44 protein-coding genes and 1 pseudogene (1 of these 45 cut by a window edge) are annotated in these 43,216 nt (G+C 67.5%); 35 read left to right on the top strand and 10 right to left on the bottom strand.

Annotated features, from left to right (window positions below; all coding sequences use genetic code 11):
- Together MMB92_RS19460 and MMB92_RS19455 are read right to left on the bottom strand one after the other, a co-directional pair.
- On the bottom strand, positions 1–695 hold a 695-nt coding region (locus tag MMB92_RS19460; RefSeq protein ID WP_277562864.1), incomplete at its 3' end, for a magnesium chelatase domain-containing protein.
- A 268-nt stretch (positions 696–963) separates the two neighbouring features.
- Positions 964–1,215 (bottom strand): accessory factor UbiK family protein, encoded by a 252-nt coding sequence (locus MMB92_RS19455; RefSeq protein WP_006489451.1) that lies wholly within the window; start codon positions 1,213–1,215, stop codon positions 964–966.
- Between the two features lie 355 nt (positions 1,216–1,570).
- Between MMB92_RS19455 and MMB92_RS19450 the strand changes: the two genes are divergently transcribed.
- The 7 genes from MMB92_RS19450 to ptsP all read left to right on the top strand — a co-directional run bounded on the left by MMB92_RS19450 (position 1,571) and on the right by ptsP (position 8,998).
- Positions 1,571–1,909, top strand: coding sequence for a P-II family nitrogen regulator (locus tag MMB92_RS19450; RefSeq protein WP_006398175.1), 339 nt, complete (start codon positions 1,571–1,573; stop codon positions 1,907–1,909).
- 37 nt (positions 1,910–1,946) lie between these two features.
- Positions 1,947–3,458, top strand: coding sequence for an ammonium transporter (locus MMB92_RS19445; RefSeq protein WP_062911164.1), 1,512 nt, complete (start codon positions 1,947–1,949; stop codon positions 3,456–3,458).
- 243 nt (positions 3,459–3,701) lie between these two features.
- On the top strand, positions 3,702–4,991 hold the full coding sequence (gshA, locus tag MMB92_RS19440; RefSeq protein ID WP_006477713.1) for a glutamate--cysteine ligase: 1,290 nt from the start codon (positions 3,702–3,704) through the stop codon (positions 4,989–4,991).
- 25 nt (positions 4,992–5,016) lie between these two features.
- A complete protein-coding gene (gshB, locus tag MMB92_RS19435; protein ID WP_006499053.1) occupies positions 5,017–5,973 on the top strand; it encodes a glutathione synthase in 957 nt (318 codons plus the stop codon).
- 237 nt (positions 5,974–6,210) lie between these two features.
- Positions 6,211–6,681 (top strand): PTS fructose transporter subunit IIA, encoded by a 471-nt coding sequence (locus MMB92_RS19430; RefSeq protein WP_006487073.1) that lies wholly within the window; start codon positions 6,211–6,213, stop codon positions 6,679–6,681.
- Positions 6,682–6,754: 73 nt separating this feature from the next.
- Positions 6,755–7,024, top strand: coding sequence for an HPr family phosphocarrier protein (locus MMB92_RS19425; RefSeq protein ID WP_006477716.1), 270 nt, complete (start codon positions 6,755–6,757; stop codon positions 7,022–7,024).
- Between the two features lie 201 nt (positions 7,025–7,225).
- On the top strand, positions 7,226–8,998 hold the full coding sequence (ptsP, locus tag MMB92_RS19420) for a phosphoenolpyruvate--protein phosphotransferase (protein WP_006487070.1): 1,773 nt from the start codon (positions 7,226–7,228) through the stop codon (positions 8,996–8,998).
- A 67-nt stretch (positions 8,999–9,065) separates the two neighbouring features.
- Here ptsP and moeB read toward each other — a convergent pair whose 3' ends face one another.
- The 3 genes from moeB to gpmA all read right to left on the bottom strand — a co-directional run bounded on the left by moeB (position 9,066) and on the right by gpmA (position 12,481).
- Positions 9,066–9,818 (bottom strand): molybdopterin-synthase adenylyltransferase MoeB, encoded by a 753-nt coding sequence (gene moeB / locus MMB92_RS19415; protein WP_006487067.1) that lies wholly within the window; start codon positions 9,816–9,818, stop codon positions 9,066–9,068.
- A 104-nt stretch (positions 9,819–9,922) separates the two neighbouring features.
- Positions 9,923–11,476, bottom strand: a complete 1,554-nt coding sequence (locus MMB92_RS19410; protein ID WP_006487071.1) for a S41 family peptidase — start codon at positions 11,474–11,476, stop codon at positions 9,923–9,925.
- Positions 11,477–11,734: 258 nt separating this feature from the next.
- Positions 11,735–12,481 carry a 2,3-diphosphoglycerate-dependent phosphoglycerate mutase gene (gene gpmA / locus MMB92_RS19405; RefSeq protein WP_006481562.1) on the bottom strand — a complete coding sequence of 249 codons (747 nt, stop codon included), beginning with the start codon at positions 12,479–12,481 and terminating at the stop codon, positions 11,735–11,737.
- 136 nt (positions 12,482–12,617) lie between these two features.
- Here gpmA and MMB92_RS19400 point away from each other — a divergent pair, with 136 nt between their 5' ends.
- The 5 genes from MMB92_RS19400 to MMB92_RS19380 all read left to right on the top strand — a co-directional run bounded on the left by MMB92_RS19400 (position 12,618) and on the right by MMB92_RS19380 (position 15,537).
- Positions 12,618–13,040, top strand: coding sequence for a rhodanese-like domain-containing protein (locus MMB92_RS19400; protein ID WP_006481558.1), 423 nt, complete (start codon positions 12,618–12,620; stop codon positions 13,038–13,040).
- The gene (gene grxC / locus MMB92_RS19395) at positions 13,037–13,297 is read left to right on the top strand and encodes a glutaredoxin 3 (protein WP_006477722.1); all 261 of its coding nucleotides are present in this window, start codon (positions 13,037–13,039) and stop codon (positions 13,295–13,297) included. The genes MMB92_RS19400 and grxC overlap by 4 nt, the downstream gene beginning before the upstream one ends.
- 107 nt (positions 13,298–13,404) lie before the next feature.
- A complete protein-coding gene (gene secB, locus MMB92_RS19390) occupies positions 13,405–13,896 on the top strand; it encodes a protein-export chaperone SecB (RefSeq protein WP_006481561.1) in 492 nt (163 codons plus the stop codon).
- A gap of 25 nt (positions 13,897–13,921) precedes the next feature.
- Entirely contained in the window at positions 13,922–14,920 is a 999-nt protein-coding gene (locus tag MMB92_RS19385) for an NAD(P)H-dependent glycerol-3-phosphate dehydrogenase (protein WP_006499050.1), read from the top strand.
- 92 nt (positions 14,921–15,012) lie between these two features.
- The gene (locus MMB92_RS19380; protein WP_006481556.1) at positions 15,013–15,537 is read left to right on the top strand and encodes an O-acetyl-ADP-ribose deacetylase; all 525 of its coding nucleotides are present in this window, start codon (positions 15,013–15,015) and stop codon (positions 15,535–15,537) included.
- A 27-nt stretch (positions 15,538–15,564) separates the two neighbouring features.
- Here the strand turns inward: MMB92_RS19380 and trmL are convergent, their stop codons facing one another.
- Positions 15,565–16,035 (bottom strand): tRNA (uridine(34)/cytosine(34)/5-carboxymethylaminomethyluridine(34)-2'-O)-methyltransferase TrmL, encoded by a 471-nt coding sequence (gene trmL, locus MMB92_RS19375; protein ID WP_034201336.1) that lies wholly within the window; start codon positions 16,033–16,035, stop codon positions 15,565–15,567.
- Between the two features lie 104 nt (positions 16,036–16,139).
- Entirely contained in the window at positions 16,140–16,937 is a 798-nt protein-coding gene (locus MMB92_RS19370; RefSeq protein ID WP_058901827.1) for a phosphoribosyltransferase family protein, read from the bottom strand.
- A gap of 81 nt (positions 16,938–17,018) precedes the next feature.
- On the opposite strand from MMB92_RS19370, the gene MMB92_RS19365 reads away from it, so the two are divergent.
- The 8 genes from MMB92_RS19365 to MMB92_RS19330 all read left to right on the top strand — a co-directional run bounded on the left by MMB92_RS19365 (position 17,019) and on the right by MMB92_RS19330 (position 24,111).
- Positions 17,019–17,984, top strand: a complete 966-nt coding sequence (locus tag MMB92_RS19365; RefSeq protein ID WP_048986797.1) for a methyltransferase domain-containing protein — start codon at positions 17,019–17,021, stop codon at positions 17,982–17,984.
- Between the two features lie 195 nt (positions 17,985–18,179).
- On the top strand, positions 18,180–18,704 hold the full coding sequence (locus MMB92_RS19360) for a DUF2244 domain-containing protein (protein ID WP_006486400.1): 525 nt from the start codon (positions 18,180–18,182) through the stop codon (positions 18,702–18,704).
- A gap of 56 nt (positions 18,705–18,760) precedes the next feature.
- Entirely contained in the window at positions 18,761–20,359 is a 1,599-nt protein-coding gene (gene coxB / locus MMB92_RS19355) for a cytochrome c oxidase subunit II (protein ID WP_060265647.1), read from the top strand.
- A gap of 43 nt (positions 20,360–20,402) precedes the next feature.
- Complete coding sequence (ctaD, locus tag MMB92_RS19350) at positions 20,403–22,010, top strand: cytochrome c oxidase subunit I (RefSeq protein WP_006477731.1); 1,608 nt, start codon at positions 20,403–20,405, stop codon at positions 22,008–22,010.
- Positions 22,011–22,090: 80 nt separating this feature from the next.
- Complete coding sequence (locus MMB92_RS19345) at positions 22,091–22,231, top strand: cytochrome oxidase small assembly protein (RefSeq protein WP_006486385.1); 141 nt, start codon at positions 22,091–22,093, stop codon at positions 22,229–22,231.
- A 35-nt stretch (positions 22,232–22,266) separates the two neighbouring features.
- A complete protein-coding gene (locus MMB92_RS19340) occupies positions 22,267–22,878 on the top strand; it encodes a cytochrome c oxidase assembly protein (protein WP_006486387.1) in 612 nt (203 codons plus the stop codon).
- 16 nt (positions 22,879–22,894) lie between these two features.
- Positions 22,895–23,095: a DUF2970 domain-containing protein gene (locus MMB92_RS19335; RefSeq protein ID WP_006486367.1), complete on the top strand. Its 201-nt coding sequence runs from the start codon at positions 22,895–22,897 to the stop codon at positions 23,093–23,095.
- A 158-nt stretch (positions 23,096–23,253) separates the two neighbouring features.
- A complete protein-coding gene (locus MMB92_RS19330; protein ID WP_006486364.1) occupies positions 23,254–24,111 on the top strand; it encodes a cytochrome c oxidase subunit 3 in 858 nt (285 codons plus the stop codon).
- Between the two features lie 174 nt (positions 24,112–24,285).
- Here the strand turns inward: MMB92_RS19330 and MMB92_RS19325 are convergent, their stop codons facing one another.
- Positions 24,286–24,495: a twin transmembrane helix small protein gene (locus tag MMB92_RS19325; RefSeq protein WP_006477735.1), complete on the bottom strand. Its 210-nt coding sequence runs from the start codon at positions 24,493–24,495 to the stop codon at positions 24,286–24,288.
- An 84-nt stretch (positions 24,496–24,579) separates the two neighbouring features.
- Here MMB92_RS19325 and MMB92_RS19320 point away from each other — a divergent pair, with 84 nt between their 5' ends.
- The 5 genes and pseudogenes from MMB92_RS19320 (at position 24,580) to MMB92_RS19300 (ending at position 28,662) form a co-directional block, all read left to right on the top strand.
- On the top strand, positions 24,580–25,290 hold the full coding sequence (locus MMB92_RS19320; protein ID WP_034201899.1) for an SURF1 family protein: 711 nt from the start codon (positions 24,580–24,582) through the stop codon (positions 25,288–25,290).
- 114 nt (positions 25,291–25,404) lie between these two features.
- A pseudogene (locus MMB92_RS19315) lies at positions 25,405–25,977 on the top strand (cytochrome C oxidase subunit I); the annotation flags it as partial.
- 25 nt (positions 25,978–26,002) lie between these two features.
- Positions 26,003–27,115 (top strand): COX15/CtaA family protein, encoded by a 1,113-nt coding sequence (locus tag MMB92_RS19310; RefSeq protein ID WP_006486378.1) that lies wholly within the window; start codon positions 26,003–26,005, stop codon positions 27,113–27,115.
- A gap of 8 nt (positions 27,116–27,123) precedes the next feature.
- Positions 27,124–28,026: a heme o synthase gene (gene cyoE, locus MMB92_RS19305; protein ID WP_006477738.1), complete on the top strand. Its 903-nt coding sequence runs from the start codon at positions 27,124–27,126 to the stop codon at positions 28,024–28,026.
- A gap of 18 nt (positions 28,027–28,044) precedes the next feature.
- Entirely contained in the window at positions 28,045–28,662 is a 618-nt protein-coding gene (locus MMB92_RS19300; protein WP_034201339.1) for an SCO family protein, read from the top strand.
- Positions 28,663–28,814: 152 nt separating this feature from the next.
- On the opposite strand, the gene MMB92_RS19295 is transcribed toward MMB92_RS19300, so the two are convergent.
- Positions 28,815–29,105 (bottom strand): YciI family protein, encoded by a 291-nt coding sequence (locus MMB92_RS19295; protein ID WP_006486398.1) that lies wholly within the window; start codon positions 29,103–29,105, stop codon positions 28,815–28,817.
- 231 nt (positions 29,106–29,336) lie between these two features.
- Between MMB92_RS19295 and MMB92_RS19290 the strand changes: the two genes are divergently transcribed.
- Together MMB92_RS19290 and MMB92_RS19285 are read left to right on the top strand one after the other, a co-directional pair.
- A complete protein-coding gene (locus MMB92_RS19290) occupies positions 29,337–30,974 on the top strand; it encodes a methyl-accepting chemotaxis protein (RefSeq protein WP_277562863.1) in 1,638 nt (545 codons plus the stop codon).
- A 226-nt stretch (positions 30,975–31,200) separates the two neighbouring features.
- Positions 31,201–32,016, top strand: a complete 816-nt coding sequence (locus MMB92_RS19285; RefSeq protein ID WP_006486394.1) for a MetQ/NlpA family ABC transporter substrate-binding protein — start codon at positions 31,201–31,203, stop codon at positions 32,014–32,016.
- An 86-nt stretch (positions 32,017–32,102) separates the two neighbouring features.
- On the opposite strand, the gene MMB92_RS19280 is transcribed toward MMB92_RS19285, so the two are convergent.
- Positions 32,103–32,420 (bottom strand): VF_A0006 family four-cysteine protein, encoded by a 318-nt coding sequence (locus MMB92_RS19280; RefSeq protein WP_006486375.1) that lies wholly within the window; start codon positions 32,418–32,420, stop codon positions 32,103–32,105.
- A gap of 332 nt (positions 32,421–32,752) precedes the next feature.
- Here MMB92_RS19280 and MMB92_RS19275 point away from each other — a divergent pair, with 332 nt between their 5' ends.
- The 8 genes from MMB92_RS19275 to nagA all read left to right on the top strand — a co-directional run.
- The gene (locus tag MMB92_RS19275) at positions 32,753–33,718 is read left to right on the top strand and encodes an ABC transporter substrate-binding protein (RefSeq protein WP_059721064.1); all 966 of its coding nucleotides are present in this window, start codon (positions 32,753–32,755) and stop codon (positions 33,716–33,718) included.
- Positions 33,719–33,857: 139 nt separating this feature from the next.
- Complete coding sequence (locus MMB92_RS19270) at positions 33,858–34,754, top strand: ABC transporter permease (protein ID WP_006486373.1); 897 nt, start codon at positions 33,858–33,860, stop codon at positions 34,752–34,754.
- A 1-nt stretch (position 34,755) separates the two neighbouring features.
- Complete coding sequence (locus tag MMB92_RS19265; RefSeq protein WP_060265643.1) at positions 34,756–35,550, top strand: ABC transporter ATP-binding protein; 795 nt, start codon at positions 34,756–34,758, stop codon at positions 35,548–35,550.
- A 159-nt stretch (positions 35,551–35,709) separates the two neighbouring features.
- On the top strand, positions 35,710–36,417 hold the full coding sequence (imuA, locus tag MMB92_RS19260; protein ID WP_069353462.1) for a translesion DNA synthesis-associated protein ImuA: 708 nt from the start codon (positions 35,710–35,712) through the stop codon (positions 36,415–36,417).
- Positions 36,350–37,837 carry a DNA polymerase Y family protein gene (locus tag MMB92_RS19255; RefSeq protein WP_212261798.1) on the top strand — a complete coding sequence of 496 codons (1,488 nt, stop codon included), beginning with the start codon at positions 36,350–36,352 and terminating at the stop codon, positions 37,835–37,837. Before imuA ends, MMB92_RS19255 begins: the two co-directional genes overlap by 68 nt.
- Before the next feature lie 6 nt (positions 37,838–37,843).
- Positions 37,844–41,059, top strand: coding sequence for an error-prone DNA polymerase (locus MMB92_RS19250; protein ID WP_277562862.1), 3,216 nt, complete (start codon positions 37,844–37,846; stop codon positions 41,057–41,059).
- A gap of 312 nt (positions 41,060–41,371) precedes the next feature.
- Positions 41,372–42,106: a GntR family transcriptional regulator gene (locus MMB92_RS19245; protein WP_006487014.1), complete on the top strand. Its 735-nt coding sequence runs from the start codon at positions 41,372–41,374 to the stop codon at positions 42,104–42,106.
- 86 nt (positions 42,107–42,192) lie between these two features.
- Positions 42,193–43,216 carry the 5' portion of an N-acetylglucosamine-6-phosphate deacetylase gene (gene nagA / locus MMB92_RS19240; protein WP_012492393.1) on the top strand. It continues 80 nt past the right edge of the window, so only the first 1,024 of its 1,104 coding nucleotides appear in the window; its start codon is at positions 42,193–42,195; the stop codon falls past the right edge of the window.

Genomic DNA, 43,216 nt, shown 5'->3' with positions numbered 1-43,216 from the left:
GCGCCGCGCTGGCCGACGACGTCCGCGAGGTCGGGCGCGGCGGGCGCCGGCAGGCCGTCGAGACAGGGCGCCGCGACCGGCGCGAGCCGCCCGTCCGGCGCATCCGCGAGGTGCGCGCACAGCGCGGGCAGGTCGCGCGCACCGAATACGGTCACGCCCGGCACGAGCGCGGCCTCGGCGGCGCTGTCGAGCGGCAGGTACAGCTCGGGCGGCCGCGAGGTCGCGACGGAATCGCGCGCGGCGCCGGAATCCGGGCCCGGGCCGCCGGCGAGGCCCGCGCCGGATTCCGCCGCACGCCAGTCCCGCGCGGCGCCGCACGCCATCGCGAACGCGCCGCGCATCGGCCGCAGTGCGCCCGTCAGCGACAGCTCCCCCGCGAATTCGCGGCCGGCCAGCGCGTCGGCCGGGATCTGGCCGTTCGCGGCGAGGATGCCGAGCGCGATCGGCAGGTCGAAGCGGCCCGATTCCTTCGGCAGGTCGGCCGGCGCGAGATTGACGGTGATGCGGCGTACCGGGAATTCGAATCCGCAGTTCTGCAGCGCGGCGCGCACGCGCTCGCGGCTTTCGCGGACTTCGAGATCGGGCAGCCCGACGATCGAGAACGACGGCAATCCGTTGGCGAGATGGACTTCGACGGTGACGTCCGGCGCGCGGCCGGAGGCGGGCGCGCGACTGCGCACCACGGCGAGCGACATGGCGAGGCTCCTGTGAACGGGCGGACGACGGCCGTTCGGGGCCGCATGCCGCGGGAATCGGAGGAATCGGGTGCGCGCTTGCCGGCGTGGCGCGGGGGAAAGAACGAGTGTTGCGGAACGACGTACTGCGAAGAGCGATGGACTGCGAAGAGCGGAGGGTGCTGCGAAGAACGACGGACGACGAAGAGCGGGACCGGCTTCGGGGGGGGGGGGGGGGCGGGGGCCCCCGGGGGCGCCCCGCGCCCGGACCGTTTGGCCGGGTGGGGCGTCAGGCCTGCGGGGCGGCGAGCTTCTGCTCGAGTTCCGCGACGCGCTTTTCGAGTTCCTCGAGGCGCACGCGGGTGCGGGCGAGCACCTGTGCCTGGGTGTCGAATTCCTCGCGCGTGACGAGATCGAGCTTCGAGAAGCCTTGCGACAGCATGGCCTTCACGTTGCGCTCGACGTCCTTGGCCGGCGAGTTTTTCAGCAAATCGCTGACGCGCGACTGCAGATCGTTGAAAACGTCGCTGGGTTGCTTCATGTGATTTCCCTTCCTTGCACAAAAAATGTGCATCTTCAGTTGCGTACGTGCCCATGATGCACGCATGACCGGAAATGGTGCGCGCGAGGCGCGAATTCCGGGCATGGCGCCCGCATGGGTGAATGGCCCGGCGATCCGGGACGTGCGTGCACTCTAGCAACGATCCTTTCGCCGCGCCAGCAAACCGGGCCATGTTGGCCATTCGGCCGGGCTTCCGCGCCTTACACCACGGGATGCGACCCCGCTTCGAAGCCCTTCGAGACGGTGTTCGGACGAACATGGCATGCGAGTTGCTGAGAAGAGTCCGTTACAACATTCCAACTCATTCGACGGGACAACCCAGCGAGAGGACTTCATGAAACTCATTACCGCAATCATCAAGCCGTTCAAGCTCGATGAGACGCGCGAGGCGCTGTCGGCGCTTGGCGTCTCGGGCATCACGGTGACGGAGGTGAAAGGGTTCGGGCGCCAGAAGGGGCACACCGAGCTGTATCGCGGCGCCGAATACGTGGTCGATTTCCTGCCGAAGATGAAGATCGAGGCGGCCGTGTCCGACGATCTCGTCGACCAGGCGGTGGAAGCGATCGAGCGGGCCGCGCGCACGGGCAAGATCGGCGACGGCAAGATCTTCGTCACGCCGATCGAACAGGTGATCCGGATTCGCACCGGGGAGACGGGCGCGGACGCGCTGTAACAGAACACACAAGACAAGCGACAAGAGGAAACCCAAGATGCGCAAACTTCTGATGTCCCTGCTGATGGCCGGCTCGCTGATCGCGGCCGGCGTCGGCTCCGCGCTCGCGGACGACGCGGCGTCCGCCGCGGCCGGTTCCGCGCCTGCCGCCACCGCTTCCGACGCATCGGCTGCCGCCGCACCGGCCGCTTCGGCGCCGAGCGCCGACGCATCCGCCACCGCCGCTGCGGCCGCACCGGCTTCGGGCGTGACCGACGCATCGGCTGCCGCCGCCGCGTCCGCGCCGGCCGCCCCGGCCGCGCCCACCGCCCCGTTCTCGGTCGATTCGTCGAAGATCAGCGCGGGCGACACCGCGTGGATGCTGACGTCGACCGCGCTCGTGCTGTTCATGACGATCCCGGGCCTCGCGCTGTTCTACGCGGGCATGGTCCGCAAGAAGAACGTGCTCGCGACCGTGATGCAGAGCTTCGCGATCACCGCGGTGATCACGGTGCTGTGGACGGTGGTCGGCTACAGCCTCGCGTTCACGCCGGGCAACGGCTTCATCGGCGGCCTGTCGCGCGCGTTCCTGCACGGCATGAACTACATCAAGGGTGACAAGGCGACGACGCTGACGGTCAGCCATCTCGCGACGACGATTCCGGAATCGGTCTACTTCGTCTACCAGATGACGTTCGCGATCATCACGCCGGCGCTGATCTGCGGCGCGTTCGCCGACCGGATGAAGTTCTCGGCGATGCTCGTGTTCATGACGCTCTGGTCGCTGATCGTCTACGTGCCGATCGCGCACATGGTGTGGGAGCCGACCGGCTGGCTGTCGGCCGACGGCGTGCTCGACTTCGCGGGCGGCACGGTGGTGCACATCAACGCCGGTATCGCGGGCCTCGTGTCGTGCCTCGTGCTCGGCAAGCGCGTCGGCTACGGCCGTGAATCGATGGCGCCGCACAACCTGGTGCTGACGATGATCGGCGGCTCGATGCTGTGGGTCGGCTGGTTCGGCTTCAACGCGGGCTCCGCGGTCGCGGCCGATGGCCGTGCCGGCTTCGCGATGCTGACCACGCAAGTGGCGACCGCCTGCGCGGCGCTCGGCTGGATGTTTGCCGAGTGGATCGCGAAGGGCAAGCCGTCGGTGCTCGGCATCGTGTCGGGCGCGGTCGCGGGTCTCGTGGCGATCACGCCGGCCGCCGGTTTCGTCGGCGTGGCGGGCGCACTGGTGATCGGTATCGCGGCGGGCGTCGTCTGCTTCTGGTCGGCGACTTGGCTCAAGTCCAAGCTCGGCTACGACGATTCGCTCGACGCGTTCGGCGTGCACGGCATCGGCGGGATTCTCGGCGCGTTGCTGACGGGCGTATTCGCGGTCAAGGACATCGGCGGCTTCGACGGCAGCCTGCTGCTGCAGGCCAAGGGCGTGCTGATCACGCTGGTCTACAGCGGCGTGCTGAGCTTCGTGCTGCTGAAGCTGATCGACCTGACGATCGGCCTGCGCGTGACCGAAGAGGAAGAGCGCGAAGGTCTCGACGTGATCCTGCACGGGGAGCACGTGGAATAAGTCATACGAATCAACGGCGGGCCGCCGCGACGACGGCGCCCGCTCCGAATGAGCGCAGCGACTTCGGCCCGCCCACCCGGCGGGCTTTTTTTCTCCTGTCACCCGCTGCCGTAGCGGATAACCCTTCACTCTATCGGGTCAATAGCCGAAAAGTTCCTCGATATCCTTGCGAAGCCGGGAACAATCCCCAAATGGGCAAGGCAATTGCTCTACAATCTTCATTCTCCCGCTCGCGAGTGATTCATGGTTCCCCACCTCGTTACCGCGTTGAACGGTCCGCTGCTCGAACTCGAGCAGAAGATCCTCGACGCGACGCCTGCGATCGAACGCTGGTTCAGGCTCGAATGGCAGGAACACACCCCGCCGTTCTATTGTTCGGTGGACCTGCGCAATGCCGGCTTCAAGCTGGCGCCCGTCGACGCGAACCTGTTTCCCGGCGCATTCAACAATTTGCCGTCCGAAGTGCTGCCGCTCGCCGTGCAGGCCGCGATGGCCGCGATCGAGAAAATCTGCCCGGACGCGAAGAATCTGCTCGTGATTCCCGAGCTGCCGACCCGCAACGCGTTCTACCTGGAAAACGTCGCGCGCCTCGCGACGATCATGCGCCAGGCCGGCCTGAACGTGCGCTTCGGCTCGCTCGACCCGAGCATCACCGACATGACGCCGATCACGCTGGCCGACGGCCAGAAGATCGTGCTCGAACCGCTCGAGCGTTCGCAGCGCCGCCTCGGCCTGAAGAATTTCGATCCGTGCTCGATCCTGCTGAACAACGACCTGTCGGCCGGCATCCCGGCCGTGCTGGAAAACCTGCACGAGCAGTACCTGCTGCCGCCGCTGCACGCAGGCTGGGCCGTGCGCCGCAAGTCGACGCATTTCTCGTGCTACGACGACGTCGCGAAGAAGTTCGCGAAGATGGTCGGCGTCGATCCGTGGATGGTGAATCCGTATTTCGCGCACGTGGAAGGCGTCGACTGGCAGGCGCATGAAGGCGAGCAGGCGCTCGCCGACGCGATCGACGGCGTGCTGAAGAAGATCGCGCGCAAGTATCGCGAATACGGGATCAGCGAGAAGCCGTACGTCGTCGTGAAGGCCGACGCGGGCACCGCCGGCCGTGGCGTGATGACCGTGCACGACGCGGCCGAGATCGGCCGCATGACGAAGGCCGAGCGCGCGCAGATGGCCGAATCGAAGGCCGGCCTCGCGGTGCGCGACGTGATCGTGCAGGAAGGCGTCTACACGTTCGAGCGCGTCGGCGACGAAGTGGCCGAGCCGGTCGTCTACATGATCGACCGCTACGTGGTCGGCGGCTTCTACCGCACGCACGGCGGCCGCGAGCGCGACCAGAACCTGAACGCGCCGGGCATGCACTACGTGCCGCTCGGCTTCGAGCACACCGCGCTGCCGGATGCAGGCGCCAAGCCGGGCGCCGCGCCGCCGAACCGTTTCTACATGTACGGCGTCGTCGCGCGGCTGTCGCTGATCGCGTCGTCGATCGAACTGGAAAAGACCGATCCCGAAGCCATCCAGGTGTAACGGCTTCGCTACGTACAGGACCCGCATGGACATTCTTTTTATCGCCGACCCGCTCGAGCATTTCAAGATCTACAAGGATTCGACCTACGCGATGATGGCGGAGGCCGCCCGGCGCGGGCATGCGGTGTACGCGTGCGAGCCGCGCCACCTCGCGTGGACGGGCTCGGCCGTCGAGGCCGACGTGCGGCGCATCACGTTCGTCGGCGAGCTGGACGACCTGCATCGCGACACCTGGTTCGACGCGGGCCCGGTCGACGCGCGCCGTCTCGAATCGTTCGGCGCGGTGTTGATGCGCAAGGATCCGCCGTTCGACATGGAGTACGTGACGTCGACGTGGCTGCTCGAGCTGGCCGAGCGCGCGGGTGCACGCGTGTTCAACAAGGCGCAGTCGATCCGCGACCATTCGGAGAAGCTCGCGATCGGCGAGTTTCCGCAGTTCGTCGCGCCGACGCTCGTCACGCGCGACGCGAAACGGCTGCGCGCGTTCCACGCCGAGCACGGCGACGTGATCCTGAAGCCGCTCGACGGGATGGGCGGGATGGGCGTGTTCCGCGTGAAGCCGGACGGCATGAACCTCGGTTCGATCGTCGAGATGCTGAGCCACGACGGCACGCGCTCGGTGATGGCGCAGAAGTTCATTCCCGAGATCAAGGCCGGCGACAAGCGCATCCTGCTGATCGGCGGCGAGCCGGTGCCGTATTCGCTCGCGCGGATTCCGCAGGGCAGCGAGGTGCGCGGCAATCTCGCCGCGGGCGGGCTCGGCGTCGCGCAGCCGCTGACGGCCCGCGACCGCGAGATCGCCGACACGCTCGGGCCCGTGCTCGCATCGCGCGGGCTGCTGCTGGTCGGGCTCGACGCGATCGGCGACTGGCTGACCGAGGTGAACGTCACGAGCCCGACGTGCTTCCGCGAGATCATGGAGCAGACGGGTTTCGACGTTGCCGCGATGTTCATCGACGCGCTGGAGCGTGCGGCCGCGTAGGCCCGACCCGTTTCCCGCGCAACCCCGGCGGCGGCCGCGCAGGTCCCCCGTCGCCGGAGCAGCTTGACCGGCCTGCTACAATGCCCGCTCGCCCGGTGCCGTGATCGGCGCACCGAAGGCCCGGCGGTCGGGCCGACACTGTTGCAAGGCTGAACATGAAACGTTCCCCACACTCGCTACGCTCATTGCCCCGCCGCGGGGTATCGGCCCGCCAGGGGCGGCCGGGAGCGATCTGACATGGCCGGGATCCTGATCATCGCGCACGCCCCGCTCGCCACCGCGCTGCGGGACTGTATCGCGCACATCTACGGCGGCGTACCTGCCCGCATCGGCTGCATCGACGTGATGGCGGACAGCGATCCGACCCAGGTGATGGCGTTTGCGCACGCGGAACTCGCGCGGCTGCGGGAAGAAAACGGCGTGGTCGTACTGACCGACATGTACGGCGCGACGCCCGCGAACATCGCGGGCCAGCTCGCGAAGCTCGACAACGTGCGCGTGCTGGCCGGCGTGAACCTGCCGATGCTCGTGCGGGCCGTCTGCTACCGCACCGTGCCGCTCGACAAGCTGGTCGACAAGGCGCTGTCCGGCGGCGCGAAGGGCGTCCACGAGGTGTCGTCCGGCACGCCGCCGCCGCCGACGGAAACCGGCTGCGGCCAGTGCGCGCCGATTCCGCCGGAGCCGCAACCGCGCACCGAATCGCACTGAGCCGCCGTTTTCCGTTTTAGACCGACCCGCCGACGCGTGCCGCCGGCGGTCCAGACCGACCCGACCGAGAATCATGCTTCAACAAGAAACCACCATCGTCAATAAATTGGGGCTCCATGCGCGCGCATCGGCCAAGCTTACGCAACTGGCCGGCAACTTCCAGTCCGAAGTCTGGATGACACGCAACGGGCGCAAGATCAATGCGAAGAGCATCATGGGCGTGATGATGCTGGCTGCCGGCATCGGCAGCACCGTGACGATCGAAACCGAAGGGCCCGACGAGCGGGAAGCGATGGACGCGCTGCTGAAGCTGATCGCCGACAAGTTCGGCGAAGGCCAGTGATCGCCACGCGGAATCATTGCCGTTTCCAGTCAGAATGCCGCGGATCTCGCGGCATTTTTTTCGTCGGAAGCATTGATGCGGAATGCGCAATGCTGCGCTGCATGCAGTCAGCAGGGAGTCGCGGAATTTATAATCGCTAACCGGGGTCATAAGCGCATCGCAGCAGTGTGCCGCGGCTTTACTTGTACAGAGGAGGTGCGCGTGTCCTTCACGCTGCATGGCATTCCCGTCTCACGAGGTATCGCGATCGGGCGAGCGTATCTGATCGCGCCGGCGGCGCTCGACGTCGCCCATTACCTGATCGAGGCCAACCAGATCGACGCCGAAGTGGAGCGATTCCGCACGGCTCTCGACGTCGTGCGTCGCGAGCTCGAAGCGCTGCGCGCCGACCTGACCGACGACACCCCGAGCGAAGTCGGCGCATTCATCGACGTCCACACGATGATCCTGAGCGACGAGATGCTCGTGCAGGAAACCATCGACCTGATCCGCACGCGCCGCTACAACGTCGAATGGGCGCTGACCGAGCAACTCGAACTGCTGACGCGCCATTTCGACGACATCGAGGACGAGTACCTGCGCGAGCGCAAGGCCGACATCGAGCAAGTGGTCGAGCGTGTGCTGAAGGCGCTCGCCGGTGCGCCGTCCGCGTCGCAGGCGCTCGACGGCGCGGCCAGGAACGGCACGAACGACATGATCGTCGTCGCGCACGACATCGCGCCGGCCGACATGATGCAGTTCAAGACGCAGTCGTTCCAGGCGTTCGTCACCGATCTCGGCGGGCGCACGTCGCACACGGCGATCGTCGCGCGCAGTCTCGGCATTCCGGCCGCGGTCGGCGTGCAGCATGCGAGCTCGCTGATCCGCCAGGACGACCTGATCATCGTCGACGGCGACCAGGGCATCGTGATCGTCGATCCGGCGCCGATCGTCCTCGAGGAATATTCGTACCGCCAGTCCGAGAAGCTGCTGGAGCAACGCAAGCTGCAGCGCCTGAAGTTCTCGCCGACGCAAACGTTGTGCGGCACGAAGATCGAGCTGTACGCGAACATCGAGCTGCCCGACGACGCGAAGGCGGCCGTCGAGGCCGGCGCGGTCGGCGTCGGCCTGTTCCGCTCCGAGTTCCTGTTCATGCATCAGAAGGAGATGCCGGAAGAGGAGGAGCAGTTCGCCGCGTACAAGCGGGCCGTCGAGTGGATGAAGGGCATGCCGGTGACGATCCGCACGATCGACGTCGGCGCCGATAAACCGCTCGAGGCGCTCGACGAAGGCTACGAAACGGCGCCGAACCCGGCGCTCGGGCTGCGCGCGATCCGCTGGAGCCTGTCCGAGCCGCAGATGTTCCTCACGCAGTTGCGTGCGATCCTGCGCGCGTCCGCGTTCGGCCAGGTGAAGATCCTGATCCCGATGCTCGCGCATGCGCAGGAGATCGACCAGACGCTCGACCTGATCCGCGAGGCGAAGCGCCAGCTTGACGACGCGGGGCTCGCATACGATCCGAACGTGCGCCTCGGCGCGATGATCGAGATCCCGGCCGCGGCGATCGCGCTGCCGCTGTTCCTGAAGCGCTTCGACTTCCTGTCGATCGGCACGAACGACCTGATTCAGTACACGCTCGCGATCGATCGCGCGGACAACGCGGTCGCGCACTTGTACGACCCGCTGCATCCGGCCGTGCTGCATCTGATCGCGTACACGCTGCGCGAAGCGAAGCGCGCGGGCGTGTCGGTGTCGGTGTGCGGGGAGATGGCGGGCGACCCGGCGCTCACGCGCCTGTTGCTCGGGATGGGGCTCACCGAGTTCTCGATGCACCCGAGCCAGTTGCTCGTCGTGAAGCAGGAGATCCTGCGCGCGCACCTGAAGGCGCTCGAAAAGCCGACGGCCGACGTGCTGGCCGCGTTCGAGCCGGAGGAAGTGCAGGCGGCGCTGCAGCGGCTGTCGGTCGCCGAGCCGCGGGCGGACGCGGCCGCGTAGGCGTTTTCGTCGCCGCCAACTGTAGCGAAGTGTCACGCATGCGCGTCCAGCGCATGCCCGTCGCGCGTCAGTGCCGACCCCCGCACACGGGGCAGTCGGCCTGGCGCGCGATTTTCATCGTCGTCCATTCCATCCGCAGCGAATCGAGCATCATCAGCCGGCCGTTGAGCGTCTTGCCGATGCCGCCGATCACGCGCAGCGCCTCGGCCGCCTGCATCGCGCCGATGATCCCGACGGTCGGCGCGAACACGCCCATCGTCGAACACGCGACTTCCTCGAACGGCTGGTCTTCCGGGAACACGCACGCATAGCAGGGCGCGGCCGCGTCGCGGAAGTCGAACGTGCTGATCTGGCCGTCGAAGCGCAGCGCGGCGCCCGACACGAGCGGCACGCCGTGCGCGACGCACGCGCGATTGATCGCGTGCCGCGTCGCGAAGTTGTCGGTGCAGTCGAGCACGACGCTCGCATGCGGCACGTGCGCGTCCAGCCACGCATCGTCGACGCGCTCCGCGACCGCGTTCACCGTCACCTCGGGGTTCAGTTGCGCGAGCGCGTCGCGCCCCGACTCGACCTTGCTGCGGCCGACCGAGGCCGTCACGTGCAGGATCTGCCGCTGCAGGTTCGTGAGATCGACCGTGTCGGCGTCGACGAGCGTGAGCGTGCCGACTCCGGACGCCGCGAGATACATCGCGGCCGGCGAGCCGAGGCCGCCCGCGCCGACGACGATCGCATGCGCATCGAGAAAGCGCTGCTGCGCCTCGATGCCGATCTCGTCGACGAGGATGTGGCGGGAGTAGCGAAGGAGTTGATCGTCGTTCATGGGGAGTCGTGAGCGAGGCGGGCGGACGTTCGTTATTTTAGGCGCGCATGAAAAACGGGCCATCGCGGTCTTCCCGCGATGGCCCGTTCGATGCCGGCCGGCGCTTACTTCGGCGCGGATGCGGGCTTCGGTGCGGAAGCCGGCTTCGCGGCGCTTGCGCCCGATGCCTTCGACGCCGTCGCCGCCTTCGCGGCCGGGCTCTTGGTCGTGCTCTCGGCGAGCAGCGACTTCGATTCCTGGACCGGCTTGCCTTCGAGCTTGTTGAGCGCCTGCTGCATCATGAAGTCGTCGGCGCTGCCGAACTCGATCGGCTTGCGATCGCGATCCTTCTGGCGTTGCTCCGGCGTCTTCTTGTCGTTCTGCTCTTCGAGAATGCGCAGCTGATCCATCCGGCGCTGTTCGCGTTCTTCCTGCTCCTTCTTCTCGTTCGGATCCTGCGTGTTCGCGAGGTGGTTCGTGTAGTCGACCTCGCGCGTCACGAGCACGTCGTCCGGATCGCCGTCCGCGTACTGATCGACCGGCACGTCCGGCGTGATGCCCTTGTTCTGGATCGAACGGCCGCTCGGCGTGTAGTAGTACGCGGTGGTCAGACGCAGCGCGGTGTCGGCCGTCATCGGGCGCACCGTCTGCACCGAACCCTTGCCGAACGTCGTCTTGCCCATGATCTGCGCGCGCTTCGAATCCTGCAGCGCACCGGCGACGATTTCCGACGCGGACGCCGAATACGCGTTCGTCAGCACGATCATCGGCACGGTCTTGAAGATCGGCGGCAGGTTCTTCAGCGGATCGCCGTCGAAGGACGGCAGGCGATAGTTGTCGTACGTATCGCGGTAGACCTGCTTCGAATCGGGGATCTGGCCGTTGGTCGACACGACGACCGAGTCGGGCGGCAGGAACGCGCCGGCCACGCCGACCGCGCTCTGCAGCAGGCCGCCGCCGTTGTTGCGCAGGTCGAGGATGAGGCCCTTCAGGTTCGGCTGCTGGCGCGCGATGTCCTGCAGCTTCTGCGCGAGATCGGGCGTCGTGCGCTCCTGGAAGCTCGTGATGCGGACATACGCGTAGCCCGGATCGAGCATCTTCATCTTCACGCTCTGGACCTTGATGATCGCGCGCGTGACCGTGACCGGGAACGTGCGGTCGTCGCTCTTGCGGAAGATCGTCAGCGTGACCTTGGTGCCCGGCTCGCCGCGCATCTGCTTGACGGCCTTGTCGAGCGTCATGCCGCGCACCGGCTTGTCGTTGATGCGCGTGATCAGGTCGCCCGGACGGATGCCGGCGCGGAACGCGGGGGTGTCCTCGATCGGCGAGATCACCTTGACGAGGCCGTCTTCCTGCGAGATCTCGATGCCGAGACCCGCGAAGCGGCCCTTCGTCTGCTCCTGCAGCTCGTCATAGTCGGTCTTGTCGAGGAACGACGAGTGCGGATCGAGGCTCGACACCATGCCCTTGATCGCCGCCGTCAGCAGCTTCTTGTCGTCGACCGGTTCGACGTACTCGCGCTTGATCTGCCCGAATACCTCCGCGAACAGGCGGAGCTGGTCGAGGGGAAGCGGCGCCGTGGCGGTCTGCTCGGCCGATGCGGAAACCTGCAGCGTGGCGAACACGCCCGTGGCGAGGCCCGCGGCAATCAGGCCGATGTTCTTCAAATTCATTCGCATAGAGAGTCTGGTGCGGTCGGGAAGCGCGTGGCGGTAGCGGGGATGTAGCGGACAAGTATAACTGTTCGTCCGATAACTCAGTGGAACGGCGCGAAAAGCGTCGAAAAGGCCGCAGAGGCCCCGGCGGGGGCGCTGCGGTTCGAAAGCGGGTTCGACCGCAGCGGGGCCGTGAAGGTTCGCGCGGCGTGCAGCGCGTGCAGCGGGCGACCGGGGCCGGGCACGCCGCGCCGGAACCGGGCCTGCCCGCCGCGCCGGGCGTCAGCCCGCCTTGCCTTGCTTCGCGACGGCGGCCTGCGCCTGCGCGATCGCTTCCTGGTCGCCGAGGTAATAGTGCTTGATCGGCTTCAGGTTTTCGTCGAGCTCATAGACGAGCGGCACGCCGTTCGGGATGTTCAGGCCGACGATGTCGCTGTCCGAGATGCCGTCGAGGTACTTGATCAGCGCGCGCAGCGAGTTGCCGTGCGCGGCGATCAGCACCTGCTTGCCGGCGCGCACCGCCGGCGCGATCGACTCGTTCCACAGCGGCAGCACGCGCGCAACCGTGTCCTTCAGGCACTCGGTGAGCGGCAGCTGCTCGCGCGGCACCTTCGCGTAGCGCGGGTCGTTGAACGGCGCGCGTTCGTCGGTCGGCTCGAGCGCGGGCGGCGGCGTGTCGTAGCTGCGGCGCCACACGAGCACCTGCTCGTCGCCGAACTTGGCGGCCGTTTCCGCCTTGTTCAGGCCCGACAGCGCGCCGTAGTGGCGCTCGTTCAGGCGCCACGAATGGACGACCGGCAGGTACATCAGGTCCATCTTGTCCTGCACGTGCCACAGCGTGCGGATCGCGCGCTTGAGCACCGACGTGTACGCGATGTCGAACGTGTAGCCGGCCTCCTTGAGCAATTCGCCGGCCTGGTAGGCCTCGTTGCGACCCTGTTCGGTCAGGTCGACGTCGACCCAGCCGGTGAAGCGGTTTTCCTTGTTCCACGTCGATTCGCCGTGGCGGATGAGAACGAGTTTGTACATGGATCTTGCGGTCGGTAGTGATAGGGAAGCGGGGCGCGTCGCGCGGGACCGAACCGGGGCCCGACATCGCGCAAGACGGTTATTTTATAATGGCAGGATTGTCCTCATCCGATTTCTCTTTTTCCGGCGGCATTCCGTGACGTTCTTTACCAATTACACGAACCTGGCCCTTATCGCGATTCTGCTGGTTTCCGGCGGCCTGCTTGCATGGCCGGCCCTGCGCCGCGGCCGCGGCGGCCTGTCTGCCGCCGAGGCGACGCAGCTCATCAATCGCCGCAACGCGGTCGTGATCGATCTGCGCGCCGCGTCCGACTTCGCCGCCGGCCACCTGCCGTCGGCGCGTCAGGTCGCGGCGGGCGAGATCGGCGCGAAAATTGCGCAGGTCGCGAAGAACAAGAGCACCCCGGTGCTGCTCGTCTGCCAGAACGGCCAGCAGTCGCAGAAGGCGGCGCGCGAGGTCGAGGCGGCGGGGTACGCCGAGGTGCACGTGCTCGAAGGCGGCGTGGCCGCCTGGCAGCAGGCCGGGATGCCGGTCGTCAAACAAGGAGTGGCGAAGTGAACAAGGTTTTGATGTACAGCACGCAGGTGTGTCCGTATTGCATGCAGGCCGAGCGCCTGCTGAAGCTGCGCGGCGTCGAGCAGATCGAAAAGGTGCTGATCGATCGCGATCCGGCCCGCCGCGAGGAAATGATGACGCGCACGGGGCGCCGCACGGTGCCGCAGATCTATATCGGCGACACGCACGTCGGCGGCTACGACGATCTGTCGAAGCTCGACCGCGAAGGCGGCCTCGTGCCGCTTCTGCAAGCGGCCTGATTAGGGCAGAATGGCCGCCGGCCGCGCCGCGGCTTGGGCGCGCAGGATTCATCCGTGGCGGCCGGCGAGCAGCCGGGCCGCCCCGTCACCACTTTTAGGGAAACACCATGTCCGACGTCGAAAACCAACCGTTCTTCAACATCCAGCGCGTCTACCTGAAGGATATGTCGCTCGAGCAGCCGAATTCGCCGGCGATCTTCCTCGAGCAGGACATGCCGTCGGTTGAAGTCGAAGTCGACGTCAAGGCCGACCGCCTCGCGGAAAGCGTGTTCGAAGTCGTCGTGTCGGGTACCGTCACCGCGAAGGTGAAGGACAAGGTCGCGTTCCTGATCGAAGCGAAGCAGGCCGGCATTTTCGACATTCGCAACATTCCGGACGAACAGCTCGACCCGCTCGTCGGCATCGCATGCCCGACGATCCTGTTCCCGTACCTGCGCTCGAACATCGCCGACGCGATCACGCGCGCCGGCTTCCCGCCGATCCACCTCGCGGAAATCAACTTCCAGGCGCTGTACGAGCAGCGTCTCGCGCAGCTCCAGCAGCAGGCTGGTGCGGCAGGCGCACCGAACGGCGCGCCGAATGGCACGACGCTGAACTGACGTTTCGCTCGGACCGGTGCTGGGTATGAAAGTAGCCGTTCTCGGCGCCGGTGCCTGGGGCACCGCGCTCGCGGGCCATCTGGCCGCGCGGCACGATACGCTTTTGTGGGCGCGCGACGCCGCGCTCATCGCCGGGCTGCAGGCCCGGCACGAAAATTCCCGCTATCTGGACGGCATCGCGTTGCCTGACGCGCTGCGCTACGACGCCGATCTCGGCGTCGCGCTCGCGCATGGCGCCGCGGACGACGCGCTGTGCGTGATCGCCGCGCCGGTGGCCGGGCTGCGCACGCTGTGTCACGCGATGCGCGACGCCGGCTGCGTGCCCGCGCATATCGTCTGGGTCTGCAAGGGCTTCGAGGCCGACACGCACCTGCTGCCGCATCAGGTGATCGCGGCCGAGCTGCCCGGACAGCAGAGCAACGGCGTGCTGTCGGGCCCGAGTTTCGCGCGCGAGGTCGGGCAGTCGCTGCCCGTCGCGTTGACGGTGGCGAGCACGTCGGCCGGATGCCGCGAGCGCACGCTCGCCGCGTTCCATCACGGCGCGATGCGGATCTATACGGGCGACGACGTGGTCGGCGTCGAGGTCGGCGGCGCGGTGAAGAACGTGCTGGCGATCGCGACCGGCATTTCCGACGGCCTCGGCCTCGGGCTGAACGCGCGCGCCGCGCTGATCACGCGTGGCCTCGCCGAAATGTCGCGGCTCGGCGTGGCGCTCGGCGGCCGCGCGGAAACCTTCACGGGCCTCACGGGCCTCGGCGACCTGATCCTCACCGCGACGGGCGACCTGTCGCGCAACCGCACGGTCGGCCTGCAACTGGCGGCCGGCCGCACGCTCAACGACATCCTCGGCGCGCTCGGCCACGTGGCCGAAGGCGTGCGCTGCGCGCAGGCCGTGCTGGCGCTCGCGCGCGCGCAATCGATCGAAATGCCGATCACGGAAGCCGTGTGCGGGGTGCTGTTCGACGGCATCGCGCCGCGCGACGCCGTCAGCGGCCTGTTGCGCCGCGACGCGCGCGCCGAGTAGCGCGAGCCGGGTTCGCCCGGCACGGTTGCGCCGGGCGCGCGGCGCCAAAGCGGACTACGCTTGAACAATCTCCGGCGTTCCGCGAGGTCGTCATGCTGCAGATCCATTCCACCACGCTCGATGCGCAAGTCGTCGACATCACGACGCTCGAGGTCGACGCAATCGTCAACGCCGCGAACGGCTCGCTGCTCGGCGGGGGCGGTGTCGACGGCGCGATTCACCGCGCGGCCGGCCCCGGCCTGCTCGCCGAGTGCCGCACGCTCGGCGGCTGCGACACCGGCGACGCGAAGCTCACGCGCGGCCACGGGCTGCCGGCGCGCTATGTGATCCACGCGGTCGGGCCGGTCTGGTACGGCGGCGCGCGTGGCGAGGCCGAGTTGCTCGCGTCGTGCTACCGGCGCGCGATCGAGCTGGCCGAGGAAGTCGCCGCGACGTCGATCGCGTTCCCGGCGATCAGTTGCGGGGTCTACCGCTATCCGGCCGAAGCCGCCGTCGATATCGCGGTCGGCACCGTCGCCGAGATGCTCGCGCAGGCGCCGAACCTCACACGCGTGGTGTTCGCGTGCTTTTCCCCCGATATCTACGACCTGTACCGCGCACGGCTCGCGCGGACCTGACGCGTTCGACGCCGCGCGCGGCGAGCGTCAGGCGCCGCCTTCGAAGCCGGCCTGGCGCCACGCCTCGAACACGACCACCGCGACCGTGTTCGACAGGTTCAGGCTGCGGTTGTCGGGTCGCATCGGCAGGCGCACGCGCTGTTCGTTCGGGAAGCGTTCGAGCAGCTCGGCCGGCAGGCCGCGCGTTTCCGAGCCGAACACGAACCAGTCGCCGGGCAGGAACGCACGATCGTGGAAGCGGCCCGAGCCGCGCGTCGTGAACGCGAACATCCGCGCGGGATCGGGCGCTTCGGAGGCGACGAATGCGTCCCAGTCGCGGTGCACGCGCATTTGCGCATACTCGTGATAGTCGAGGCCGGCGCGACGCATGCGCGCGTCGTCGAGCGGAAAGCCGAGCGGCTCGATCAGGTGCAGGTGCGCGCCGGTGTTCGCGCACAGGCGGATCACGTTGCCGGTGTTCGGCGGAATTTCGGGGGCGACGAGGACGACGTTGAACATGTTTCGATTTGGCTGGGCCGGCCGGAGCCGCGCAACGCGCGCGGGCTCCCGGCCGACCGGTTCGTGACGGCCGCATTCGCGGCGGCCGGTCTCTCTCTCTCTAATTAATCCCTGGCGGTGCGCAGCGCAACCAGATTCGTCACGCGCGCGGCGCCCGCCGCCTTCAGCGCCTGCGCGGCCGCCGCGAGCGTCGCGCCGGACGTCATCACGTCGTCGACGAGCGCGATGTGGCGGCCGGCGACGCCGCCGGCCACCGCGAAAGCCGTCATCACGTTGTCGCGCCGTGCGTGCCGGTCGAGCCGCGACTGCGGCGCGGTGTCGGCGACGCGCGTGAGCAAGGTTGCGTCCGCTTGCACGCCGAGCCGGCGCGCGAGCGGACGTGCGATCGCCCACGCCTGGTTGTAGCCGCGCGCGACGAGCCGCCGGTGCGACAGCGGCACCGGCGCGACGAGGTCGAAGCCGCTCGCGCCGTGCGTATCGTCGACCAGCCGGGCGAGCCGGGCCGCGAATTCGCCGCCGAGCGCGAGTCGCGCGTGAAACTTCAGGCCGCGCGCGAGCCCGTCGAGCGGTGCGCGGTAATCGGCAAGCGCGAGCGTCGCATCGAACGGCGGCGGCGCGGTGCGGCACGCGTCGCACCGGTACGCGGTCGCGCGGCCGGCGCCGGTACGACGGCCGCCAGGCGATCGCGCATGTCCGACACCGAGCGGCAGCGCGCAGACCGCGCAGCGCAGCCTCGCTTCATTCCAGTACGCGGCATCGCAGGCGCCGCAAATCACTCCGTGTGACAAATTGCCGCACAACGCGCAGCGATTCGGCAATGCGACCGCGGCAACGCGCACGACCAGCGTTCGAACCTGCGACAAAACGACGCGCATCGTGCGCTCGGCGGAACCGCGGACCATCGCAACACTCCTGGCACGCCGCCTCAATGAAGCTTGCGAGGCGAGCGAGTATACTTCGGGCTCTTCGCCAGTGTGCCCGACATGTCCCCAGCTTCGACTTCAACCGGCCGTCCGGCCAATGACACCCGGCGCCTGCGGCGGATCTTCGACCGCCGTGCCGCCACGTTCGATGCGGTCGCGTTCCTGCCGCGCGAGATCGCGCAGCGGATGAACGAGCGCCTCGAATACATCAAGGTGAGCCCCGCGGCCGTACTCGACGCGGGCTGCGGCCCGGGCGACGACCTGCCGGCGCTGCGCGCGCGCTTTCCGGAGGCGCCTGTGTTCGGCGTGGACCTGTCCGGCGCGATGCTCGCGCGGGCCGGCCAGCGCGAGGTCGAGCAGACCAACTGGCGCCGCTGGCTGCCGGCGTCGCTCGGCCGGGCGCTGGGCCAGCGCGGCCCGCGCGTCGCGCAGGCCGACTTCGCCGCGCTGCCGTTTCCCGGTGGCGCGTTCGACCTGATCTGGTCGAATCTCGCGCTCCACTGGCATTCGCGTCCCGATACGGTGTTTCCTGAATGGCAGCGCGTGCTGCGCGTGAACGGCCTGCTGATGTTCAGCACGCTCGGCCCGGACACGCTGCGCGAGCTGCGCGCGGCCTGCGCGGACGCCGAAGCGGCGCTCGGCATCGCGCCGCCCGCCGCGCGCGTGATCGATTTCGTCGACATGCACGACCTCGGCGACATGCTCGTCGAGAGCGGCTTCGAGATTCCCGTGATGGACCAGGAAGTGCTGACCGTCACCTACAAATCCCCCGACTCCCTGCTGGCCGACGTGCGCCGCTGGGGCGCCTATCCGTTCGAGCGCACGGCGCCGCAGCACGCGACGCGACGCTTTCGCGCGGCGCTCGGCGACGCGCTGGACGCGCGCCGGCGCGAGGACGGCACGATCCCGCTGACCTTCGAGGTGATCTACGGCCACGCGTGGAAGGCCGTGCCGCGCACGACCGCGGAAGGCCACGGGATCGTGCGCATCGAGGACATCGGCAAGGGGCGTCCGAAGAATCGGTAAAGCGGTAAAGAGGGGTTTTGTTATGTCTGAAATTAGCGGCGCAAAGCGGGGTCGAATTGGCGCCAAAAACGGCCGGAAAGCTTGTCGCACTTGGCTTGGCGGGCGATAGGCGCTTGCTTGTGGATGCCATTGAACCCGCCTATAATGCGTCAGCTTGTCGTCCCGGGGTCCCCGCAATACGGGGCGACGAGTCCGATGCAGGCATGCATCGCATGCCATTCGCGTGAGGCGGCGATGGAAGCAGCGAGGGTTTTGGCGGAGACGGCGGACAGCGAACCGGTCCTCGAAGACTGGCTCATGAAACGCAACTGTTCGGTGTCGCCACGCCAGTTCGTGCTGTTTTACGCGTCGCTCGCGGGCTTCTCGCTGGCGATCGCGGCGTTGCTGATGTGGAGAGGGGTCTGGCTCGTCATGCCCTTCACCGGAATCGAGTTGCTGGCGGTGGGTGTCGCATTTGCGATCTATGCTCGCCATGCGGTCGATTACGAGCGCATCAGGCTGTTTCCGCACCGGCTCGTGATCGAGCGGATGGATGCGGAGCGGCTCACGCAGATCGAATTCAACCCGCGCTGGGTGCGGGTCGAGCCGGGTGCGACGCCACGCGATCCGATTCGGCTGGTATCGCGCGGGCAGACCGTCGTAATCGGGCAGCATCTCGCGCAGTACAAGCGTGCGCAGTTCGCCGACGAACTGCGCGTGTCGCTCAGGCGCTGCGGCTGACGAGGCGCGGTCATCGGCCGGACGAGGCCGGTGGCTTGCGACGGGGGAGGGTTTGAATGGAAATTTTGGGTAAGGATGCTATGAAAACAATCAAGCGAGCCCTCACGGGCGTGCTGGCATGCAGCGGATTGCTCTTTGCCGGTGCGGCCCTGGCGGTCGGTGATAGCCCGGGCGGCCCCCGTGTCAACGAGATCAACTTTCAGCCGCCTGTCACGAAGATCGCCGAGGAGCTCTACGATCTCCACACGATGATGCTGATCCTGTGTACGGTGATCTTCGTCGGCGTGTTCGGCGTGATGTTCTATTCGATCTTCGCGCACCGCAAATCCAAGGGCCACAAGGCCGCCAATTTCCATGAAAGCACGACCGTCGAGATCATCTGGACGATCGTGCCGTTCGTCATCGTCGTGCTGATGGCGCTGCCGGCGACGAAGGCCGTCGTCGCGATGAAGGACACGACGAACGCCGATCTCACGATCAAGGTCACCGGCTACCAGTGGAAGTGGGGCTACGACTATGTGAAGGGCCCGGGCGAGGGCATCGGCTTCCTGTCGACGCTGACCACCCCGCGCGACGAAGTGATGGGCAAGAAGCCGATCACCGACACCTATCTGCAGGAAGTCGACAACCCGCTCGTCGTGCCGGTCAACAAGAAGATCCGCATCATCACGACCGCGAACGACGTCGTCCACTCGTGGTACGTGCCCGCGTTCGGCGTGAAGCAGGATGCGATCCCCGGCTTCGTGCGCGACACGTGGTTCAAGGCCGACAAGGTCGGCACGTTCCGCGGCTTCTGTACCGAGCTGTGCGGCAAGGAGCACGCGTACATGCCGGTCGTCGTCGAAGTCCTGTCGGACGACGACTACGCGAAGTGGGTGGCGGCGCAGAAGGCCAAGCTGGCCAGCGCGGCGGTCGACCCGAACAAGGTCTACACGATGGCCGAACTCGTCGCGCACGGCGAGGAAGTCTACAAGGCGAACTGCGCGGCTTGCCACCAGGTGAACGGCAAGGGCCTCGGCGCATTCCCGGCGATGGACGGCAGCCCGATCGTGAACGGCCCGATCGCCGCGCACGTCGAGCGCGTGCTGCACGGCAAGGGCGCGATGCCGTCGTGGGCGTCGCTGTCGGACCTCGACATCGCTTCGGTCGTTACGTACGAACGCAACTCGTGGGGCAACCACAAGAACGACCTGCTGCAGCCGAAGCAAGTGGCCGACGCACGCAACGGCAAGCTGCCGGAAGACACGGCAGGCGCGGCAACGGCAGCGGCCCCGGCGGAAGCGGCTTCGGCGCCGGCGCAAGCCGCGTCGGGCGCCGAGCAGCCGGCGGCAGCGGCATCGGCCGCGCTGTCGACGATCTACTTCGAGACGGGCAAGAGCGTGCTGCCGGCCGACGCGAAAGCGGCGATCGCCGCCGCGGCCGACTATGCGAAGGCGCATCCGGACGCGAAGCTCGCGCTGTCGGGCTTCACCGACAAGACGGGCTCGGCCGACGCGAACGCCGAGCTGGCGAAGCATCGGGCGCAGGCCGTGCGCGATGCGCTGAAGGCAGCAGGCGTGGCGGAAGACCACATTATTCTCAAAAAGCCGGAAACGATCACGGGCGGGGCTGACGCGAAGGAAGCCCGGCGTGTCGAGATCGGCCCGGCGGCTTGACGTGTCGCTGAGTTAGTCGACGTATTCGCATTAGGAGATTCTCATGTCTAGCATCGGGCACGACGTAGCCGCGGACCACGCGCACGACGACCACGCGCACGAAGCCCCGCACGGCTGGCGTCGCTGGCTGTTCGCCACCAACCACAAGGACATCGGTACGCTGTACCTGCTGTTCTCGTTCATCATGTTCCTGTCGGGCGGCGTGATGGCACTCGGCATCCGTGCCGAGCTGTTCGAGCCGGGCCTGCAGATCATGCGTCCGGAGTTCTTCAACGAACTCACGACGATGCACGGCCTGATCATGGTGTTCGGCGCGATCATGCCGGCGTTCGTCGGCTTCGCGAACTGGATGATTCCGCTGCAGATCGGCGCATCCGACATGGCGTTCGCGCGGATGAACAACTTCAGCTTCTGGCTGCTGCCGGTCGCGGCCGTGCTGCTGGTCGGTTCGTTCTTCGCGCCGGGCGGCGCGACGGCGGCCGGCTGGACGCTGTACGCACCGCTGTCGACGCAGATGGGCCCGGGCATGGACTTCGCGATCTTCGCGGTCCACATCATGGGCGCATCGTCGATCATGGGCGGGATCAACATCGTCGTGACGATCCTGAACATGCGCGCACCGGGCATGACGCTGATGAAGATGCCGATGTTCGCGTGGACGTGGCTGATCACCGCGTACCTGCTGATCGCCGTGATGCCGGTTCTGGCAGGCGCGATCACGATGGTGCTGTTCGATCGCCACTTCGGCACGTCGTTCTTCAACGCGGCAGGCGGCGGCGACCCGGTGATGTACCAGCACATCTTCTGGTTCTTCGGCCACCCCGAGGTGTACATCATGATTCTGCCGGCGTTCGGGATCGTGTCGCAGGTGATCCCGGCGTTCGCACGCAAGACGCTGTTCGGCTACAGCTCGATGGTGTACGCGACGGCATCGATCGCGATCCTGTCGTTCATGGTCTGGGCGCACCACATGTTCGCCACGGGCATGCCGGTCACCGGCCAGCTGTTCTTCATGTACGCGACGATGCTGATCGCGGTGCCGACGGGCGTGAAGGTGTTCAACTGGCTCGCGACGATGTGGCGCGGCTCGATGACGTTCGAAACCCCGATGCTGTTCGCGATCGGCTTCCTGTTCGTGTTCACGTTCGGCGGTCTGACGGGCCTGATGCTCGCGATGGCGCCGCTCGACATCCAGTATCACGGCACCTACTTCGTGGTCGCGCACTTCCACTACGTGCTGGTGGCCGGCTCGCTGTTCGCGCTGTTCTCGGGCTGGTACTACTGGGCGCCGAAGTGGACGGGCTGGATGTACAACGAGACGCGCGGCAAGATCCACTTCTGGGCGTCGATGATCTTCTTCAACCTGACGTTCTTCCCGATGCACTTCGTCGGTCTCGCGGGCATGCCGCGCCGCTATGCGGACTACCCGGCGCAGTTCACGGACTTCAACCAGGTGGCGACGATCGGTGCATTCGGCTTCGGCCTCGCGCAGGTGTACTTCCTGTTCGCGGTCGCGCTGCCGGCCTACCGTGGCGGCGGCGAGCTGGAAAAGGCGTCGGACAAGCCGTGGGATGGCGCGACGGGCCTCGAGTGGACGGTACCGAGCCCGGCTCCGTTCCACACGTTCGAGCAACCGCCGCACGTCGAATAAGTTTCACCTAGCGTTCCGCCGCTGCCTGCCGCGCAGGCAGGCGCGGCGGGCGCGAAACGGAAGTTTCAGCGAAGTTTCAGATGACCCGGAATCCACAAGAAAGACGAACGCCCGAGCAGATCCGCGCGGGCAACAAGCGGCTCGGCCTCACCCTGCTCGTCATCGCCGCCGTTTTTTTTGTGGGTGTCGTGATCAAACAGTGGTGGCTGTCCACCCACTGATGCAGTAACTGACGCAGTAGCGAGGAAGTCGTCGTATGTCGAAGCCGGAAGAGGGCGCCGCGGATCGCGCGTTCAATCGTTCGATGCTGGTGAAGCTCTTCGTCGTGGCCGGGCTGATGTTCGGTTTCGGCTTCGCGCTGATCCCGATGTATCGGGCGATCTGCCAGATCACCGGCATCAACAACCTGGTGCAGCGCGATGTCAGCGAGCGCGAGGTGAAGAACTCGCAGGTCGACTACAGCCGCACGGTGTCGGTCGAGTTCGATGCGAACGCGCGCGGGCCGCTCGGCTTCAAGCCGGAGCACAACAGTCTCGACGTGCATCCGGGCGAACTGACGACGATCGTGTACGACGTGACGAACGGGCAGGGCCGGCCGGTCGTCGCGCAGGCGATTCCGAGCTACGCGCCGAAGCAGGCGACGGAGTTCTTCAAGAAGATCGAGTGCTTTTGCTTCACGCAGCAGACGCTGACCGCGAACGAGTCGCGCAAGATGCCGGTGGTGTTCGTGATCGACCCGAAATTGCCGAAGGACGTGAAGACGATCACGCTGTCGTACACGTTCTTCGAGCTGAATACCCCGGCCACGCCGGCCCCGGCGCAGCGCAGTACGGCGGCGGCGCAGGGTGCGGCGAAGCCGGATGCATGACGACGGAGGCGGGGCGATGACGGAGGTCAAGCGGAGCGGTACGTTCGGTCAGGCGCTGAAAGCGGTGCTGTGGTCGTTCTTCGGGGTGCGCAAGCGGCGCGACCTGGAGGCCGACGCGACGCAGCTCAATCCGCTGCACGTGCTGATCGTCGCGTTGATCGCGGCCGGCGTGTTCATCGGCGTGCTGATCCTGATCGTGCGTGCCGTCGTGGGTTGAGGGCGCAGTTAGCGGCTAGCGGCCCGCGGCGACGAAAGAATGCAGTGCGCGGCGCCACGGCGCGGCGTGCAGGAAAGAGCGGTGGCGGTCTCGCCGCGCAAGAAATAAAGCCGGAGCGGTTTCCGGTACACAAATTGGACTGAAGTGGAGAATCAAGCATGAGCGGTCAAAACCAGACCCCGTACTATTTCGTGCCGCATCCGTCGCAGCATCCGATCAGCGCGGCCATCGGCCTGCTGGTCATGCTCGGCTCGGTAGCGCTGTGGATCAACGGTCACGACTGGGCGCCGTTTACGGCGCTGCTCGGCCTGCTGTGGTTGCTCTTCACGCTGTATCACTGGTTCGGCGACGCGATCGCCGAATCGGAAGGCGGTCATTACGGCAAGAACGTCGACAAGTCGTACCGCTGGAGCATGAGCTGGTTCATCTTCTCGGAAGTGATGTTCTTCGGCGCGTTCTTCGGCGCGCTGTTCTATGCGCGTGAAATCGCGCTGCACCAGCTCGGCAGCCTCGACTACAAGCTGATCTGGCCGGACTTCTCCGCCGTGTGGCCGAACGAAGGCCCCGCCGCGCTCGCCGGTCACTTCAAGACGATGGGCCCGTGGCCGGTCCCGACGCTGAACACCGCGTTCCTGCTGTCTTCGGGCGTGACGCTGACGATCTCGCACCACGCGCTGCGTGACGATCATCGCAAGAAGGCGATCGCGTGGCTGGCCGCGACGCTCGTGTTCGGTATCTGCTTCCTGTTCCTGCAGGGCTTCGAGTACTACCACGCGTACAACGAACTGAACCTGACGCTGAACTCGGGCGTGTACGGTTCGACGTTCTTCCTGCTGACGGGCTTCCACGGCTTCCACGTGTTCCTCGGCGGCACGATGCTCGCGGTGGTGCTGGTGCGGATGATCCGCGGCCACTTCAAGCCCGATCACCACTTCGCCTTCGAAGGCGCCGCGTGGTACTGGCACTTCGTCGACGTCGTCTGGCTCGGCCTGTACGTCGTCGTCTACTGGCTGTAAATGGAACGACGGCCCGCGCAGCAATGCGCGGGCCGTTTTCATTGGTGTCGAGCGCGCGGCGGCGAAGCCGCGAGCGACACCACCCTGGCGCCGCCGCGACTCAGTCAGGCGGCGCTTTTGCTTGGTGGCGCGGCCGTGCGGCGAAATGTCACAGCGGCCGGCGCGGCAACGGCATCAACGCCCGATCGGCAGGCCGGTCGAATGGATCCAGCCCATCCAGTTCGCGAACAGGATGAGCAGGAACAGCGACACCGACAGCCCGACGCGGGTGGCGAGCGACCAGACCATGCGCTTCGTATGGCCGCGGTCGTGCATCATGAAGTAGAGCGCCGAGCCCATGCTGGCAATGATGAGGACGAAGGCGATGGGAACGAGTATGTGCATGACACGAACCGGACGACGGCAATTCGAAAGGAAGAGGATAATTATCGCACTTCGCTTTCGCGCAGGTGCCGGGCGGGCCGCATGATGAAGATCCGCTGGCTGCCCGCGTTGCTGATCCTCGTCGTCGTCGCCGTCACGATCCGTCTCGGTTTCTGGCAGCGCGACCGCGCGCACCAGAAGGAAGCGCTGCAGGCGAGCATCGAGCGCTACGAGCAGGCGGCCCCTGTCGACATCGGCGCGCAGCCGGTTCCGCTCGCGTCGATCGAGTTTCATCGCGTGCGGGCAAAGGGCCGTTTCATGCCCGAGCAAGCGGTGTTCCTCGACAATCGGCCGTATAACGACCAGCCGGGTTTTTACGTCGTGATGCCGTTTAAACTCACGGGCGGCGGCGTCGTGCTCGTGAACCGCGGGTGGCTGCCGCGCAATATCGCCGATCGCACGGCGATCGAGCCGTTCGCGACGCCGGCGGGCGACGTCGAGATCGTCGGCATCGCGCGCGCCGATGCGTCGCGCGCGTTCGAGCTCGGCGAAGGCGGGTCGGCCGCGCATCAGAAGATCCGCCAGAACCTCGACGTCGCCGCGTATGCGCGGGAAACCGGGCTGCCGCTGCAGCCGTTCGTGATCCAGCAGACGAGCGACGACGGCGACAAGCTCGTGCGCGACTGGCCGGCGGCGACGACCGGCGTCGAGCGCAATTACGGTTACATGTTTCAGTGGTGGGCGATGGCGGCGGCCGCGCTCGGCTTCGGGCTGTACGCCGCGCGGCGTGCGGCGAAGAAGTCGGCCGGCGCGTGAGCGTCATGCCAGGACGCGGCGAGCGCGCCGCGGGTTCGTTTCGAGAGGTCTGATTTGTCCATGCAATCTCCCCGTCAGGGTCCGGCCGCTGCGCCGATGTCGCCCGCGGCCCGTAAGCGCGGCCGCTGGATGCTCGTGCTGCTGGGTCTCGTGTGCGCCGCGCCGATGATCGCGTCGTACTTCACCTATTACGTGATCAAGCCGAAGGGCGGGTCGACCAACTACGGCACGCTGATCGAGCCGCAGCGCCCGATCCCGGCGGATCTGCAGGTCACCGACGAAGCCGGCAAGACGGTGCCGCTGTCGTCGCTGCGCGGCGTCTGGCTGTTCGTGATGACCGACCGCAGCGCGTGCGACGACGCGTGCGCGCAGAAGCTCTATTTCATGCGCCAGATCCGCGTCACGCAGGCGGGCGAACGGCACCGGATCACGATGGTGTGGCTGCGCAGCGATGCGGGCGCGGTGCCGCAGAAGGTGCTGGACGCGTATCCGGACACGCGCCGGCTCGTTGCCGATCCGGCCGCGGTGGCCGCGTGGCTGCCGGTCGACGCCGGCACGAAGGACAGCGACCACATCTACATGGTCGACCCGAACGGCAACCTGATGATGCGTTTCCCGAAAGACCCGAATCCCAGCAAGATCAAGTCGGACGTGACGAAGCTGCTGAAGTGGTCGAGCATCGGTTAAGGCGAGAGAACGAGGCACCATTCCGATGTCGTATCTACTGCAACTCGGCCTGATCGGCTTGTGCATCGCGCTGCTGCCGCTGTCGTACGTGTGGGTGAAGGCCGACGACGACAAGTTCCGCAAGCTCGTGTGGATCACCACCTTCCTGACCCTCGACCTCGTGATGTTCGGCGGCTTCACGCGGCTGACCGATTCGGGGCTCGGCTGTCCCGACTGGCCAGGCTGCTACGGCACGTCGTCGCCGTTCATCGCGCACGCGGCGATCACGGCCGCGCACCAGGCGATGCCGACCGGGCCGGTCAGCATGACGAAGGCGTGGATCGAGATGATCCACCGCTATTTCGCGATGGCGATCGGCGTACTGATCATCGCGCAGACCGTGATCGCATGGGCCGCGCGGCTGCGTCGCCGCCCGCTGCACGTGTCGCCGTGGTGGCCGACGAGCCTGCTGCTGCTGATTCTCGTGCAGGGCGCGTTCGGCGCATGGACGGTCACGATGAAGCTGCAACCGGTGATCGTCACGATCCACTTGCTGCTCGGCCTCACGCTGCTCGGCACGCTGGGTTGGCTCGCGGCGCGCCAGACGCCGCTGCCGTCGTATGACCCCGAGGCCGGGCGTTACCGTGCGGCCGCGCTCGCGGCGCTCGTGCTGCTGGTCGTGCAGATCGCGCTCGGCGGCTGGGTGAGCACGAACTACGCGGTGCTTGCGTGCACCGACTTCCCGACCTGCAACGGCCAGTGGATTCCGCCGATGGACTTCCAGCACGGCTTTCACCTGTGGCGCGCGCTCGGGATGACGAAGGACGGCGACGCGATCACGCAGGACGCGCTGGTCGCGATCCACTGGACGCACCGCACGTTCGCGTTCGTCGTGGTCGCGTACCTGGTCGCGTTCGCGCTGAAGATGCGCCGCTTCGAATCGCTGCGGCGGCCCGCGAACGGCGTGCTGCTGGTCGTCCTGCTGCAGTTCGTGACGGGCCTGACCAACATCGTGCTGCAGTGGCCGCTGCCCGTCGCCGTCGCGCACAACGGCGGGGCCGCGATCCTGCTGCTGCTCGTCGTCATGTTAAACTTTCGCATCCTTTCAAGCCGCCCCGGCCGTGTCGCGCAGCCTGCGCGCGACGCCGCCCCGGCGTGACCGCCCCCATGCAAAGCACCCTCTCCCAATCGCCCGGTAGCCGCTTTTCCCAGTACATGGCGCTGACGAAGCCGCGTGTCACGCAGCTCGCGGTGTTCTGCGCGGTGATCGGCATGTTCCTCGCGACGCCGGGCATGGTGCCGTGGCATGTGCTGATCGGCGGCACCGTCGGCATCTGGCTGCTGGCCGGCGCCGCGTTCGCGATCAACTGCCTCGTCGAACAGAAGATCGACGCGATGATGCGCCGCACCGCATGGCGCCCGTCCGCGCGCGGCGAGATCACGACGCCGCAGATCCTGCTGTTCTCGGCCGTGCTCGGCAGCGTCGGCGCATGGACGCTCTATACGTTCACGAATCCGTTGACGATGTGGCTGACGATCGCGACGTTCGTCGGCTACGCGGTGATCTACACGCTGCTGCTCAAGCCGATGACGCCGCAGAACATCGTGATCGGCGGCGCGTCGGGCGCGATGCCGCCGGCGCTCGGCTGGGCCGCCGTCACCGGCGCGGTGCCGGGCGACGCTTGGATCCTCGTGCTGATCATCTTCGTGTGGACGCCGCCGCATTTCTGGGTGCTCGCGCTCTATCGCCGCAAGGATTACGAGAACGCGGGGCTGCCGATGCTGCCCGTCACGCACGGCGAGAAGTTCACGCGGCTGCACATCCTGCTGTACACGGTGATCCTGTTCGCGGTCACGCTGATGCCCTTCATTTCCGGGATGAGCGGGGCCGTCTACCTGACGAGCGCGGTACTGCTCGGCGCGGTGTTCCTCGCGTATGCGTGGAAGATCCATCGCGACTATTCGGACGAACTCGCCCGCAAGGCCTTCCGCTACTCGATCGTCTATCTGTCGCTGCTGTTTGCCGCGCTGCTCGTCGATCACTACGCACGCCCGCTGCTCGGCGTGTAACCGCACGGTTTGAACGCAATGCTCCCATCACGGTTCGGGCGCCGCGCGCGCCAAGGCTGGATGCTCGCGTGCGCATTCACGGCAGCGCTGCTGCTCGCGGGATGCGACAACGCGCCGAAATTCCAGAATCTCGACATCACCGGCAACACGCAGTTCGGCAGCGACTTCGCGCTGCCCGATACGAGCGGCAAGGTCCGCACGCTCGCCGACTTCAAGGGCAAGGCCGTCGTGATGTTCTTCGGCTATACGCATTGCCCGGACGTGTGCCCGACCACGATGGCGGAATTGTCCGAAGCGCTGAAGCAGCTCGGGCCGGATGCCGCGAAGCGCGTGCAGGTGCTGTTCGTCACCGTCGATCCGGAGCGCGACACGCCGGCGCTGCTCGGCCAGTACGTGCCCGCGTTCGATCCGTCGTTCATCGGCCTGCGGCCGGCCGACGAAGCACAGCTCAAGAAGGTCACGAAGGATTTCCGCGTGTACTACGCGAAGGTGCCCGGCAAGACGCCCGGCAGCTACACGATGGATCACACGGCCGCGAGCTACGTGTTCGACCGCGACGGCAAGCTGCGCCTGTTCGTGCGCGACGGCCAGGGCCCGGCCCCGTGGGTCCACGACCTGAAGCTGCTGGTCGACTGACCGGCCGCCGCCGGGCGCCCGCCCGGCGTTTCGCGTGACGGCCGTGTTCGTGCCGTCACGTTTCCCCGCTCTCATCTTTGCGCGCATGCGCTGCCCGCCGGGCGGCGCGTCGGCATGCGCGCGTATTGCGCACGTATTGCGCCGAAGCCGCGTTACGGCAGCGCCGGCACGTTGAAGCCCGACGCGGCGCGGGTGATCCGGAATTCCGTCACGCGATACGTGGCGAGCCCCTCGGTGACGAACGGGTCGGTCTCGAGGATCGCGTCGAGTGCGTCGCGATCGATGCGGGCCGCGAGGATCATGCCGCCTGCGCGCGGCACCTTCGGCCCCGCCGCGATGAAGATGCCCTTGTCGAACTGCGGCTGCAGGTACGCGCGATGGCGTTCGAGCGCGTCGTCGATGCGCTCGAGCGACGCGGTGTAGTGGATGTCGATGACGTACATGGATGCCCCTGGAATGATGCCGGCGCTTCGCGCGCCGGCCAGCCGGTCTTTTTAGCACAGCGGATGCGGGCTGTCGCGCCGGCGCGCCGCGTGGGGGCCTGTCGATCGCCGGTTCGCCGCGGCGACGCGTATTCAAGATGTAAGCCTCGTTGCCGTAAATAAAAGAGCAACCGTTTGCGCGCGGCCGGCCGTTCGCGCGTCGGATGCATCGACATCGACAGAGGCACGCAGATGAGCAGAATGAGTTTGAACCGCAAGCTGTGGCTCGCGCTTGCGCTGGTATGGATCGGTCTTCTGGGCGTCGGCGCATGGAGCGCCTACGAAACGCGCGCGACGATGCTCGCCGAACGCAAGGCCGGCATCGCGAATCTCGTCGACTCGGCGGCGGGCATCGTGAAGGCCTATCACGCGCTCGCGCAGAGCGGCACGCTGCCCGAGGCCGACGCGAAGCGCGACGCGCTCGCGAGCCTCGCCGCGATGCGCTACGGCGATTCGGGCTACGTGTTCGTGATGGATTCGAAGCCGGTCGTGCTGATGCATCCGACGCTGCCGAAACTCGTCAACACGCAGGTCGGCGACTATCTCGATCCGGACGGCAAGCCGCTGTTCGTGACGATCCTGAACGCGGCGAAGGCGACCGGCAGCGGCTTCGCCGAATATCGCGGGCGGCTGCCGCACAGCGAGACGGCCGTGCCGAAGATCAGCTACGTCACGCGGTTCGCGCCGTGGGACTGGAACATCTCGAGCGGCGTGTTCCTGAAGGACATCGACACCGTGTACTACCGGACGCTGTTCGGCCATCTGGCCATGGTGTTCGTGATCGGCTTCGTGATCAGCGCGGCGATGCTGGTGATCATCCGCAACGTGCGCGGCAGCCTCGGCGGCGAGCCGGACGAAGCGGCCGCGCTCGCGACGCGCATCGCGCAGGGCGACCTGACGCAGCCGGTGCCGGTGCGCGCGGGCGATCGCACCAGCATGATGGCCGCGATGCACGACATGCAGGCACGGTTGCAGGCGACGATCGGCGGGATTCGCCAGTCGGCCGAATCGATCGCGTCGGCGAGCCGCCAGATTTCGGCCGGCAACGACGACCTGTCGCAGCGCACCGAGGAGCAGGCCGCGTCGCTCGAGGAAACCGCCGCGAGCATGGAGCAGTTGACCGCGACGGTGAAGCAGAACGCGGACAACGCGCGGCAGGCGAGCGGGCTCGCGAACAATGCGTCGGACATCGCGCGTGCGGGCAGCGACGTCGTGAACCGCGTGATCGGCACGATGGGCGAGATCGACGACAGCTCGCGCAAGATCGCCGACATCATCGGCGTGATCGAGAGCATCGCGTTCCAGACCAACATCCTCGCGCTGAACGCGGCGGTCGAAGCCGCGCGCGCGGGCGAGCAGGGCCGCGGCTTCGCGGTGGTCGCGGGCGAGGTGCGCTCGCTCGCGCAGCGCAGCGCGACGGCCGCGAAGGAGATCCGCGCGCTGATCGTCGATTCGGTCGAGCGCGTGCGCAACGGCTCGACGCTGGTCGGCCAGGCCGGCACGACGATGGGCGAGATCCTGCAGGCGGTCGCACGCGTGACCGACATCATGGGCGAGATCGCGGCGGCGTCCGAGGAGCAGGCGAGCGGCATCACGCAGGTCGGCCGCGCGGTCACGCAGATGGACCAGGTGACGCAGCAGAATGCGGCGCTGGTCGAGGAAGCGGCCGCGGCCGCTGCGTCGCTGCAGGAACAGGCCGCGCGGCTGCGCGACGCGGTCGGCGCGTTCCGGGTCGCCAATACCGGCGGCCCGTCGCCGCGCGGGACCGGTGCATGGGCGGCCGAGCCGGCTTTCGGCACGAAGGCGGCCGACGAGACGGTGGCGGCGTGACGTGTATCGGCCGATCGGCCGATGGACCAATGGGCCGATGCGTCGAGGAAAAATGCAACTAACGGCCGAGTTGTGCGGCGGCCGCCGGCACTGCGCTGGTGCATACCCATATGAGCGGGATGTATTTCACTTCCCGCCGATCCTGTGACACCATTTGGCCCTTCCTGCGAGTCCGGGCATACCCGTATCGCGCCCCATTTCCAGTAAGCAAGAAAGCGAGAAACAGATGAAGCGTCGCAGTCTCCTGAAGGTATTTTCCGTGCTGGCCACCGGCGCCGCGCTGACGCTGTCGGCAGGCGCGCACGCCGAAGACAAGGTGATCAAGGTCGGCACGGTCGCCGGCCCGGATTCGGAAGTGTGGCAAGTCGTGCAGAAGGTCGCGAAAGAGAAGGAAGGCCTGAACGTGAAGGTCATCGAGTTCAACGACTACGTGCAGCCGAACGCGGCGCTCGATTCGGGCGATCTCGACGCGAACAGCTTCCAGCACCAGCCCTACCTCGACAGCCAGGTGAAGCAGCGCGGCTACAAGATCGTCAGCGCGGGCCTGACCTACATCTCGCCGATCGGCGTGTACTCGAAGAAGTTCAAGTCGCTGAAGGATCTGCCGCAGGGCGCGAAGCTCGCGGTGCCGAACGATCCGTCGAACGAGAACCGCGCGCTGCTGCTGCTGCAGACGCAAGGCGTGATCAAGCTGAAGGCCGGCGCCGGCACGGGCGGCAACAACGCGACGGTGCTCGACATCGCCGAGAACCCGAAGAAGCTGAAGATCTCCGAACTCGACGCCGCGCAACTGCCGCGCGTGCTGTCGGACGTCGACGCGGCCGTGATCAACACGAACTACGCGCTGGCCGCGAATCTGCAGCCGACCAAGGACGCGATCGCGCTCGAATCGCTGACGAGCCCGTACGCGAACCTGATCGCCGTGCGCGCGAAGGACAAGGATCAGCCGTGGGTGAAGAAGCTGGTCAAGGCGTACCAGTCGCCGGAAGTGAAGGAATTCATCAAGAAGCAGTTCAAGGGCTCGATGGTCGCGTCGTTCTGAACGCCGCTCACCGGTCGGACCGCTGAACGAAAAGGGCCTGCATCGCGCAGGCCCTTTTTTCATTGGCGCGGCACGCGCGCCTATGCCTACATCTCCCCGCGCCGCGAGCAGATCGACATGATCTGCTGGATCGCGTAGTTGTCGCGCACGCCGGGCAGCGACTGCACGACGCACTCGTGAAAGCGCCGTTCGCGCGGCAGCAGCATCGCGTTGTTGCGGTACAGCGCGTCGCACGAGCGCTGGATCAACTGGGCCGCCGCGCCGTTGCGGCTTTCGCGCAGCGCGTTGAGCATGCAGTCGTCGTATTGCGCGTTGCCGTCGGTCAGCGCGAACGCCGCGCCCGGCGGCGTCAGCGCGACGGCGGTGAATGCTGCGAATGCGGCGGCTCGGATACCCCGTTTCATCTGCCCTCCGGTGGAGTGGATTGGGTCGGCCGACAGCATAGCGTAAAGCCGCATGCGCGGCCGACGCATTGGCCGACGCGGATCGGCGCCGCCACCGGCAAGGCTTGGCGCGCTTTCTTGGGGCCTCGGCGAGGTTGTGCCCGGCGCGCCGCGCGAAAGCACGGAGTCAGGCGGTGGTCTGCGGAAATGGTATCCTCGTGCGTTCGCCGCTGCACGCTTTCCCGGAGCGTGCGCGGGCCGATCGCCCGCGTCTCGTACGCACGGGCGGCGCCCGCCCGACGGCGGCGGGAATCCATCATCCAGAACCGACACAATACGGGGGAGACTCACCCATGAAGCGATTCAAGACTTTCGCGATCCGTTCGATCACGGCCGGCGTCGCCGCACTCGCGCTGGCAGGCGCCGCGCATGCACAGACCGTCAAGGTGCTGTCGATCGTCGACCATCCGGCGCTCGATGCGATCCGCGACGGCGTGCGCGCCGAACTGAAGGCGGAAGGTTACGGCGACGACAAGCTCAAGTGGGAATACCAGAGCGCGCAGGGCAACACCGGCACGGCCGCGCAGATCGCGCGCAAGTTCGTCGGCGACAAGCCCGACGTGATCGTCGCGATCGCAACGCCGGCCGCGCAGTCGGTCGTCGCCGCGACGAAGAGCGTGCCGGTCGTCTACTCGGGCGTCACCGACCCGGTCGCCGCGCAGCTCGTGAAGGGCTGGGGCCCGTCGGGCACCAACGTGACGGGCGTGTCCGACAAGCTGCCGCTCGATCGCCAGGTCGCGCTGATCAAGCGCGTCGTGCCGAATGCGAAGACGGTCGGCATGGTCTACAACCCGGGCGAGGCGAATTCGGTCGTCGTCGTGAAGGAGCTCAAGGAGATCCTCGCGAAGCAGGGGATGACGCTGAAGGAAGCGGCCGCGCCGCGCACCGTCGACATCGGCCCGGCCGCGAAGAGCCTGATCGGCAAGGTCGACGTGATCTACACGAATACCGACAACAACGTCGTGTCCGCGTACGAAGCGCTGGTGAAGGTCGCGAACGAAGCGAAGATTCCGCTCGTCGCCGGCGACACCGACAGCGTGAAGCGCGGCGGCATCGCGGCGCTCGGCATCAACTACGGCGACCTCGGCCGCCAGACGGGCAGGGTCGTCGCGCGCATCCTGAAGGGCGAGAAGCCGGGCGCGATCGCGTCGGAGACGAGCAGCAACCTCGAACTGTTCGTCAATACGGGCGCGGCCGCGAAGCAGGGCGTCACGCTGTCGCCGGATCTCGTGAAGGAAGCGAAGACGGTCATCAAGTAAGCCGCGGCCCGACCGCCGCGCTTGCAGGCCCGATCCGGGCCTCGACGACATCGCCGGACGGGCGGCTCCCACCCGGGGCCGCCCGTTCGCTTCGCCCGGCCGTACACGTCCGGCCGGGAAGCAACAGGATTTCCCCATCATGTCTCTGTTCTCGTTTCTGGGCGCACTGGAGATCGGCCTGATCTTCAGTCTCGTCGCCCTCGGGGTGCTGATCTCGTTTCGCATCCTCAACTTCCCCGACCTCACCGTCGACGGCAGCTTTCCGCTCGGCGGCGCCGTCGCCGCGACGCTGATCTCGGCCGGCCATGACCCGTTTTCCGCGACGCTGCTCGCGATCGTCGCGGGCGCGCTGGCCGGCTTCGTCACCGGCTGGCTGAACGTGCGCCTGAAGATCATGGATCTGCTCGCCAGTATCCTGATGATGATCGCGCTCTACTCGGTGAACCTGCGGATCATGGGCCGGCCGAACGTGCCGCTGATCACCGAGCCGACGCTCTTCACCGTGCTGCAGCCCGACTGGATGCCCGATTACGTGCTGCGCCCGGCGCTGCTCGCGATCGTCGTCGTGATCGCGAAGCTCGGCCTCGACTGGTTCTTCTCGTCGCAGCTCGGCCTCGCGATGCGCGCGACCGGCGCGAACCCGCGGATGGCGCGCGCGCAGGGCATCGCGACCGGCCGGGCGACGCTTGCCGGGATGGCGCTGTCGAACGCGCTCGTCGCGCTCGCGGGCGCCCTGTTCGCGCAGACGCAGGGCGGCTCGGACATCTCGATGGGGATCGGCACGATCGTGATCGGGCTGGCCGCCGTGATCATCGGCGAGACGCTGCTGCCGGCGCGCCGGCTGGTGCTGACGACGCTTGCCGTCGTGCTCGGCGCGATCGTCTACCGCTTCTTCATCGCGCTCGCGCTGAACAGCGAATTCATCGGCCTGAAGGCGCAGGACCTGAACCTCGTGACGGCCGCGCTCGTCACGATCGCGCTGGTGCTGCCGGCGACGCGCAAGAAGCTGTTCGCGCGCAAGAACGGAGGGGCATGACATGCTGTCCGCACGCGATCTCAAACTCACGTTCAATCCCGGCACGCCGATCGAGACGCGCGCGCTGCGCGGGCTGTCGCTCGAGATTCCCGACGGCCAGTTCGTCGCGGTGATCGGCTCGAACGGCGCCGGCAAGTCGACCTTCCTCAATGCGGTCAGCGGCGACCAGCGCGTCGATGCGGGACGCATCGCGATCGACGGCACGGATGTGACGCGCAAGGCCGCGTGGGACCGCGCGCACCTCGTCGCGCGCGTGTTTCAGGATCCGATGGCCGGCACCTGCGAGGCGCTGACGATCGAGGAGAACATGGCGCTCGCGATGGCGCGCGGCGCGCGGCGCGGCTTCCGGGCGGCGCTCGACCGGCCGTCGCGCGAGCTGTTCCGCGACAAGCTGCGGCTGCTGAACCTCGGGCTGGAAAACCGGCTGACCGACCGGATCGGGCTGCTGTCGGGCGGCCAGCGGCAGGCCGTGAGCCTGCTGATGGCGTCGCTGCGGCCGTCGCGGATCCTGCTGCTCGACGAGCACACGGCCGCGCTCGATCCGAAGACGGCCGCGTTCGTGCTGGAGCTGACCGCGCGCATCGTCGCCGAGAGCAAGCTGACGACGATGATGGTCACGCACAGCATGCGGCAGGCGCTCGACTACGGCGACCGTACGGTGATGCTGCACCAGGGGCAGGTCGTGCTCGACGTGTCGGGCGACGCGCGCAAGGGGCTGGACGTGCCGGATCTGCTGCAGATGTTCGAGAAGGTGCGGCACGAGCAGCTCGACGACGACGCGTTGCTGCTCGGTTGACGGGCTGCTGACCGACGGCTGACGGGCCGGCGCGCCGTGACATGACGGGCGCGCCGGCTTCTCCCCGGTTTCTTCCGACGAAAACCGGTTTTGCACCGGTGCTGTGCGACGCGCACGCATTGCCATATACTGTATATCCATACAGTTGTGGGTGGCGTCATGCTCGCATCCTCCATTACTCCCGAATCCCTTCATCCGTCCCTTTGGCGCGGCTCGCAGCTCGCGCGCGGCGGCCCGCGCACGATCGACACGGGCTTCGCGCCGCTGTCGGCCGAGCTGCCGGGCGGCGGCTGGCCGGTCGGCGGCCTCGTCGAACTGCTGGCCGCGCAGCCGGGCTGCGGCGAGATGCGGCTGCTCGCGCCGGCGCTTGCCCGCACCGTCAGCGTCCGGCGGCCGCTCGCGCTCGTCGCGCCGCCGCAGTCGCCGCATGCCACCGCGCTCGCCAGTCTCGGCGTGCCGGCCGACACGCTGCTGTGGCTGCGCGCCGGTAGCCGTACCGATGCGTTGTGGGCCGCCGAGCAGGCGCTCAAGACCGGCTGTTGCGGCGCGCTGCTGCTCTGGCAGGACGCGCGGCCCGATGCGCTGCGGCGCCTGCATCTCGCGGCCGCGCGCACGGGCGACACGCTGTTCGTGATGCTGCGTCCGCCGTCGGCCGCGCGGCAGCCGTCGCCGGCCGTGCTGCGCGTCGCGCTGTATCCGGTGCCGGGCGGCGTGTCGCTCGACATCGTCAAGCGTCGCGGGCCCGCGCGCAGCGAGCCGCTCGTGCTCGATTTGCCGTCGCCCATCGTGGAGAGCCGCTATGCGCGTCTTGCTCGGCATCCATCTGCCGCGCCTGCCGCTCGACGTGTGCGCCCCGCCGCCGTCTGACGCGGCGGCCGGCGAGGCCGGCTGCGCGGTGCTCGAGCAGGGCGTCGTGCTGATCGCCGACGCGGCCGCGCGCCGGCAGGGCGTGCGCGCGGGCATGAAGCGCGGCGGCGTGCTCACGCTCGCGCCCGATACGCAACTCGTCGAACGCGATCCCGCGCGCGAAGCCGATGCGCTGCGCGCGGTCGCGCTCGCGCTGCTGCGTTTCTCGCCGTGCGTCGCGCTCGACGACGAAGCCACGCTGATCGTCGACGTCGGCCCGAGCCTGCGCCTGTTCGGCGGCCTGCCGTCGCTGTGCCGCCAGGTGTGCGCGACGCTCGCGACGCTCGGCTACGCGGCGCGCCTGTCCGCCGCGCCGACCGGGCGCGGCGCATGGCTGCTCGCGCGCACGTCGGCCCGCGCACGCAGCCGGCGCCGCGTCGCACGCCAGGCCTCGCTCGTCCGCACGCTCGACCGGCTGCCGTGCGTGCTGCTGCCCGATGCGCGTCCGTATGCGGGCTGGTTCGACGGCCTCGGCTGCCGCACGCTCGCCGATCTGCGCCGCCTGCCGCGCGCAGGGCTGCAGCGACGCTGCGGTCCCGCGTTGCTGGCCGCGCTCGATCGTGCGTACGGCGAAGCGGTCGAGCCGCTGGCGTGGATGGCGGTGCCGCCCGTGTTCGACGTGCGGCTCGAGTTGCCGGAGCGCGTCGAATACGCGGAAGCCGTGCTGTTCGCCGCGCGGCGGCTCGTCGTGCAGCTGTGCGGCTGGCTGGCCGCGCGGCACCTGTCGCTCGCCGCGATGACGTTCGATCTCGAGCACGAACGCGGCCGCCAGGCCGTGCCGCCGACCCCGCTCGCGCTCGCGTTCGCCGCCCCCGTGCGCGACGAGGGGCATTTCATGCGGCTGCTCGGCGAGCGGCTCGCGCGCGTCGAGCTGCCGGCCGCGGTGATCGCGGTGCGTCTGAAGGCCACGCGCGTCGAATCGGTCGCGCCGCCGGCCGACGATCTTTTTCCCGAGCCGGGCGGTACGCGGGAAACCCGCGAGCGGTTGCTCGAGTTGCTGGTCGCGCGGCTCGGCGCGGACAACGTGCTGCGCGCGGCACCCGTCGCCGATCATCGGCCCGAAGCCGCGAACCGCTGGCTGCCGCTCGATGCGCAGGCGGGCAAGCCGGCCGGCGGGCCGCCGGCCGTGCCGCCGCGCCCCGCGTGGTTGCTGGCCGAACCGCTGCCGTTGCTGATGCGTGGCGAGCGGCCGGTATTCCATACGCCGCTGAGGATGATGTCGTCGGCGGAGCGGATCGAGGCCGGGTGGTTCGATGGTCAGCTCGCGGCACGCGATTACCACGTCGCGCAGGACGAAGCCGGTGCGTGCTATTGGGTGTTCAGGGAACGGGCGGGGAGCGAGTCCGAACCGCACTGGTTCCTGCACGGCCTGTTCGGGTGAACGAAGATGATGGCGGATTTCAGCGGGCTGCCCGATTACGCGGAGTTGTTCTGCCGTTCGAACTTTTCATTCCTGCATGGCGCGTCGCATGCGGACGAACTGGTCGAGCGTGCGGTGGAACTCGGCTATCGCGGGATCGCGATCACCGACGAATGCTCGCTCGCCGGCGCGCCGCGCATGCATGTCGCGGCGAAGGCGAACGGATTGCCGCTCGTCATCGGTTCGTATTTCGACGTCACGCCGGATGACGTCGCGCCCGGCCACGACCCGGGCCCCGGTGCGTTCGGGCTCGTGCTGCTCGCACAGAACCGCGAAGGGTACGGCAATCTTTCCGAGTTGATTTCGTGGCGGCGGATGGCATCGCCGAAGGGCACTTACCAGCTGACGTCGCGGATGCTGTCGGCGCCGCCGGCGGAGTTTGCCCACTTGCGCGGCATGCCCGACTGCTTCGCGATTCTCGTGCCGACGTACCCGGTGCGGGCGGACGTGCTCGATGCGCAGGTCGCGTGGTTTCGCGCGATGTTCGGCGAGCGGGCGCGGCTCGGGCTCGTGCAGTTGCAGCGCGCGCTGGACGGCGCGCAGCGCGACGAGATTCGCGAGGCCGGCAAACGGCGCGGCGTGCGACTCGTCGCGCTGGGCGACGTGACGATGCACGTGCGCTCGTGCAAGCCGCTGCAGGACGTGATGACGGCGATTCGCGTCGGGATGCCGGTCTCCGAATGCGGGTACGCGCTCGCGCCGAATGCGGAGCAGCATCTGCGTTCGCGCGGGCGGATCGCGAAGTTGTTTTCGTCGGCCGAGATCGCGGAGACGTGCGCGATGTTCGATGCATGCGATTTCGAACTCGACTCGCTGCGTTACGAGTATCCCGACGAGATCGTGCCGGCGGGACTGACGCCGACGCGCTATCTGGAACAGGAAACCTTCGCCGGAGCGGCGGTGCGTTATCCGCAGGGCATTCCGGAGAAGGTCGACAAGCAGATCCGTCATGAACTCGACCTGATCGCCCGGCTGAGCTACGAGCCGTTCTTCCTGACCGTCTACGACATCGTCAAATACGCGCGCAGCCAGAACATCCTGTGCCAGGGCCGTGGCTCGGCCGCGAACTCGGTCGTCTGTTATTGCCTCGGCATCACCGAAGTGAATCCCGAGCAAAGCACGATGCTGTTCGAGCGTTTCATCAGCGAGGAACGCGGCGAGCCGCCGGATATCGACGTCGACTTCGAGCATCAGCGCCGCGAAGAAGTGATCCAGCACATCTACGCAAAATACGGCAAGGATCGCGCCGCGCTCGCGGCTGCCGTTTCGACGTATCGTCCGCGCGGCGTGCTGCGCGAAACCGGCAAGGCGCTCGGCGTCGATCCGATGCTGGTCGATCGCGTCGCGAAGGGGCATCGCTGGTTCGACGGCAGTCGCGATCTGCTGCGGCAATTCGCGTCGACCGGGCTCGATCCCGAAACGCCGCTGATTCGCACATGGGCCGAACTGGCCGGGCGCTTGCTCAACTTCCCGCGCCATCTGTCGCAGCATTCGGGCGGCTTCGTGATCAGCCGCGGCAAGCTCACGCGGCTCGTGCCGGTCGAGAACGCGGCGATGGACGGGCGACGCGTGATCCAGTGGGACAAGGACGATCTCGAAGCGCTCGGGCTGATGAAGGTCGACGTGCTCGCGCTCGGCATGCTGTCGGCGCTGCATCGCGCGTTCGACCTGCGCACCGCATGGCGCGGGCCAGCGAAGGACGGCAAGCCATTCACGCTGAAACACATTCCGCAGGATGACAAGGCAACCTACGACATGATCTGCCGTGCCGATACCGTCGGCGTGTTCCAGATCGAATCGCGTGCGCAGATGTCGATGCTGCCGCGGCTGAAGCCGCGCAACTACTACGATCTCGTCGTTCAGGTATCGATCGTGCGGCCCGGTCCGATTCAAGGCGGCGCCGTGCATCCGTATTTGCAGCGGCGCAGGATCGTGGCCGGTGAAGAGGAGGGCGAGGTCACGTATCCGAGCGACGCGCTCAAGGAAGTGCTCGTTCGTACGCTGGGTGTGCCGATCTTCCAGGAACAGGTGATGCAGATTGCGATCGTCGCCGCGGGTTTTACACCTGGCGAAGCGGATGACTTGCGTCGTGCGATGGCCGCGTGGAAGCGCAAGGGCAATCTCGAGAAATATCAGGACAAGATCATCAGCGGCATGCTCGAACGCAACTACACACGCGAATTCGCCGAACAGATCTTCGAGCAGATCAAAGGCTTCGGCGAATACGGGTTCCCCGAAAGCCACGCCGCGAGCTTCGCGAAACTCGCGTACGCGAGCAGCTGGCTCAAATGCCACGAACCCGCGATCTTTCTCGCCGCGCTGCTGAACAGCCAGCCGATGGGGTTCTACCCGCCGTCGCAACTCGTGCAGGACGCGAAGCGTCACCGCGTGAAGGTGCTGCCGATCGACGTGACGCAAAGCACCTGGGAAGCCGCGCTCGAAGCGTTGCCCGACCAGCCGCCGCCGCACGGTCAGCCGGCCGTGCGGCTCGGCCTGTCGCTCGTGCGCGGCCTGAGCGAAGCCGCCGCGTGGCGCATCGAAGCCGCACGCGCCGCCGGCCCGTTCGACAACGTCGACACCCTCGCGCGCCGCGCGCAACTCGAACGTCGCGATCTCGAAGCGCTCGCCGCCGCGAATGCGCTCGCGATGCTCGCCGGCCATCGTCGCGATGCGTTGTGGCAGGCCGTCGCCGCGGCGCCGGAGCGCGACCTGCTCGCCGCCGCGCCGATCGACGAGGTGGAGCAACCTGCGCTCGGCGCGCCGTCGGAAGCCGACGACATCCTCGCCGACTATCACACCACCGGCCTCACGCTGAACCGCCATCCGGTCGCGTTGCTGCGTCCGGCCTTGCGCGCGCAGCGGCTGTCGTCGTCGGCCGAGTTGCGCGACCGTCCCGACGGCCGGCTCGCACGCGCATGCGGGCTCGTGATCGCCCGGCAGATGCCGGGCACCGCGAAGGGCGTGATGTTCATGACGCTCGAGGACGAAACGGGCTGCGTGAACGTGATCGTCCGGCCCGAGCTGCTCGCGCGGCAGCGCCGCGAAACACTCGATTCGCGGCTGCTCGCGGCGTCCGGCGTGTGGCAGGTCGTGAGCGACGTGCGGCACCTCGTCGCGCAGCATTTCGAGGATCTGACGCCGCTGCTCGGTGGCCTGCGCACGTCGAGCCGGGAATTCCACTGATCCGCGCGTCGCACCGGCGCGCTGTCGTCGATGCATACCAGTCAGCCAAATTGGTTCTATTCTGGTCTCATATTCGTGCCGGAAACCCGGCCGGTCCACGCACTGGAACTGTCCCCTTGCATACCACTTCGGGTAAATCCCTATCCCGCACTGCGTTGTAAAAAAAGGCTTTGCCAGTACTAAAACGCTTGCCGCGCAAGGCTTTCGGCGATTTCCGCGGCGCTAATACCAGTTCGTTGACTGGTATTATGGTGGTTATATAATGCGTTCACTTTCGACGGTCGGAGATCGTCGTCCGACACGCGGAGGCACATGGAAACCGGCTGGGCCGAACTGGCGCCCGATCCCCTCGACGATACGCCGCTCTATCTGCAGCTCGCCCGCAATCTGGCGAGCGCGATCCACGCGGGCGCGTGGCAGGCCGGCGAGGCGCTGCCGTCGGAGCGGCTGCTGTCGGTGTCGGTCGGCGTGTCGCGGATCACCGCGCGTCGCGCCCTCGCGCTGCTGGTCGAGCAGGGCCTGATCAAGCGGGCGCGCGGCGCGGGCAGCTTCATCACGCCGCGCGTTGCCGATCCGCTGTCGCGCCTCGTCGGCTTCACCGCGAAGATGCGCCAGCGCGGCTTCGTGCCCGATTCGGTGTGGCTGTCGCGCACGCTGCGCACCGCGAGCCGCGACGAGCTCACGCATCTCGGCCTCGCGCCCGGCGCGACGGTGGCGCGGCTCGAACGGCTGCGCCGCGCGGACGGCATCGTGATGGCGGTCGAGCATTCGACGCTGCCCGCGGCGGTGGTGCCCGATCCGCAGGTGCTCGGTGCATCGCTGTACGAATACCTGGAGGCGCGCGGCATGACCGTCGTGCGCGCGCTGCAGCACTTTCGCGCGGCGAACGCGACGCACGCGATCGCGAAATGGATGGCGGTGAAGCCGGGCTCGGCGCTGCTGGTGATCACGCGGATCGGCTACGGCGTCGACCAGCGCGCGATCGAAATGAGCGAAACGTATTGCCGCGACGACTATTACGACTTCGTCGCCGAACTGAAACGCTGACGCGCGAGACTGCCCGCGCAGCACATGCAACGGATTTGCAAATCACGACGCGGATGCCCGCGTCACCAGATCATCAAGAGAACGTCATGCTGACTGGAAACATCCTCACCCCCGACGGCTGGATTCACGGTTCGCTCGATAGCGAGAACGGCCGCATCACCACGCTCGACGGCGCGCCCGTCGATCCCGCGAAGAACGACGCGCCGTACATCCTGCCCGGCTTCATCGACCTGCACGTGCATGGCGGCGGCGGCGCCGACGTGATGGAAGGCGGCGACGCGATCGAAACGATCGTCCGCACGCATGCGCAATTCGGCACGACGAGCCTGCTCGCGACGACGATGACCGCGCCGCGCGACGAACTGATGGAAGTCGTCGCGAATCTCGGCACCGCCGCGCGGGCCCGCACGCCGGGCGGCGCCCGCGTGCTCGGCGTGCATCTCGAAGGGCCGTACATCAACCCCGGCAAGCTCGGCGCGCAGCCCGACGCGGCCGTGTCGGCCGTGCTCGACGAGGTGCTCAAGTACCTGTCGATCGCGCCGATCCGCGTCGTCACGCTCGCGCCGGAAATCGCGGGCCACATCGAGATCATCGGCGAGATGGCCGCGCGCGGCGTGCGCGTGCAGCTCGGCCACTCGCTCGCGACCTACGACGACGCGGTCGCCGCGCTCAAGCACGGCGCATGCGGTTTCACGCACCTGTTCAACGCGATGTCGCCGCTGCATCACCGCAACCCGGGCCTCGTCGGCGCGGCGCTCGCGCATGCCGAATACGCGGAAATCATCCCCGATCTGCTGCACGTCCACCCGGGCGCGATTCGTGCTGCGCTGCGCGCGATTCCGCGCCTGTACGTCGTGACCGACAGCACGTCCGCCACCGGCATGCCCGACGGCGAATACCGGCTCGGCAGCCAGCACGTGACGAAGTGCCTCGGCGGCGTGCGGCTCGCCGACGGCACGCTCGCCGGCAGCACGCTGACGATGGACCAGGCGCTGCGCAACCTCGTGTCGCTCGGCCTGCCGATCGCCGACGTGTCGAACCGGATGTCGCGCTACGCGGCCGACTACCTCGGCGTGACCGATCGCGGCCGCCTCGAGCGCGGCGCATGGG

The sequence above is a fragment of the Burkholderia sp. IO2 genome (assembly GCF_029522185.1).
Classification (GTDB): domain Bacteria; phylum Pseudomonadota; class Gammaproteobacteria; order Burkholderiales; family Burkholderiaceae; genus Burkholderia; species Burkholderia cenocepacia.
Note: the sequence above shows the minus strand (reverse complement) of the source record. Positions and strands in the feature narration are given on the sequence as shown.

Bases quoted from the DNA above. Each gene is read 5' to 3' on its own strand.
- MMB92_RS19360 (WP_006486400.1), top strand. From the start codon at position 18,180: ATGCAGGCATGCATCGCATGCCATTCGCGTGAGGCGGCGATGGAAGCA.
- MMB92_RS19255 (WP_212261798.1), top strand. From the start codon at position 36,350: ATGCGCGTCTTGCTCGGCATCCATCTGCCGCGCCTGCCGCTCGACGTG.
- ctaD (WP_006477731.1), top strand. From the start codon at position 20,403: ATGTCTAGCATCGGGCACGACGTAGCCGCGGACCACGCGCACGACGAC.
- MMB92_RS19320 (WP_034201899.1), top strand. From the start codon at position 24,580: ATGAAGATCCGCTGGCTGCCCGCGTTGCTGATCCTCGTCGTCGTCGCC.
- MMB92_RS19345 (WP_006486385.1), top strand. From the start codon at position 22,091: ATGACCCGGAATCCACAAGAAAGACGAACGCCCGAGCAGATCCGCGCG.
- MMB92_RS19250 (WP_277562862.1), top strand. From the start codon at position 37,844: ATGATGGCGGATTTCAGCGGGCTGCCCGATTACGCGGAGTTGTTCTGC.
- MMB92_RS19330 (WP_006486364.1), top strand. From the start codon at position 23,254: ATGAGCGGTCAAAACCAGACCCCGTACTATTTCGTGCCGCATCCGTCG.
- MMB92_RS19340 (WP_006486387.1), top strand. From the start codon at position 22,267: ATGTCGAAGCCGGAAGAGGGCGCCGCGGATCGCGCGTTCAATCGTTCG.
- MMB92_RS19410 (WP_006487071.1), bottom strand. From the start codon at position 11,476: ATGCGAATGAATTTGAAGAACATCGGCCTGATTGCCGCGGGCCTCGCC.
- gpmA (WP_006481562.1), bottom strand. From the start codon at position 12,481: ATGTACAAACTCGTTCTCATCCGCCACGGCGAATCGACGTGGAACAAG.
- MMB92_RS19445 (WP_062911164.1), top strand. From the start codon at position 1,947: ATGCGCAAACTTCTGATGTCCCTGCTGATGGCCGGCTCGCTGATCGCG.
- MMB92_RS19455 (WP_006489451.1), bottom strand. From the start codon at position 1,215: ATGAAGCAACCCAGCGACGTTTTCAACGATCTGCAGTCGCGCGTCAGC.
- secB (WP_006481561.1), top strand. From the start codon at position 13,405: ATGTCCGACGTCGAAAACCAACCGTTCTTCAACATCCAGCGCGTCTAC.
- MMB92_RS19295 (WP_006486398.1), bottom strand. From the start codon at position 29,105: ATGTACGTCATCGACATCCACTACACCGCGTCGCTCGAGCGCATCGAC.
- MMB92_RS19290 (WP_277562863.1), top strand. From the start codon at position 29,337: ATGAGCAGAATGAGTTTGAACCGCAAGCTGTGGCTCGCGCTTGCGCTG.
- MMB92_RS19335 (WP_006486367.1), top strand. From the start codon at position 22,895: ATGACGGAGGTCAAGCGGAGCGGTACGTTCGGTCAGGCGCTGAAAGCG.
- MMB92_RS19365 (WP_048986797.1), top strand. From the start codon at position 17,019: ATGTCCCCAGCTTCGACTTCAACCGGCCGTCCGGCCAATGACACCCGG.
- MMB92_RS19245 (WP_006487014.1), top strand. From the start codon at position 41,372: ATGGAAACCGGCTGGGCCGAACTGGCGCCCGATCCCCTCGACGATACG.
- gshA (WP_006477713.1), top strand. From the start codon at position 3,702: ATGGTTCCCCACCTCGTTACCGCGTTGAACGGTCCGCTGCTCGAACTC.
- MMB92_RS19280 (WP_006486375.1), bottom strand. From the start codon at position 32,420: ATGAAACGGGGTATCCGAGCCGCCGCATTCGCAGCATTCACCGCCGTC.
- MMB92_RS19370 (WP_058901827.1), bottom strand. From the start codon at position 16,937: ATGGTCCGCGGTTCCGCCGAGCGCACGATGCGCGTCGTTTTGTCGCAG.
- MMB92_RS19275 (WP_059721064.1), top strand. From the start codon at position 32,753: ATGAAGCGATTCAAGACTTTCGCGATCCGTTCGATCACGGCCGGCGTC.
- MMB92_RS19300 (WP_034201339.1), top strand. From the start codon at position 28,045: ATGCTCCCATCACGGTTCGGGCGCCGCGCGCGCCAAGGCTGGATGCTC.
- imuA (WP_069353462.1), top strand. From the start codon at position 35,710: ATGCTCGCATCCTCCATTACTCCCGAATCCCTTCATCCGTCCCTTTGG.
- coxB (WP_060265647.1), top strand. From the start codon at position 18,761: ATGGAAATTTTGGGTAAGGATGCTATGAAAACAATCAAGCGAGCCCTC.
- moeB (WP_006487067.1), bottom strand. From the start codon at position 9,818: ATGAACGACGATCAACTCCTTCGCTACTCCCGCCACATCCTCGTCGAC.
- MMB92_RS19380 (WP_006481556.1), top strand. From the start codon at position 15,013: ATGCTGCAGATCCATTCCACCACGCTCGATGCGCAAGTCGTCGACATC.
- cyoE (WP_006477738.1), top strand. From the start codon at position 27,124: ATGCAAAGCACCCTCTCCCAATCGCCCGGTAGCCGCTTTTCCCAGTAC.
- MMB92_RS19325 (WP_006477735.1), bottom strand. From the start codon at position 24,495: ATGCACATACTCGTTCCCATCGCCTTCGTCCTCATCATTGCCAGCATG.
- MMB92_RS19270 (WP_006486373.1), top strand. From the start codon at position 33,858: ATGTCTCTGTTCTCGTTTCTGGGCGCACTGGAGATCGGCCTGATCTTC.
- MMB92_RS19430 (WP_006487073.1), top strand. From the start codon at position 6,211: ATGGCCGGGATCCTGATCATCGCGCACGCCCCGCTCGCCACCGCGCTG.
- MMB92_RS19310 (WP_006486378.1), top strand. From the start codon at position 26,003: ATGTCGTATCTACTGCAACTCGGCCTGATCGGCTTGTGCATCGCGCTG.
- MMB92_RS19425 (WP_006477716.1), top strand. From the start codon at position 6,755: ATGCTTCAACAAGAAACCACCATCGTCAATAAATTGGGGCTCCATGCG.
- MMB92_RS19450 (WP_006398175.1), top strand. From the start codon at position 1,571: ATGAAACTCATTACCGCAATCATCAAGCCGTTCAAGCTCGATGAGACG.
- trmL (WP_034201336.1), bottom strand. From the start codon at position 16,035: ATGTTCAACGTCGTCCTCGTCGCCCCCGAAATTCCGCCGAACACCGGC.
- MMB92_RS19285 (WP_006486394.1), top strand. From the start codon at position 31,201: ATGAAGCGTCGCAGTCTCCTGAAGGTATTTTCCGTGCTGGCCACCGGC.
- MMB92_RS19385 (WP_006499050.1), top strand. From the start codon at position 13,922: ATGAAAGTAGCCGTTCTCGGCGCCGGTGCCTGGGGCACCGCGCTCGCG.
- gshB (WP_006499053.1), top strand. From the start codon at position 5,017: ATGGACATTCTTTTTATCGCCGACCCGCTCGAGCATTTCAAGATCTAC.
- MMB92_RS19265 (WP_060265643.1), top strand. From the start codon at position 34,756: ATGCTGTCCGCACGCGATCTCAAACTCACGTTCAATCCCGGCACGCCG.